50 protein-coding genes and 2 tRNA genes (1 of these 52 running past the window's edge) are annotated in these 57,068 nt (G+C 71.5%); 19 read left to right on the top strand and 33 right to left on the bottom strand.

All coding sequences use genetic code 11. The features are described from left to right. Positions 1-866: the 3' portion of a hypothetical protein gene (locus ACQPZK_RS00260; protein ID WP_433536357.1), read on the top strand. Its footprint begins 715 nt before the window's first position; the window shows 866 of its 1,581 coding nt (coding positions 716-1,581); its start codon lies off the left edge, out of view; the stop codon is at positions 864-866. Positions 867-1,030: 164 nt separating this feature from the next. On the opposite strand, the gene ACQPZK_RS00255 is transcribed toward ACQPZK_RS00260, so the two are convergent. Continuing rightward, positions 1,031-2,509 carry a glutamate--cysteine ligase gene (locus ACQPZK_RS00255; protein ID WP_433536356.1) on the bottom strand — a complete coding sequence of 493 codons (1,479 nt, stop codon included), beginning with the start codon at positions 2,507-2,509 and terminating at the stop codon, positions 1,031-1,033. 281 nt (positions 2,510-2,790) lie between these two features. Then, positions 2,791-3,372 (bottom strand): YceI family protein, encoded by a 582-nt coding sequence (locus tag ACQPZK_RS00250; protein ID WP_433536355.1) that lies wholly within the window; start codon positions 3,370-3,372, stop codon positions 2,791-2,793. A 100-nt stretch (positions 3,373-3,472) separates the two neighbouring features. On the opposite strand from ACQPZK_RS00250, the gene ACQPZK_RS00245 reads away from it, so the two are divergent. Then, positions 3,473-3,973, top strand: coding sequence for a MarR family winged helix-turn-helix transcriptional regulator (locus ACQPZK_RS00245; RefSeq protein ID WP_433536354.1), 501 nt, complete (start codon positions 3,473-3,475; stop codon positions 3,971-3,973). Positions 3,974-4,213: 240 nt separating this feature from the next. Here ACQPZK_RS00245 and ACQPZK_RS00240 read toward each other — a convergent pair whose 3' ends face one another. From ACQPZK_RS00240 to ACQPZK_RS00230, 3 genes are all read right to left on the bottom strand, one after another. Beyond that, positions 4,214-6,886, bottom strand: coding sequence for an ATP-binding protein (locus ACQPZK_RS00240; protein ID WP_433536353.1), 2,673 nt, complete (start codon positions 6,884-6,886; stop codon positions 4,214-4,216). A gap of 142 nt (positions 6,887-7,028) precedes the next feature. Beyond that, entirely contained in the window at positions 7,029-8,177 is a 1,149-nt protein-coding gene (locus ACQPZK_RS00235; RefSeq protein ID WP_433536352.1) for an acyl-CoA dehydrogenase family protein, read from the bottom strand. Between the two features lie 64 nt (positions 8,178-8,241). Beyond that, the gene (locus ACQPZK_RS00230; RefSeq protein ID WP_433536351.1) at positions 8,242-9,774 is read right to left on the bottom strand and encodes an acyl-CoA carboxylase subunit beta; all 1,533 of its coding nucleotides are present in this window, start codon (positions 9,772-9,774) and stop codon (positions 8,242-8,244) included. A gap of 162 nt (positions 9,775-9,936) precedes the next feature. Between ACQPZK_RS00230 and ACQPZK_RS00225 the strand changes: the two genes are divergently transcribed. Then, on the top strand, positions 9,937-10,509 hold the full coding sequence (locus ACQPZK_RS00225; RefSeq protein WP_433536350.1) for a snapalysin family zinc-dependent metalloprotease: 573 nt from the start codon (positions 9,937-9,939) through the stop codon (positions 10,507-10,509). Between the two features lie 55 nt (positions 10,510-10,564). Here the strand turns inward: ACQPZK_RS00225 and ACQPZK_RS00220 are convergent, their stop codons facing one another. The 5 genes from ACQPZK_RS00220 to ACQPZK_RS00200 form a co-directional block, all read right to left on the bottom strand. After that, the gene (locus ACQPZK_RS00220) at positions 10,565-11,485 is read right to left on the bottom strand and encodes a hydroxymethylglutaryl-CoA lyase (RefSeq protein WP_433536349.1); all 921 of its coding nucleotides are present in this window, start codon (positions 11,483-11,485) and stop codon (positions 10,565-10,567) included. Positions 11,486-11,519: 34 nt separating this feature from the next. After that, positions 11,520-12,857 (bottom strand): acetyl-CoA carboxylase biotin carboxylase subunit, encoded by a 1,338-nt coding sequence (locus ACQPZK_RS00215; protein WP_433536348.1) that lies wholly within the window; start codon positions 12,855-12,857, stop codon positions 11,520-11,522. A gap of 71 nt (positions 12,858-12,928) precedes the next feature. Then, on the bottom strand, positions 12,929-13,528 hold the full coding sequence (locus tag ACQPZK_RS00210) for a TetR/AcrR family transcriptional regulator (protein WP_421473846.1): 600 nt from the start codon (positions 13,526-13,528) through the stop codon (positions 12,929-12,931). A 62-nt stretch (positions 13,529-13,590) separates the two neighbouring features. Next, positions 13,591-16,458 carry a hypothetical protein gene (locus tag ACQPZK_RS00205; protein ID WP_433536347.1) on the bottom strand — a complete coding sequence of 956 codons (2,868 nt, stop codon included), beginning with the start codon at positions 16,456-16,458 and terminating at the stop codon, positions 13,591-13,593. Then, a complete protein-coding gene (locus ACQPZK_RS00200; protein ID WP_433539383.1) occupies positions 16,455-18,248 on the bottom strand; it encodes an HSP90 family protein in 1,794 nt (597 codons plus the stop codon). The genes ACQPZK_RS00205 and ACQPZK_RS00200 overlap by 4 nt, the downstream gene beginning before the upstream one ends. A 121-nt stretch (positions 18,249-18,369) precedes the next feature. Here ACQPZK_RS00200 and ACQPZK_RS00195 point away from each other — a divergent pair, with 121 nt between their 5' ends. From ACQPZK_RS00195 to ACQPZK_RS00185, 3 genes are read left to right on the top strand one after another with little or no spacing between them, the layout of a single operon-like run. Continuing rightward, positions 18,370-19,611: an MFS transporter gene (locus tag ACQPZK_RS00195; protein WP_433536346.1), complete on the top strand. Its 1,242-nt coding sequence runs from the start codon at positions 18,370-18,372 to the stop codon at positions 19,609-19,611. Positions 19,612-19,642: 31 nt separating this feature from the next. Next, entirely contained in the window at positions 19,643-20,179 is a 537-nt protein-coding gene (locus tag ACQPZK_RS00190) for a SigE family RNA polymerase sigma factor (RefSeq protein WP_433536345.1), read from the top strand. Continuing rightward, entirely contained in the window at positions 20,176-21,354 is a 1,179-nt protein-coding gene (locus ACQPZK_RS00185) for a hypothetical protein (protein ID WP_433536344.1), read from the top strand. Before ACQPZK_RS00190 ends, ACQPZK_RS00185 begins: the two co-directional genes overlap by 4 nt. A gap of 90 nt (positions 21,355-21,444) precedes the next feature. Here ACQPZK_RS00185 and ACQPZK_RS00180 read toward each other — a convergent pair whose 3' ends face one another. The 3 genes from ACQPZK_RS00180 to ACQPZK_RS00170 all read right to left on the bottom strand — a co-directional run bounded on the left by ACQPZK_RS00180 (position 21,445) and on the right by ACQPZK_RS00170 (position 23,670). Continuing rightward, entirely contained in the window at positions 21,445-22,347 is a 903-nt protein-coding gene (locus tag ACQPZK_RS00180) for a sulfurtransferase (protein ID WP_433536343.1), read from the bottom strand. Between the two features lie 106 nt (positions 22,348-22,453). Continuing rightward, complete coding sequence (locus tag ACQPZK_RS00175; RefSeq protein ID WP_433536342.1) at positions 22,454-22,900, bottom strand: imidazolonepropionase-like domain-containing protein; 447 nt, start codon at positions 22,898-22,900, stop codon at positions 22,454-22,456. A gap of 2 nt (positions 22,901-22,902) precedes the next feature. After that, on the bottom strand, positions 22,903-23,670 hold the full coding sequence (locus tag ACQPZK_RS00170) for an SGNH/GDSL hydrolase family protein (protein ID WP_433536341.1): 768 nt from the start codon (positions 23,668-23,670) through the stop codon (positions 22,903-22,905). A 400-nt stretch (positions 23,671-24,070) separates the two neighbouring features. Between ACQPZK_RS00170 and ACQPZK_RS00165 the strand changes: the two genes are divergently transcribed. From ACQPZK_RS00165 to ACQPZK_RS00140, 6 genes are read left to right on the top strand one after another with little or no spacing between them, the layout of a single operon-like run. Beyond that, positions 24,071-25,120: a transporter substrate-binding domain-containing protein gene (locus tag ACQPZK_RS00165; protein ID WP_433536340.1), complete on the top strand. Its 1,050-nt coding sequence runs from the start codon at positions 24,071-24,073 to the stop codon at positions 25,118-25,120. Continuing rightward, the gene (locus ACQPZK_RS00160) at positions 25,084-26,190 is read left to right on the top strand and encodes a hypothetical protein (protein ID WP_433536339.1); all 1,107 of its coding nucleotides are present in this window, start codon (positions 25,084-25,086) and stop codon (positions 26,188-26,190) included. The genes ACQPZK_RS00165 and ACQPZK_RS00160 overlap by 37 nt, the downstream gene beginning before the upstream one ends. A 51-nt stretch (positions 26,191-26,241) precedes the next feature. After that, positions 26,242-28,011: a proline--tRNA ligase gene (locus tag ACQPZK_RS00155; RefSeq protein WP_433536338.1), complete on the top strand. Its 1,770-nt coding sequence runs from the start codon at positions 26,242-26,244 to the stop codon at positions 28,009-28,011. 56 nt (positions 28,012-28,067) lie between these two features. Continuing rightward, positions 28,068-28,493 (top strand): CBS domain-containing protein, encoded by a 426-nt coding sequence (locus tag ACQPZK_RS00150; RefSeq protein ID WP_433536337.1) that lies wholly within the window; start codon positions 28,068-28,070, stop codon positions 28,491-28,493. Between the two features lie 29 nt (positions 28,494-28,522). After that, entirely contained in the window at positions 28,523-28,951 is a 429-nt protein-coding gene (locus tag ACQPZK_RS00145; protein ID WP_433536336.1) for a SufE family protein, read from the top strand. 20 nt (positions 28,952-28,971) lie between these two features. Continuing rightward, a complete protein-coding gene (locus tag ACQPZK_RS00140; protein WP_433536335.1) occupies positions 28,972-29,607 on the top strand; it encodes a DsbA family oxidoreductase in 636 nt (211 codons plus the stop codon). Between the two features lie 54 nt (positions 29,608-29,661). Here ACQPZK_RS00140 and ACQPZK_RS00135 read toward each other — a convergent pair whose 3' ends face one another. The 5 genes from ACQPZK_RS00135 to ACQPZK_RS00115 all read right to left on the bottom strand — a co-directional run bounded on the left by ACQPZK_RS00135 (position 29,662) and on the right by ACQPZK_RS00115 (position 32,990). Continuing rightward, the gene (locus ACQPZK_RS00135) at positions 29,662-30,210 is read right to left on the bottom strand and encodes a YbaK/EbsC family protein (protein WP_433539382.1); all 549 of its coding nucleotides are present in this window, start codon (positions 30,208-30,210) and stop codon (positions 29,662-29,664) included. An 83-nt stretch (positions 30,211-30,293) separates the two neighbouring features. Next, positions 30,294-30,488, bottom strand: coding sequence for a hypothetical protein (locus ACQPZK_RS00130; RefSeq protein WP_355048552.1), 195 nt, complete (start codon positions 30,486-30,488; stop codon positions 30,294-30,296). An 84-nt stretch (positions 30,489-30,572) separates the two neighbouring features. Next, complete coding sequence (locus ACQPZK_RS00125) at positions 30,573-31,226, bottom strand: GAP family protein (protein WP_433536334.1); 654 nt, start codon at positions 31,224-31,226, stop codon at positions 30,573-30,575. Between the two features lie 52 nt (positions 31,227-31,278). Then, positions 31,279-32,670, bottom strand: coding sequence for an MFS transporter (locus ACQPZK_RS00120; RefSeq protein ID WP_433536333.1), 1,392 nt, complete (start codon positions 32,668-32,670; stop codon positions 31,279-31,281). Positions 32,671-32,729: 59 nt separating this feature from the next. Continuing rightward, entirely contained in the window at positions 32,730-32,990 is a 261-nt protein-coding gene (locus ACQPZK_RS00115) for a hypothetical protein (RefSeq protein WP_433536332.1), read from the bottom strand. A gap of 219 nt (positions 32,991-33,209) precedes the next feature. Between ACQPZK_RS00115 and ACQPZK_RS00110 the strand changes: the two genes are divergently transcribed. Genes ACQPZK_RS00110 through ACQPZK_RS00100 form a run of 3 tightly spaced genes read left to right on the top strand, consistent with a single transcriptional unit; the run spans position 33,210 to position 38,995 of the window. Next, positions 33,210-37,652: an HAD-IC family P-type ATPase gene (locus tag ACQPZK_RS00110; RefSeq protein WP_433536331.1), complete on the top strand. Its 4,443-nt coding sequence runs from the start codon at positions 33,210-33,212 to the stop codon at positions 37,650-37,652. Between the two features lie 47 nt (positions 37,653-37,699). After that, positions 37,700-38,497 (top strand): MBL fold metallo-hydrolase, encoded by a 798-nt coding sequence (locus ACQPZK_RS00105; RefSeq protein WP_433536330.1) that lies wholly within the window; start codon positions 37,700-37,702, stop codon positions 38,495-38,497. Positions 38,498-38,536: 39 nt separating this feature from the next. Beyond that, on the top strand, positions 38,537-38,995 hold the full coding sequence (locus ACQPZK_RS00100; protein ID WP_433536329.1) for a hypothetical protein: 459 nt from the start codon (positions 38,537-38,539) through the stop codon (positions 38,993-38,995). Positions 38,996-39,041: 46 nt separating this feature from the next. Here the strand turns inward: ACQPZK_RS00100 and ACQPZK_RS00095 are convergent, their stop codons facing one another. After that, positions 39,042-39,371, bottom strand: a complete 330-nt coding sequence (locus tag ACQPZK_RS00095) for a zinc finger domain-containing protein (protein WP_433536328.1) — start codon at positions 39,369-39,371, stop codon at positions 39,042-39,044. Between the two features lie 168 nt (positions 39,372-39,539). On the opposite strand from ACQPZK_RS00095, the gene ACQPZK_RS00090 reads away from it, so the two are divergent. After that, positions 39,540-40,199: an LPXTG cell wall anchor domain-containing protein gene (locus ACQPZK_RS00090; RefSeq protein WP_433536327.1), complete on the top strand. Its 660-nt coding sequence runs from the start codon at positions 39,540-39,542 to the stop codon at positions 40,197-40,199. Positions 40,200-40,286: 87 nt separating this feature from the next. Here ACQPZK_RS00090 and ACQPZK_RS00085 read toward each other — a convergent pair whose 3' ends face one another. Next, complete coding sequence (locus tag ACQPZK_RS00085; RefSeq protein ID WP_433536326.1) at positions 40,287-40,682, bottom strand: VOC family protein; 396 nt, start codon at positions 40,680-40,682, stop codon at positions 40,287-40,289. 231 nt (positions 40,683-40,913) lie between these two features. On the opposite strand from ACQPZK_RS00085, the gene ACQPZK_RS00080 reads away from it, so the two are divergent. Continuing rightward, on the top strand, positions 40,914-41,339 hold the full coding sequence (locus ACQPZK_RS00080) for a DUF4259 domain-containing protein (RefSeq protein ID WP_433536325.1): 426 nt from the start codon (positions 40,914-40,916) through the stop codon (positions 41,337-41,339). Positions 41,340-41,433: 94 nt separating this feature from the next. On the opposite strand, the gene ACQPZK_RS00075 is transcribed toward ACQPZK_RS00080, so the two are convergent. The 6 genes from ACQPZK_RS00075 to gyrB all read right to left on the bottom strand — a co-directional run bounded on the left by ACQPZK_RS00075 (position 41,434) and on the right by gyrB (position 48,715). Then, a tRNA-Ala gene (locus tag ACQPZK_RS00075) sits at positions 41,434-41,509 on the bottom strand. A gap of 37 nt (positions 41,510-41,546) precedes the next feature. Then, positions 41,547-41,675, bottom strand: coding sequence for a DLW-39 family protein (locus ACQPZK_RS00070; protein WP_007453934.1), 129 nt, complete (start codon positions 41,673-41,675; stop codon positions 41,547-41,549). A 42-nt stretch (positions 41,676-41,717) separates the two neighbouring features. After that, a tRNA-Ile gene (locus ACQPZK_RS00065) sits at positions 41,718-41,791 on the bottom strand. Positions 41,792-41,943: 152 nt separating this feature from the next. Continuing rightward, positions 41,944-42,849, bottom strand: a complete 906-nt coding sequence (locus tag ACQPZK_RS00060; protein WP_433536324.1) for a DUF3566 domain-containing protein — start codon at positions 42,847-42,849, stop codon at positions 41,944-41,946. A 4-nt stretch (positions 42,850-42,853) separates the two neighbouring features. Further along, positions 42,854-46,636: an intein-containing DNA gyrase subunit A gene (gene gyrA / locus ACQPZK_RS00055; protein WP_433536323.1), complete on the bottom strand. Its 3,783-nt coding sequence runs from the start codon at positions 46,634-46,636 to the stop codon at positions 42,854-42,856. A 132-nt stretch (positions 46,637-46,768) separates the two neighbouring features. Next, entirely contained in the window at positions 46,769-48,715 is a 1,947-nt protein-coding gene (gene gyrB, locus ACQPZK_RS00050) for a DNA topoisomerase (ATP-hydrolyzing) subunit B (RefSeq protein ID WP_433536322.1), read from the bottom strand. Between the two features lie 523 nt (positions 48,716-49,238). On the opposite strand from gyrB, the gene ACQPZK_RS00045 reads away from it, so the two are divergent. Continuing rightward, positions 49,239-49,793, top strand: a complete 555-nt coding sequence (locus ACQPZK_RS00045) for a hypothetical protein (protein WP_433536321.1) — start codon at positions 49,239-49,241, stop codon at positions 49,791-49,793. Here ACQPZK_RS00045 and ACQPZK_RS00040 read toward each other — a convergent pair. Then, positions 49,778-50,254 (bottom strand): MarR family winged helix-turn-helix transcriptional regulator, encoded by a 477-nt coding sequence (locus ACQPZK_RS00040; RefSeq protein WP_433536320.1) that lies wholly within the window; start codon positions 50,252-50,254, stop codon positions 49,778-49,780. The genes ACQPZK_RS00045 and ACQPZK_RS00040 overlap by 16 nt on opposite strands. Before the next feature lie 98 nt (positions 50,255-50,352). On the opposite strand from ACQPZK_RS00040, the gene ACQPZK_RS00035 reads away from it, so the two are divergent. Further along, positions 50,353-50,580 carry a hypothetical protein gene (locus ACQPZK_RS00035; protein WP_433536319.1) on the top strand — a complete coding sequence of 76 codons (228 nt, stop codon included), beginning with the start codon at positions 50,353-50,355 and terminating at the stop codon, positions 50,578-50,580. 10 nt (positions 50,581-50,590) lie between these two features. Here ACQPZK_RS00035 and ACQPZK_RS00030 read toward each other — a convergent pair whose 3' ends face one another. The 6 genes from ACQPZK_RS00030 to dnaA form a co-directional block, all read right to left on the bottom strand. After that, on the bottom strand, positions 50,591-51,151 hold the full coding sequence (locus ACQPZK_RS00030) for a DUF721 domain-containing protein (RefSeq protein WP_433539381.1): 561 nt from the start codon (positions 51,149-51,151) through the stop codon (positions 50,591-50,593). Between the two features lie 61 nt (positions 51,152-51,212). After that, entirely contained in the window at positions 51,213-52,346 is a 1,134-nt protein-coding gene (gene recF / locus ACQPZK_RS00025; protein ID WP_433536318.1) for a DNA replication/repair protein RecF, read from the bottom strand. Positions 52,347-52,362: 16 nt separating this feature from the next. Next, positions 52,363-53,235 carry a phosphogluconate dehydrogenase (NAD(+)-dependent, decarboxylating) gene (gnd, locus tag ACQPZK_RS00020; protein WP_433536317.1) on the bottom strand — a complete coding sequence of 291 codons (873 nt, stop codon included), beginning with the start codon at positions 53,233-53,235 and terminating at the stop codon, positions 52,363-52,365. A 38-nt stretch (positions 53,236-53,273) separates the two neighbouring features. Then, positions 53,274-54,407 carry a DNA polymerase III subunit beta gene (gene dnaN, locus ACQPZK_RS00015; protein ID WP_433536316.1) on the bottom strand — a complete coding sequence of 378 codons (1,134 nt, stop codon included), beginning with the start codon at positions 54,405-54,407 and terminating at the stop codon, positions 53,274-53,276. Between the two features lie 212 nt (positions 54,408-54,619). Continuing rightward, positions 54,620-54,892, bottom strand: coding sequence for a hypothetical protein (locus ACQPZK_RS00010; RefSeq protein ID WP_433536315.1), 273 nt, complete (start codon positions 54,890-54,892; stop codon positions 54,620-54,622). Between the two features lie 355 nt (positions 54,893-55,247). Beyond that, on the bottom strand, positions 55,248-57,068 hold the full coding sequence (gene dnaA / locus ACQPZK_RS00005) for a chromosomal replication initiator protein DnaA (protein ID WP_433536314.1): 1,821 nt from the start codon (positions 57,066-57,068) through the stop codon (positions 55,248-55,250).

The raw sequence follows: 57,068 nt of genomic DNA, 5'->3' as shown, positions 1-57,068 counted from the left end.
TCGACCCGGATCACGGGCGGTACTGGATCGGAGGCCAGATCTACTGGCCCGGCGCGCTCCTGGCGCTCGTACCCGCGCTCCTGATCGGCGCCTTGGCCGCCCGTGGCGCCGTGCGGCCGGGCGGACACCGCGTGGGCGCGGCGGCCTCCGGCGCGGCCGGCCCGCTGCTCGTCGCGCTCGCCTACCTGACCACCGTGCCGCGGTGGGCGGCCCCCGGCCCGGCACAGTTCTCGACCCAGCTCATCGCCCCGTACGCGGTGATCGCCGGTGTCGCCGGTTCGATACTGGTCGCCCGGCTCGCCGAGAGGGCGAGCCGCCAACGCGCCGACGACCGCCGAGGGACCGTCCCGGCCGTCGAACCCGAACCGGACCCGGCCCCGGCGGGTGCGGACGCGGCCTCGGCGGGTCCGGACGCGGCCTCGGCGGGTCCGGCAGCCCGGCGTCTGCTGACGTCGACCGGTCGGGGCGGCGCGGCGTCGCGCGACCCGTCCGAGGGACGTGCACCGGCGTCGACCCCACGCGAAGGCTCACCCGACCCGTCGTCGACCGATTCGGCGGATTCGACCCGGACCGAAGGGCTCGACCCGACGTCGGGCGGGACCCGCGCGCCGACGGGCGCGGCGGACGGCACCCGGCCCGGGCGTCGGGCCCGCTCGGTGACCGACGCGGCGACCGGCTCGGCAACCGGCTCGGCAACCCGACGCGGCAGGACCGCCGCCACACCGACGAACCCGGAGACCCAACCGGCCGAGACGCCCACGACCCCACCCCGCGTCCCGACCCAACGCCCCGACCCCGACGCCGAATCCCCAACCGAGTCCCCGACCTCCCACCGCGCGCGCCCACCCCGCCGCCCCACCACCTGATCCCCACCCCGCGCCGCCCCACCTGACCCCACCACGCCGCGCCGATCATGAAGTTATTGCCGCGACTCGCCGAGGCGGCTGGCAATAACTTCATGATCGACAGGGTGGAGGGTCCGGCGAGAGGGCCGGATGGGTGGGTGGGTGGGTGGGTGGGTGGGTTGGGGTTACTGGACGGGCCAGGTGTGGACTGGTTCGTTGGTGCGCTGGAGTTCCGCGTAGCGCTTGACCATGTGGTGCAGGGCTGCCGGACGGTCCATGCCGTGCTGGCGTTCCGCAGCCCAGACCGTCTCGGTCTGCCAGACGGAGCCATTGCGGCCGGTACGGCAGCGCGCCTCGATGATGCCGAGCAGCCGGTCCCGCTGCGCCGGCGCGACGCCGAAGCCGTCCAGCCCGGTCGCGGCGACGGGCAGCAACTGATCCAGTACGAGCTTGGAGACCGGCACGTCACCGACCCGGGGCCAGTGCAGCACGGCGTCCAGACCACGGCGCGCCGCCGAGTGGAAGTTCTCCTCCGCGGAGGAGAAGGTGAGCTGACTCCAGATCGGTCGGTCGGCCTCGGCCAGACCACGGACCAGCCCGAAGTAGAAGGCCGCGTTGGCCAGCATGTCCACCACGGTGGGGCCGGCGGGCAGCACGCGGTTCTCCACCCGCAGGTGCGGACGGCCGTTCATGATGTCGTAGACCGGGCGGTTCCAGCGGTAGACCGTGCCGTTGTGCAGCCGCAGTTCGCTCAGTTGGGGCACTCCGCCGGCGTGCAGCACCTCCACCGGGTCCTCGTCCTCGCAGATGGGCAGCAGTGGCGGGAAGTACCGGACGTTCTCCTCGAACAGATCGAAGATCGAGGTGATCCACCGCTCGCCGAACCAGACCCGAGGGCGTACGCCCTGAGCCTTGAGTTCCTCCGGACGGGTGTCGGTGGCCTGCTTGAACAGGGCGATCCGGGTCTCGGCCCAGAGTTGGCGGCCGTACAGGAAGGGCGAGTTGGCGCCGACCGCCACCTGCACTCCGGCGATGGCCTGGGACGCGTTCCAGTAGTCGGCGAAGCTGTCCGGCGCGACCTGGAGGTGGAACTGGAGACTCGTGCAGGCCGCCTCGGGGGCGATCGAGTCGGTGTGTGTCCGCAACTGCTCGACGCCACGGATGTCGAGCTCGATGGCCTCGCCGCGGGCGCCGACGATCTGGTCGTTGAGGACCCGGTAGCGCTCGTTGGTGGAGAGGTTGTCCTCCACCAGGTGTCCCTCGGTGAGGGTGGGCAGGATGCCGACCAGGACGATCTTAGCGTCGGACTTGGCGGCGCGCTCGTCGGCCCGGGAGAGGCTGCTGCGCAGGTCGTGTTCGTAGTCGGCGAAACCGGCGCCCTCGATCAGCCGGGGCTCGGCGTTCAACTCCAGGTTGAACTGCCCCAGCTCGGTCTGGAAGAGCGGGTCGGCGATCTCGGCGAGGATCTCCTCGTTGCGCATCGCCGGCTCGGCCGCCGAGTCGACCAGGTTCAACTCGATCTCCAGACCGGTCATCGGCCGGTCGGCGTCGAACCCGAAGTCGTCGAGCATCAGGGCGAAGACGTCGAGGCACCGCCGGACCTTCTGCCGGTAGCGGACGCGGTCCTCCCGGGTGAAGGCGCCCTGCGAGACGTCCCTGCCCATGTGTCCTCCCGACAACCGGCGCGGTCGGGATTCTGCCGTCCCGGAAGCGCATTGTGAACCACCAACGGTAAGAGCGTTCGCCTGGCCGGGGCCAGAGGCCGACGACGGTGATCCGACGTCGGCCGAGCGATTCGCCCGTGGCGCCATCTCTACCCCGTCGCCCGCACGCCGGACCCCACGGGGCCAAGAACAAGTCGTGACAATTCACACGCGCTCGGCACCGACGACGCCGGGCCCGCGCCGACGTGCGGCGCGGGCCCGGCATACGGGTGGTCCGGGGATCAGGCCTGGCGGACGGCCTCGCCCTCGATCTCGATCTTGATCTTCTTGCCGACCAGCACGCCACCGGTCTCCAGGGCGACGTTCCAGGTCAGGCCGAACTCCTCGCGGTCGATCTCGGTGCTCGCGGAGAAGCCGAAGATGTCCTGGCCGAACGGGCTGCGACCAACACCCTCGAACTCGACCTCCAGCTCGACCGGACGGGTGACGCCCTTGACGGTCAGCTCACCGTCGAGCACGAACTCGTTGCCGCTGCGGGACTTGACGCCGGTGCTGCGGAACTCCAGGGTCGGGTACTGCTCCGCGTCCAGGAACTCGGGGCTGCGCAGGTGCGCGTCCCGGTCGCCCTGGGTGGTGTCGATGCTGGCGGCCTGGATGGTCGCGACGACCGACGACTGCAGCGGGTCCTCGGTGACGGTGATGGTGGCGGTCGCCTCGTTGAACTCACCGCGGACCTTGCTCACCATCATGTGCCGGGCGACGAAGCCGACCCGCTTGTGCGCCGCGTCCAGCACGTAGGTGCCGGCCGCCGGGATGGTGAGACCGTCCCAGTCGCGGGTAACCGCATCGATGCTGCTGGTCATGGCTGGTGTCCTCCAGAGGATTGTTTAGTAGTCCAACGACTGCTTTGACAAATATAAGCGCAGCAACATTCCCCGTGTCAAGGACTGGTAGGATTAACGAGTGACCAACGTGTTCGACGACCCCCGGATCACCGCGGTTGGCCTCCTGTACGAGGCCCACGCCGGGCTCTCGGCCCGGTTCGCCGCCCAACTCGAGGAACACGGCCTCTCCCAGGTCGAGTTCGAGGTGATCACCCGACTGGCCCGCTCGCCTGGCAACCAGCTACGGATGACCGACCTCGCCGCACAGACCTCGCTGTCCACCAGTGGGGTGACCCGCGTGGTGGACCGGATGGAGCGCGACGGACTGCTCACCCGTCGAGCATGCCCGAACGACCGCCGCAGCTCGTACGCGGTGGTCACCGCGTCCGGAATGCAGCGGCTCGACGAGACTCTGCCCGGGCACCTGCGGATCATCGAACAGTGGTTCACCGGCCAACTCGACCCCGAGGCCCTGGCGGCACTGCTCGACGGTCTGCGGCGGGTGCGGGACGCGGTCCATCCCGGCGCGACCGCCGGCAGCACCGAGCAGGAGATGGCCGACGACTGCGGCCCGGCCTGACGTCAGGCGTCGGAAAGGGCGTCTGGGCGGTACCGGCAGAAAGACCGGCAGAACTCACCCCACGGACCGGACAAACCTCTTGAAAAACACCTTCTTCCCCGGCAACGGTGGCAGGCTTTCGCCCACCGGGGAATCACCGGGGGGTGACGGCGCGGGCGAACAGCGAGGGGTAGCACCAAGGGGGCTCTTCGCCCGCGCCACTCTCCACCCGGCGGCCCGTCGACGCCGACCGGCCCCCGCTCACCGCCCGGTGGCTGCACCCCGCGCGGCGATCAGCGCGTAGAGCAGTCCGGACTCCTGCGGCAGCAACCGGATCCCGGTGTCCTCGCAGACCTGGTCGAGACGATCGAGGACGGTCGGATCTCCGGTACTCGCGGCGAGGCCCACCAGCGCCTCCACCACGTCCCGGCGATCGTGTCCGGCCGCGACGGCGGCCGCGAACCATTCGGCCGCCAACTCCCGGTCGCCCCGGTGCAGCGCCAGGTTCCCCTCGATCAGCGCGCAGATCCCGGCCTCCGGTCCGCTCCAGGACAACACCGTGTCGTCCGAGCGTGGTCTCGGCAGTCCGACCCGCTCCATCCACTGTCGCCCCGGCACGGCGACGGTCGCCTCGGCGCCGCCCGCGCGCAGTTCGGTGAGCACCTCGGTCGCCTCCGTCGCACGGCCGTCCTGAGCGAGGGCCAGACCGACCGTGCCCAGCACCCTACGGCGATGTCCGGGGTCGCCCAGCTCGACGAGCGCCGCCACCGCCCGCCGCCCCTGGTCGACGGCGTCCGCGTACCGGCCCTCGAGGCGGGACACCTCGGCCCGGTTGGCCCAGGCCAGCACGCGCAACCGCTGCTCGCCCCCCTCGGCCGCGAGCCGATCCACGGCGGCCAGCCGTCGGCGTGCCGCCGCCAGGTCGCCGACACGGATCTCGTGCCAGGCGAGGCTGTTCTGCGCCACGGCGAGATCACGCGTACGACCGTTGCGGGCGGCGAGCCGGAGCACCGCATCCGCCTGTTCCCGCGCCTCGTCGTGCCCGCCGACCCCGGTCAGCAGAGCGCCGAGCACGCTGCGCGCCTCCAACTCCCCGGTCACGTCGCCGGCCTGTCGGAAGATCTCCAACGCGGCGCGTGCGGTGGGCAACTCCTCGGCCTCGGCACCATGTTCGGCGGCGAGCCGGGCCACCCCGAGGCTGGCCCAGCCGCGCAGGATCGGGTCCGCGTCGGCGGTTCGCGGGTCGGCCAGCAGACGTCGCAGCCACTGCCGGCCGGCGACGTCCCGCCCCCGGAAGCGCCACCAGCGGGGGAGACAGGCGGCGAGCCGGAGCGCGGTCAGCGGGTCGTCGGTGGCCGCATGGCCGAGCGCGGAGCTGATGTCGCTGCTCACCTCGTCCAGCCGGTGCACCGCGTCGAGCATTCGTGGGCCGGCCAGTTCGGCGGCGGTCCGTGCCACGAGGCGGGCGGTCACCTCCGCGTGCCGACGTCGTACGCAGGTCAGCTCACCACCGCCGACCGCCTGCTCCACGGCGAAGTCACGGACCGCGTCGAGCAGGCGGAACCGGAACGGGCCGGTGCCGCGAACGCTCAGCAGGCCCAGCTCGACCAGGCGGTCCAGCAGCGGCACCGGATCGATGGCGACGGTGCCGTCCCGGTCGGCCTCGTCGGCGAGCATCTCCTCGGCCATCTCCACCGACCACCGGTTGCCGAACATGGCGAGTCGCCGCAGCGCGTCGCGCTCGTGGGACGCGAGCAGGCGGTAGCTGGTCGCCACCGCGTCCCGCAGGGTCACCGCCACCGCAGCCCGGGTGGCATCGGTGGCGTACGGACGGCGGGCTGGCGTCTCCGGCCCGTCCCACCGGGCACGGGCCGGGTCGGTCGAGGTGGTCAGGTCGAGCACGCGGTCGCCGTACCGGTCGAGCAGTTCGGTGAGGTCGAGCAGCCGGCCCCGGGCGGCCATCAGTTCGATGGCCAGGGGCAGGCCACCCAGCCGGCGGACCAGAGCGGCCAGTGCCGGTAGTTCCTCGGGGCTGGGCGGTTCCCGTCGGACCTGGGCGAGCCGTGCGGTGAACAGCGCGACCGCGGGCCACGAGACGAGCGTGGCAGGGCCGGAGTGTTCGCCGTCCGGCGGCGGCACCTCGAGCGGGGCGACCGGCCAGACCCGTTCACCGGGCAGCCCGACCGGGTGCCGGCCGGTGACCAGCACCCGCAGCGACGGCAGTACGGTGCCCAGCCGGTGCAGTGTCTCGGCCACCGGGCCGGGGGCCCGCTCGACGGCGTCCATGACCAGCAACGCCCGCCGGCCGGCGAGGCGGGCGACCAGTTCCGGTAACCGGGCGGCGCCGAGGACGGTCATCGAGGCCGCGAGGACGTCCGGCCCGTCCGAGCCCTCGCCGACCAGGACGCCGGCCACACCGCCCGGATGCGCCCGTGCCGCCGCGTGGGCCACGGCGAGCGCGAGCGCGGTCTTGCCGACACCGGCCAGGCCGACGAGGCTGACCAGCCGTGGTCCGTTCTCCGCGGTCAGCATCGCCGCCAACTCGGTGACATCGCGGTCCCGTCCGATCAGGGCGACCGGGGGCGGGAGGGCGACCGGCGCGTCGGCGTGGATGGCTTGCGCCGACGCGACCCCGACCGTGCCCGGGCCGACATCCGACGACGGCTCTCCGCCGACGGCGCCACGGGCCGTGGCCAGGAATGCCGCCCGGACGGCACCGGTCAACCCCAACGCCGTGGCGAGCAGATCGACGGTGGTGCGCTGCGGCCGGACCGACCGGCCGCGCTCCAGGTCCCGCACCGTCCGTACACCGACTCGGGCGCGGGACGCCAGTTCCGCCTGGGTCAGACCGGCGGCGCGCCGGTGCGCACGGAGCAGCTCCGGCAGCCCGGTACGACCGGCCGGGCTCCGCGACCGTCCATGATCCGGAGTCATGGGCACGAAGAGTACGGTTCGCCTCCGACCATCGGCAGTCGAACGTCGTGCTGCCGACGTCCGCCCGCCGATAATCCGACAGCCGATCGGTTGGTCGAGGGGAACGGTCGGTGGCCCGCCCAGGATGGAGCGAGGGGTGGGATCAGAGGCCCAGATCGCGGGCGATGATCATGCGTTGCACCTCGCTGGTGCCCTCGCCGATCTCCAGGATCTTGGAGTCCCGCCAGAACCGGGCGACCGGATACTCGTTCATGAATCCGTAGCCACCGTGGATCTGGGTGGCCTCCCGGGCGTTGTCCACCGCGATCGTGCTCGCGTGCAGCTTCGCGATGGCGGCCTGCCGCTTGAACGGCTCGCCGGCCAGCATCCGGGCGGCGGCGTCGTAGTAGGCCAGGCGGGCGGTGTGCGCCTTCAGCTCCATGTCCGCGATCTTGAACTGGATGGCCTGGTTGTCGCCGATCGGCCGGCCGAAGGCGTGCCGCTCCTTGGCGTACCTGATGGACTCGTCGACGCAGCCCTGGGCGAGGCCGACAGCCAGCGCGGCGATGGCGATCCGACCCTCGTCGAGGATGCGCAGGAACTGCGCGAAGCCCCGGCCGCGCGCACCGAGCAGGTTGGCCGCCGGCACCCGGCAGTCGTCGAAGGTCAGCTCGTGGGTGTCCGAGGCGGTCCACCCGACCTTGGAGTAGCCGGGCGCGACCGTGAATCCGGGCGTGCCGGTGGGCACGATGATCGTCGACAGCTCCTTGGAGCCGTCCGGGTTGGTGCCGGTCACCGCCGTGACGGTCACCATCGCGGTGATGTCGGTGCCCGAGTTGGTGATGAACGCCTTCGAACCGTTGATCACCCACTCGTCGCCGTCCAGCACGGCGCGCGTCTGGGTGCCACCGGCGTCGGAACCGGTGCCCGGCTCGGTGAGCCCGAAGCCGGCCAGCGCCTCACCGCTGAGCAGCCGCGGCAGCCAGGTGGCCTTCTGTTCCTCGGTGCCGAAGCGGTAGATCGGCATCGCGCCGAGCGAGACGGCCGCCTCCAGCGTGATCGCCACGCTGGAATCGACCCGGGCCAACTCCTCCAGCGCGAGGCACAGCGCGAAGTAGTCGCCGCCCATCCCGCCGTGCTCCTCGTCGAAGGGCAGGCCGAACAGGCCCATCTTGCCCATCTGCCGGATCACCTCGTACGGGAAGGTGTGCCGCTCGTAGTGCTCGGCGATCACCGGGGCGACCACCTCGCGGGCGAAGTCCCGCACGCTCTCCCGCAACGCCGATTGCTCGTCGGTGAGCCGGAAGTCCATCTCATCCTCCTGGTGGGGACGGTCCGCCGGGCGCTCGTGACGCCGGGACGGCTGGCTGTGCGGGTCAGACCGGGGTGACGCCGTGGCGGCGTCGGGAGAAGTGCCGGTCCTTCGTACGTGCCGCGGCGAAGCGGCGGATCAGCTCGGTACGCAGGTCGTGCGGCTCGACGATGGCGTCCACCACCAACTCGCTGGCGAGCCGGACGACGTCGATGTCCTGCTCGTACTCGGCGCGCTTGGCGGCCACGAAGGCGGCCCGCTCGTCCGCGTCCTCGATCGCCGCGATCTTGTTGGCGTAGACGGCGTTCACGGCGGCTTCGGCGCCCATCACCGCGATCTTGGCGGTGGGCAGCGCGATCGTCGCGTCCGGCTCGAAGCCGGGGCCGGCCATCGCGTACAGGCCCGCGCCGTACGCCTTGCGGACGACGACGCAGATCTTCGGCACCGTCGCCTCCGAGATCGCGGTGATCATCTTGGCGCCGTGCCGGATGATGCCCTGCTTCTCCACGGCGCTGCCGACCATGAAACCGGGCACGTCACTGAGGAAGAGCAGCGGCACGTTGAACGCGTCGCAGAGCTGCACGAAGCGGGTGGCCTTGTCGGCCGAGTCGACGAAGAGCACGCCGCCCTTGAACATCGAGTTGTTGCCGACCACGCCGACGACCTGGCCGTCGAGGCGGCCGAAGCCGATGGTCAGCTCCTTGGCCCACAGTGCCTGGATCTCGAAGAAGGAACCCTCGTCGAGCAGGCCCTTGACGTACCGTCGCATGTCGAACGCCTGCCGCTCGCTGGCCGGCACCAGCGCGGCCAGGTCGGCCTTCGCGGGCGCGGCGACCGCCGGCGCGGCCGGCGGCGCCTGGGTCCAGTTCGCCGGCAGGTACGACAGGTAGGTCTTCACCACGTCGAGCGCGTCGGCCTCGGTCTTGCAGAGGAAGTGCCCGACACCGGACTCGGCGGTGTGCACCTTGGCCCCGCCCATGGCCTCCAGCGTGGTCTTCTCCCCGGTGACCATCTCGACCATCCGGTCGGAGCCGAGATACATGCTGGCGTTGCCGTCGACCATCGCCACCACGTCGCAGAACGCCGGGATGTACGCCCCACCGGCGGCGCTCGGGCCGAACAGCGCGCAGACCTGCGGGATCGAGCCGGACGCGCGTACCTGGTTCCAGAAGATCTTGCCGGCCCCGCGGCGGCCGGGGAAGAGGTCGACCTGATCGGTGATCCGGGCGCCGGCCGAGTCGACCAGGTAGACCATCGGGACGCCGGCGCCGTACGCCCGCTCGATGATCCGAATGATCTTCTCGACGGTACGGGCGCCCCAACTGCCGGCCTTCACCGTGGAGTCGTTCGCCATCAGGCAGACCTGCCGCCCGTCGATCGTGGCGGTGCCGGTGACCACGCCGTCGGCCGGGAGGCCGTCGGCGAGCGCGTTGGCGTAGAGGCCGTCCTCGACGAAGGAGCCCTCGTCGACGAGGAGCGCGACACGTTCGCGGGCGAAGAGCTTCCCCTTGGCCTCGTTGGCCGCGTGGTACTTGTCCGCGCCGCCGGACCGGGCCCGCTTGCGCAGTTGTTCCAGCGCCTCACCGTCGAGCGTCACGCCGACTCCCTCGCCCGTGTTGACCTGAACGATCGTTAGGCTATCGCATCCGCGCACCCTCCGGCGACCCACGCCGCGCCAACGCTCCTTCGAACGAAACATTGAAATCTATTAATCTCTGTGGATAGGCTCCTGACACCCCCTCCCGGATAGGAGTCAGCGATGACCTCACGACTCAGTCGGCTCGCTGTCGCGTTGGTCGCGACGGCAGGTGCCACCCTCGGCGTCACGGTCGCCAACCCCGCGCCCGCGTCAGCCGCCATGACCATCTGCTACAACACCAGCCAGGCAGGCGCCTACGCGGGCACCGCCAACCAGGCAGCCTCGATCTGGAACAACGCCACCGTCAACCTGACGCTCTCCGCGAACTGCGGCTCCAACCTGCGGATCTACCAGATCACCGGCGGCGGCTCGTACGCCGTGCGGACCAGTCTCGGCAACGGCCGGGTCTACATCGACACGCAGCAGGCGGCCCAGTACAGCCCGCTGCGGATCATGACCCACGAGATCGGTCACATCCTCGGCCTGCCGGACAACTACAACGGCAACTGCTCTCTGTTGATGTCGGGCGGCAGCGCCGGCACCAGCTGCACCAACCCGTACCCGAGCACCGCCGAGGCGAACCGGGTGAGCAGCCTCTTCGCCGGCACGTTCAGCGCCACCGAGCGCAGCACCGACCGCAGCGCGGACATCTTCCGCGACAGCTGGCCGGCGGCGCTCACCACGGTGGGCTGACCGAACCCGCGCACCACGGAGGGGCCGGCAACTCGCCGGCCCCTCCCGCGTGTTCTCAGCTCGGCATCGGCGTCAGTCGCGTACGCGGGCCCGCCCGCAGCACGCCCGACGGCAATTTCTTGCCGAGCAGTTCCTCCGCCAACTCGGCCACCTCGATCAGGGCGTCCAGGTCGATACCGGTGTCGATGCCCATGTCGTGCAGCATGTGCACCGCCTCCTCGGTGGCCAGGTTGCCGCTGGCCCCCGGCGCGTACGGGCAGCCACCCAGGCCGCCCACGCTCGCGTCGAACTCGGTCACGCCGAGCTCCAGCGCGGTCAGCAGGTTGGCCAGCGCCGTGCCCCGGGTGTTGTGGAAGTGCAGCAGCACCGGCACGTGTGCGTTGCGGTCGCGTACCTCGGTCAGCAGCTCACGGACCCGGCGCGGCGTGCCCATGCCGGTCGTGTCGCCGAAGGCCACCCGATCCGCGCCGTCACGGACCACCCGATCGACGATGCCGGCCACCCGACCCGGGTCGACGTCCCCCTCGTACGGGCATCCGAAGCTGGTCGCGACGATCACCTCGACCCGCGCGGAGGCACCGTGCAGCAGGTCGATCAGCTCGGCGATGTCGTCGAGCGACTCGTCGGTCGAGCGGTTGACGTTGCGACGGTTGTGCGTGTCGCTGGCCGACACCACCACCTCGATCTCGGTGAAGCCGGCGGCCAGTGCCCGCTGCGCGCCCCGGGTGTTCGGCACCAGCGCCGAGTACCGCACCCCGTCGGCCTTCGCCGCCCGCCGCCACACCTCGTCGGCGTCGGCCATCTGCGGAATCGCCCTGGGGTGCACGAACGACACGGCCTCGATCCGGCGTACGCCGGTGGCGGAGAGCGCGTCGAGCAGCCGCACCTTGGCGTCGGTCGGGACGGGCTCCTCGTTCTGGAGCCCGTCGCGCGGCCCAACCTCACGGATGGAGACGAAATCTGGCAGTTGGCTCATCGGTCACCTCGCTGTGACGTCGGATCGGAACAGGTCAGCGCATCCGGGCGACGATGCCCGTGTCGTAGGCGCCGGAGCGGAACTCCTCGTTGCCCAGCAGCTCGGCGAAGAACGGGACGTTGTTCTTCGGGCCCTCGATCTGGAACGCCGCGACCGCCGCCTCCGCCCGCTCCAACACCTCTGCGCGAGTCGCGCCGGTGACGATCAGCTTGGCCAACAGGCTGTCGTAGAACGGGGTGACGGTGTTGCCCCCGGTGTAGCCGGAGTCCACCCGGACGCCCTCGCCGGTCGGCTCCACCCACGTCCGGATCACGCCGGGGCCGGGCAGGAACCGCTTCGGGTCCTCGGCGTTGATCCGCATCTCGATGGCGTGTCCGCTCGGCGCGAGCGCGTCCGGGTCGAACGTCGGCGCCAGCCCGGACGCCACCCGCAACTGCTCCTCGACCAGGTCGATCCCGTAGACGTACTCGGTCACCGGGTGCTCCACCTGAAGCCGCGTGTTCATCTCGAGGAAGAAGAAGTCACCGGAAGTGGGGTCGAGCAGGCACTCGACGGTCCCCGCGTTGCGGTAGCCGACCGCCTCGCCCGCGCGTACCGCCGCCGCCAGGAGACGCGCCCGCAGTTCCGGCGACACCGCCGGCGACGGGGACTCCTCGACCAGCTTCTGGTTGCGTCGCTGCACCGAGCACTCCCGCTCGCCGAGCGCCACCACCCGACCGTCGGCCAGGCCGAGGATCTGCACCTCGACGTGCCGTACCCGAGGGAAGTACCTCTCGATCAGCACCGAGCCGTCACCGAACATCCGCTCGGCGAAGGCGCGCACCTTGTCGTACTCGGTGCGCAACGCGGCCTCGTCGACGGCCACGCCCATGCCCATGCCGCCGCCACCGGCGGCGGCCTTGACCATCACCGGGTAGCCGATCTCGGCGGCGGCCGTCACGGCCGCATCCAGGTCGGCGGCCGGATCGGTGGTGCCGGGCGCGACCGGCACGCCGGCCGCCGCCATCAGGTTCCGAGCATTGATCTTGTCGCCCATCGCGCTGATCGCGTCCGCGCCGGGTCCGACCCAGATCAGCCCGCTGGCCTCGACGGTACGAGCGAACTCCGCGTTCTCCGACAGGAAGCCGTAGCCGGGGTGGATCGCCTGTGCGCCGGTCGACTTGGCGGCGGCGAGGATCGCCTCGACGTTGCGGTAGCTCTGCGCCGGGTTCGGCGGGCCGATGAGGACGGCCTCGTCCGCCTCGGTGACGAACGGCAGGTCGGCGTCCGCCTCCGAGTACACCGCGATCGCGCGGATGCCGAGCCGCTTGGCGGTCCGGATGACCCGGCGGGCGATCTCGCCCCGATTGGCGACCAGCAGTGACTCGATCATGTTTCCTCCCGGCGTCCGGATGTTGGGACGATGTCAGGGAATCATGACCGGCGTAGTTCTGACGAGTCGGATCAGGCGAGCAGCGCGGCCAGGGTGGCTCCGCGCAACAGCTCGGCACGACGTCGTCGGTCCACCTCGCCGCCGAGGAACGGAGTCGAGTTCATCAGGCCGAACGCGGCATGCGCGAGCACCCGCGCCTCGCCGTCGGGCATGCCCGGGTGCAGCGCCGTGAGCACCGTCACCCACTCCTCGACGTAGAGCCGTTGCAGCCGGCGGATCCGTCGCCGCGGCTCCTCCGGCAGGCGGTCCAGCTCGTGCAGGTGCAGCGCGATCACGGCCGGATTGGCCAGCGCGAACTCGACGTGGAAGTCGATCAGGGACTCCAGCACGCCGCGCGGGTCGTCCGGGTGCCCGGCGGCGCGTTCCCGCCCGCCCGCCAGCAGTCCCTCACTGACCGGGATCAGCGCGGCGGCCAGCATCGCCTCCTTGCCGGCGAAGTGGTGATAGAGCGCCGGACCGGTCACCCCGGCTGCGGCGCCGATGTCGTCCATCGACACGCCGTGGTAGCCACGGGCGGCGAACAGACCGACCGCGATCTCCAGGATCTCGTCCTTGCGGGACCGGCGCCGGCCCGTACCCGCCGCCCCCCGTGCCTGCTGCTCCACCGTCACGGGGCAAGCGTAGACCGCGAGCTGGACACGGTGGGGCGACGGTTACCGGTCGGTCCCAGCGGTCAGTCGTCCGGGTCGAGGTCGTGCTCCTGCCGCAGGGCGGTCGCCTCGGCGGACCGGTCGAGCAGGTCCAGCGCGCGGGCCAGCAACCACGCCGTCTGGCGGACCGGCCGTGATCCGGCCGGCAACCCACCGAGTACGCGACGCAGCAGCGGCTCCGCCTCGGCCGGCCGGTCCAGTCGGAGCAGCAGCTCACCGACGAGGACTTCCACCTGGGCCGCCTCACCGAACGCCTCGATCGACCGCAGTCGGTCGGGCACCCCGGCGAGCCGTTCCAGCGCCTCGTCCGCCCGGCCCTCCCCGGTCAGCACCCTCGCGCCGGTCTCGGCCATCATGGCCAGCTCGTACGTCACCGGCGGCGTCGGCTCCGGCTGCCCGGCCACCACCGCCGCCAGCCCGTCCGCCAGTTCGACGACACGTACCGCCTCGGTCAGGTTGTCGGACCAGAACCAGGAGTACGCCTCCCGCCGACGGGCGCGCAGCTCGTCCAGCGGCAGGTCGGCGAGCCGGTACGCCGTGGCGGCGGCGGCGAACCGCTCGGCGGCTGCGGCGTCCCGGTCGGCGTCGTACAGGATCCCGCCCGCCTCCTCCAGCACCTGGGCCCGGTTGGGCAGGTTGTCCGGGCCGTCCAGGTTGACGGACAACTGCTCCAGCAGAGCCAGCGCGGGGTCGATCTCGCCGAGCCCGCTGTACACGCCGGCCAGCAGGTGTCGGCAGCGGTCGGCCTCCGCCTGGGCGCCCAGGCGGTCCAGGCCGAGAACGGCCTCCTCGGCAACCTCGGCCGCCTCGGCGAGCCGGCCCACCACCCGGTACGCATTCGCCAACTCCCAGCGCAGGAACGCGTCCCCCTCGGCGCCACGCTCCACGCAGAGCGTCACCGCCTCGACGAAGTCGTCCACCGCGTCGGCCGCCCGGCCGGCGGCGAGCAGCGCCCGCGCGCGGGCGACCCGTACGGGCAGCTCCGCGTCCGCCGGCGCCACCCGCAGCGCCTCGTCACAGGCGGCCACCGCCTCGGCCGGATCGTCGACCGTCCGCGCGCAGGTCAGGCAGGCCGCCACGACCAGCTCGTCGATGCCCAGCTGGCGGGCGATCCGACGGGCCTCCTCGGCGGCCGCGCAGGCCTCGTCGAGGCGGTCGGACTGCTCCAGCAGATGTGCCCGGTGCAGCGCGATCCGGGCCGCCAGGTGCTCGTCGCCACCCGCGTCGGCAGGTATCCGGTCCAGGGCCGTCAGCGCGTCCGCCCAGCGTTGCCGGTGCAGCAGCGCCAACGCCAGCCGGTCGTACCCGGCGGCGCGCTGCCGGGCGTCACCGAGCCGGTCCAGCGTCTCGGCGGCCTCCCGGACCAGCGTCAGCCCCTCCTCGGCGTGCTCGTCGGCGCGGGTCAGCAGAACACCCAGTCGCCCCGCGACCACCTGGGCGGGCAACTCCTCGCCCGCCGAGCGGTACAGCTCCAGCGCCGCCCGGTTCAGCTCCACCGCACCCTCGACGTCGTCCGCGTCGCCGCGCTCGGCCGCCCGCAGCGCCAGCCGGTGCGCGACCGTACGCGGCGCGAGGTCGGCGGAGTCGAACCGGTCGTCGTACGAGGCCAGCGCCGCCCGGAACGTGACCCGGTCGTGCCGACCCCAGCTCTCCTCGGCGACGGTCAGCAGCTCGTCGGCGTCGGCTGGCAGGGCCACGGTGGACACCTCGACCGGCGCTCGGCCGGGCCGTTCGGACACAGGCGCTGCCGCACCCGCCGGCGCGTCCCCACCGGGTCGCGTCGGACGGCGACGGACGCTCGCGGAGAGCGGCAGATGCTCGCCACTGGGCTGGACGGCGAGCCGGCGCGCGATCCACTGCGACTGGTGGGTGGTCCCGTTACGGGCGTCGAAGCGGGCGGCCAGATCGGTCGCCGTCCGCACCAACTCGTCGGCCAGCGCCGACGCCGGCACCTCGGCGGCCGGCCGACCCTCGGCGGCCCGGCGGTACACGGTCGCCGCACCGGCCTGGCGCAGCGCGGCGGCGGCGGTCGCCGCGAAGTGCATGGCGGCGGCCGGTGACGGCGGGCGGTCCAGCCAGTCCAGGTGCCGCTCGACCAGCTCGACCGCACGCGCCTCGTTGCCGGTGAGCGTGCAGAACTCGATGTGGTCGCCGATGTCCCACAGGTCGGCGAGGCTGCCGCGCAGCTTGCGGTACGCCTCCCGATGCGCGTCCCGCGCCGACTCACCCCGACCGGTACGCAGGTACGGCAGAAGAAGCGCCGTGAGAATCGCCTGCGGCTGCTCGGTGCACGTGAGCCGACCGGCGAGCACCGGTTCGGCGAGGGCCACCGCCTCGGCGTCCCGACCGGTGTCGGCCAGGTAGCCCACCTGGCTCGTCGGGTCACAGCCCGCGCAGTCGGACAGGTCGTCGCGGGGCGTCGTCTGCCACAGCCGGTACCAGTGCGCGGCGGCCTCGGCGTCGCCCACGTGGTCGGCGACCCGGAACCGGTGCTTGTGCACGGTCTGGAGGCTGTGCCCGCCGGCCCGGTAGCGCCGCTCCATGTCGTCGAGCACGGCGTACGTGCGGTCCAGTGGCACCTCGGGGAACTTCAGCAGACCCGACACCATGTACTTGAAGTGCCACAGCAACTGGTGCAGGTGACGCTGGTGGTAGGGCTGCGGGTCGCGGTCGAACTCGGACAGGCACCAGGAGAACGTGACGAACGACTTCGCCGGCTCGCCCCCGTAGACGTACCCGGTCGTCGCCTGCATGCGGGTGACGAAGGCGAGGTGCCGGTCGTCGGCGGCGTCCACCCGGCGCAGCAACTGCTCCAGCGCGGCGATCTGCCCCGCCCCGTACGGCATGTCGGCGATGCCGCGCAGCACCCGCCACAGGTCCTCGTCACTCACTCCTGCTCCCGTCCCGGCACGGCCCGGCCGAGCAGGCCGAGGAAGGAATCGTTCAGCAGCGCGGCGTCGGCCGCGCGGATCGGATGGTGCCCGAGCAGCAGCGCCTGCCCGTACAGCGCCTCGACGGCGAGCCCGACCAGCTCCGGATCGCCCAGCATGGTGACCCGCCGCACCAGCGGGTTGCGGTGGTTGAGCACCAGTTGCGGGCGGTCCGGTGGGGCGGTGGCGGCGAGCGCGTCCAGCACCCCGCCCCACAGCTCGTCGGCCCGGTCGCGGCTGGCGGCGAGCTGGTCGTTGAACGCCGCCGACCGGCTGACCAGGTAGAGCGCGGGCAGCGAGACCGGGTCGTACGCCCGGATGACCACCTCGCAGCCGGACCGCTCGACAGCCCGCTGGGCGGCGGTGAGGAACGGCCGCAGCGCCAGTTCCACGGACGGGTCGAGGGCCTCGAACCGGGTGGTGAGGTCGCTCGGCTCGAGCCGTTCGATGAGCACCGAGCGGTCCACCGCCGGCAGCCGCTCGATCAGCTCGGTGTCGTACGTGTAGCCGGCGTTGACGACCGCCAGGTCCTGTGCGGCGGCCACCGCGGCGAGCTGGCGGAACTCGTCGAGGCTGGCCGCGTAGCGGACCACCCCGTAGCGTTCCCGGAACTCGGCGAGGGTGAGCGTGCCGACGTTGGTGTCCATCGGCCACCACCTGTCGACCAGCCGGAGCATGTCGTCGTCGTGCAGGGCCAGCGCCTTCACGCCGAGGTGGTGCACCTGGAGGAACTCGGCCAACCGGTGCGGGTCGTGTCGCGCCAGCCGGACCAGCCAGCCGCGTACCTGGTCGCCGAGCGCCTCCCGGGTCGCGGTCAACAGGGTGTCCTCGTAGAGGGCCTCCCGGCTGGCCGTCGGACGCAGTTCGGTCGCGTCGACGACGCAGTGCGCGAAGAACGCCCAGTCCGGCAGCAGGCCGTCGGCGTTCTCGGTGAGCAGCATCCGCTTGAGGTAGACGCGGTGCCCGGCACGGGCCGCCGGGTTCACCGGGGTGGGCAGGATGACGGCGACACCGGTCAGCCCGGCCTCGGGAACGCTCAGCGGCAGTACGTCGAACGGGTCCACACCGAGCGTCTCGCGGGCGTACGCGACCAGGGCCGCCCGGTCGACCGGCGCTCCCGGAGTCGTCGGCCAGGGCGGTTCGCCAACGGTGGTGACCACGTCGCCGACCCGGACGGTGACCGGCAGCAACGCGCCGAAGAGCCGCGCCAGGTCGACGACGGTCGGGGTGCTGAACCACTGGTCGGCGTCACGGCGGGGCACCAGCGTCACGGTGGTGCCCGGCTCGGCGCGGGCCTCCTCCGGCGGCGCGACGGTCACCGCGTACCGGCCGTCGGCGTACCCGCTCCACCGGACGGTGGGGCTGTCGCCGTGGCGGGTGAGCACCTGGATCTCGTCGGCCACCAGGAAGCAGGAGAGCAGACCGATGCCGAACTGGCCGAGGAACTCGTGCCGGGAGAAGCCCAGCTCGTCACGCTTGGAACTGCGGCCGATGGTCGCCAGCAGCTCGTGTACCTGCGCCTCGGTCAGGCCGACGCCGGTGTCGTGCACCCGGAGGGTGCCGTCCCCGGTGATCTCCGGGGGCTCGATCCGGACCAGCGCCGGCGCGTCCGGCTCGGTCGTACGCCGGGCGGTGATCGCGTCCACGGCGTTCTGGAGCAGCTCACGGACGTACACCCGAGGGCTGCCGTAGAGGTGATGGCTGAGCAGGTCGACCACGCCGCGCAGGTCGACCTGGAAGGTGTGGTCCACGCCTGTGCTCTCCCTGGTCGCGATGTCGGCGCTCACCGTACCCAAGATCACCGGCGGCCCGCGTCCCCCTTTCGCCCGGCGGCTTGACCCTCGACCCGGTCGAACCGGCACGGTCGGCGGCATGACCTTCTCCGTTCCGGGCCGGAACTTCCGGCTGCTCTGGTCCGCCGTCGTGGCGTCCCGCTTCGGGGACGCGCTGCGGACACCGGCGCTGGCGCTGCTGGCGGCCACGCTGACCCGCGACCCCCGGGTCGTCGCCGCGGTCACCGTGGCCGCGCAGCTGCCGCCGTTGCTCTTCGGCCTGCTCGGCGGGGTGTACGCGGACCGCTGGGACCGCCGCCGGACGATGGCCGGCATCGACGGGGTACGCGCCGCGGTGGTGGCGGCGGTCGCCGTGGCGGTGGCCGTCGACCGGGCCGGCATCGGGCTCCTGCTGGTGGCGGCGTTCCTGCTCGCCGCACTGGGAACACTCTTCGACGCCGCCTCGTTCGCGCTGCTACCGGCCCTGGTCCCGCCGGCCGCGCTGCCCCGGGCGAACGGCCGCCTCCAGGCGGGTTCGGCGGTGGCGGGTGGTTTCCTCGGCGCGCCCGCCGCCGGTGTCCTGTTCGCCGCCGCTCCCGCCCTGCCGTTCGCACTCGACGCCGTCACCTTCGCGGTGGCCGCCCTGTTCGTGCTCGCCCTCACCCCTCCGGCCGCCGTGCCCGCCGAGCCGGCCACCGTCCGCGGGTCGGTGTGGGGCGACATCGTCGAGGGAGTGCGGTGGCTGCGGGCGCACCGGACCATGTGGCGCATCACCCTGCTCACCGCGGCGAGCAACCTGGCGATCTCCGGCATCATGGCGGTGCTGGTGCTCTACGCGCTGGACGTGCTGCGGATACCGCCGGCCGGGTACGGGCTGTTCACCGCTGCGGTGATCCTCGGCGGGGTGGCCGGGGCGCTGGGATCGCATCGGCTCGCCGCCCGGCTCGGCACGGTACGCGCGCTGGGGGCGGTTCTCGTCGCGGAGACCCTCGCGCTGACCGGTTTCGCGCTGGCCCGGCATCCGGTGCCGGGCGGCTTCGCGCTGGCCGTCTTCGCCGCCGGGACAGTGGTGTGGAACAGCCTGTGGGCGTCGTACGGTCAGCGGGAGGTGCCAGCGAGGCTGCTCGGTCGGGTCGGCGCCGCCCAGCGGATGGTCGGTCTGCTCACCGCCCCGGTCGGCGCGGGACTCGCCGGCCTGGTCGCCGCCGCGCACGGGACGGTCCCGGTGATGGGCGCGGCGGCGGGCGTCTTCGCGCTGGTGACGGTGGTGGCGTGGCGGACACTGCGATCGGCCGGGAAATCGGCCCAACCTTTTCCGCCTTCCCGTGCGTCTGTGGGGTGACGCGCACCGCGGGCGGCCGGAAGGGGTGCGGATGGGATCGACGGCGGACGACGGCCGCGACGGCTACCTCGCCTTCGTGGAGAGCAACCAGCACCGGCTCCTGCGGGCGGCCTTCCTGATCTGTGGCAACCGGCACCAGGCCGAGGACCTTCTCCAGGACGCCCTGCTGAAGCTGGCGCTGCGCTGGACCTCGGTCCGCGACGGCGATCCCGCCGCCTACGTGCGGGCCATCCTCTACCGGGACGCGGTGTCCTGGTGGCGGCGTCGTCGCCGGGAGTGGCTCAGCGCCGCGCCACCGGAACGGGCCGCGCCGGACCGGGACGGCGCGCTGCGGCTGACCCTGCACGACGCGCTGGGGACGCTGCCGCCGCGGCAGCGGGCCGTGCTGGTGCTGCGGTACTACGAGGACCTGACCGAGGTCGCCACGGCCGAGGCTCTCGGGGTGACCGTGGGCACCGTGAAGAGCCAGTGCCACCTGGCGCTGCGGCGGCTCAGGGAGGTGGCTCCCGATTTCACCGGCGACGATCGGCCGGGTCGGGGCGCCAACGGTGTGGAGGTGAGCCAGTGAACGAGCAGGACCTGCGCGACCTTTTCACCGTCAGCGTGCGGGACGTGCTGCCCACCGCACCGGCGGCGGCAGGCTGGGAGCGGGCGCGGCGCACCCGTCGTACCCGACGGGCCATCGGCGCGGTCGTCGTGGCCGTGGCGTTGGCCAGTGGCGCGGCCGTCGCCCTGCGACCGTCTGCTGATTCACGCCTGGAGCATCCGGTGGCGCCCACCGTCGAGCCCACCCACGCCGGCCCCGTGCAGCGCCCGCCCGCCAAGCTGACCTTCCCACCCGATCCGCTGAGCCGGATCAGCGGCCCGCCGACCGTGGCGCTGTCCGCGCGACCGGTCCAGCGTGCGCTGGCGCTGTTCCAGCCGCTGAACGAGGAGGGTCAACCGGACGGCCCGATCCGGATCCTCGGCGACGACGGCGTGGTCCGCAGTCTCGACGTGGTGACGCCGGCACCCACCTGGGACGAGAGCGGCAACGAAGCGACAGCGGTCAAGCCGGGAGTCTTGTCGCCGGACGGACGGTGGGCGGCCTTCGCGCAGACCAACGAGCTGATCATGGTCGACCTCACCACGGCCGGCGTACGTCGCGTCCCGCTCGACGGCTACCTGGAGTTGGTGGTGTGGGCGCAGGACCGGGTGCTGGTCGGCGGCGACAACCGGGCGTACGTGGTGGAGCGGGACACCGAGGCGGCAAGCACCACCAAGGTGTCGGCCTGGAACGTGGTCGCGCCCGATCCGGAGGCCGGTCGCGGGGCGGCCGTGCTCGAGTTGGTCGGCGAGTGGGGTGGCCTGAAGCTGCGGAGCCGGACCGCCTTCGACGGCGCGGTCCGCTCCGAACAGCGGATCACCATGGGCGCGCTGCCACCGCCCTATCAGGTGAACGAGTTCTACGGCCGGGGCTGGCTGCACGGCGGCCGGTTGGCCAGCGCCGCGTGGATCGTCAACAGCCAGATCGACGGCGCGGAGGGGGTGGCCGTGCTGGACTCCCGCACCGGCGTGGTCACCCACCTGCTCGACCTCGGGCGGGACCGCGCCAAGGGCTGCTGCCCGGTGTACGGCTGGGACAACAAGGGCGCGGTGCTGCTGCGCCTGGAACCGGCCGGTCTGGCGCGCTGGGACCCGGAGACCGGCACGATCACCGGGATCATCGACAACCTGCGCGGCGTGCTGGCGCTGGCTGGCTGAGGCGCGATGTGCTGGTGCCGGCCGGCTCGGGCGCGGTGCGCGAGAGCTGGCCGGCTGGGCCTCGGGGGCCCAGCCGGCCGAGCCCGCGTCTCAGGCGGCGATGCCGCCGGGCTGGTCGCCCTTCACCACAGGCGCCCGGACCAGGTTGCCCCACTCCGTCCACGAACCGTCGTAGTTGCGCACCTGCGGGTAGCCGAGCAGGTGCCGCAGCACGAACCAGGTGTGGCTGGACCGCTCGCCGATCCGGCAGTACGCGATCACGTCGTCGTCCGGGCTGAGCCCGAGCTGGTCGGCGTAGATCGCCTTCAGCTCGTCGGCAGACTTGAACGTGCCGTCCTCGTTCGCGGCGGACTTCCACGGCTTGTTGACCGCGCCCGGGATGTGCCCGCCACGCAGCGCGCCCTCCTGCGGGTAGTCCGGCATGTGCAGCATCTCGCCGGTGTACTCGCCCGGGGACCGCACGTCGACAAGCGGCCGGCCCACCGCGATGTGGGCCATCACCTGCTCGCGGAACGCGCGAAGCGGCGCGTCGTCCCGCAGCGGCACCGGGTAGTCGGCGCGGGGCCGGGACGGCTTGTCGCGGGTCAGCTCGCGCCCCTCGGCGACCCACTTCTGCCGGCCGCCGTCGAGCAGCCGCACGTCGACGTGGCCGAAGAGCGAGAAGACCCAGAGGGCGTACGCGGCCCACCAGTTGAAGTTGTCGCCGTAGAAGACGACGGTGTCGCCCCGGCCGATGCCCTTCGCGGCGCACATCTCGGCGAAGCTCGTGGCATCGAGGTAGTCGCGGGTGACCTGGTCGTTCAGATCGAGGTGCCAGTCGACCTTGACGGCGCCGGGGATGTGACCGGATTCGTAGAGCAGGACGTCCTCGTCGGACTCGACCACGACGAGGCCCTCGTCGCCCAGGTGCTCGGCCAACCAGTCGGTGGTGACCAGCCGCCGCGGGTCGGCGTACGACTGGAGGCGGGGATCGGGATCGTTCGGCACAGACATGATCCCCAAGGTACGCCGCGACACCGCTGGACGGCCCGCCATCGGGGATCGGGGGGTCAGGGGTGTCGCAGCTAACGCCGCCGGTCCGCCCGAGGGACGACCGCGTTCAGGCGCGTCGGTGCACGATCCGGCCGGCGACCACGGTCGCGAGGCAGGTTCCGTCGATGTCGTGCACCGACAGGTCCGCCCGGCCACCGGCGTCGAGGGTCGGTGGCACTGGTCCGACCAGCACCAACAGGTCGCTGCGGTCGACGGCCCCACGGAGTGCCGGGTCGGCCAGATGGTCGGCGAGCACCGCCGTGACCCCGCCTCGCAGTAGCGCGTGCACCCGCTCGCGCGGGGTGGGTGCCGCCGGCAGCGGACCGTCGTGCAGCAGGCCGGGCCCCAGCGTGCCGGGCCAGCGACGGACCCGCACCTGCGCGTGGGCCTCGGTCAGCTCGGCGAGCGGACCGACCGCCTCGACCCGGTCGCCGCTGACCAGCACGCCGTGCTCCGGCACCGGCTCGCCGTCCCGTTCGCGGCGCAGCAGCGGCGCGGTGTGCAACGTACGCACGCTCAGTCGACGATCGGCCCGAGCAGCGGACGCTTCGCGGTCACCGTGTCACCGGACGACCGGCCGGTGAGCCGCCGCTTGATCCACGGGGCCAGGTACTGCCCGGCCCAGCGCACGTCGGCCGCGCGGGCGGCGAGCCACGGCGACGGCGCCGGGTGCGGCGGAACCAGCAACCACTCCTCGTCGCAGCCCACGCCGAGCGCGTTCAACACCTGCCCGGCTACCCGTCGGTGACCGGCCGGGGAGAGGTGCAGCCGGTCGGTGCTCCACAGCATCGGGTTGAGGAACGTGTCGTCGGCGTACAGGTCGACCAGGATCGCGCCGTGCCGCGCGGCGGTCTCGCCGACCGCCTGGTTGAGCAGTTGCACCCGGGGCGCGACGAGACGCTGACCGGGCAGGCGGGCCATCACGTCCGCGAAGCGGAAGAGCAGCACGTCGGCGCCGCCCGAGCGAAGCTGCCGAACCACCTCGTCGAAGCGGGTGACCAGCGTCTCCGGGTCGAAGGTACGGCGCAGCACGTCGTTGCCGCCGGCCGCAAAACTGATCAGGTCCGGCTTCATCGCCACCGCGGAGGGCACCTGCTCGGCGACCACGCTGGGGAAGAGCCGGCCCCGGATGGCGAGGTTCGCGTACCGGAAGTCGGGGCCCGCCTCGGCGGCGAGCCGGGTCGCCACCAGGTCGGCCCAACCCCGGAAGGTGCCATCCGGGTACGCGTCGTCCATACCCTCGGTGAAGCTGTCCCCGACCGCGACATAACTGCGCCAGCGCACCCCGCGCCTCCTCACGCCACCCGTTGCCTGCGGCGACCAGTCTTTCACCGCAGGCGCGTCGGCCGGTGCCCCGACCGGCCGACGTGGCGGAGGTCATGCGGCCGCGTCGATCGAGGGCCTTGATCGACACGAGTTCCCCGATATCGCGGTCTCCGAGCGCTGGGACACCCCGACATCGGCGATGCGGAGTGGATCACACGCACCAAGCGGGACGGTGTCGCCAATCCGGCGGATGTCGGGGTGCCCTCCCTCGTCAGCAGGCCCCACAATGGAGGGCCGGTCACCGGGCCGGGTAGCGGGGAGGGCCTAGTTGAGTCAGGCAAGCGAGCCGAGCCCCGCCGGGCCGGCCCCGGAATTGGGAACACCGTCGCGCTCCGCACGGGCCCGTCAGATCCGACTGGTGGGGCTCGTTGTCCTGCTGGCCGTACTGGCAGCCGCTCTGGTCCCGATCGTCCTCGCCATGGGCCCGCCGACCCGTGACGAGTTGCTGGAGGACGCTCAGCTCAAGGGCAAGCAGCAGCTCATCATCGGGGTGAAGGACGATCAGCCGGGCATCTCGCAGCGCCTTCCGAACAACGTCTGGAAGGGCTTCGACGTCGACATCGCGTACATGATCGCGAGCTACCTCGGGTTCGATCATTCCCAGGTGCGTTTCGTGCCGATCGAGAGTGAGGACCGGGCCCGTCGACAGGCCCAGGACGGCGAGGGCTTCGTCATCGTCGACCTGGTCATCGCCTCGTACAGCATCAACGACAAGCGCCGGGAGGAGGGCGCTGTCTTCTCGGCCGCGTACCTGCACACCGAGCAGTCGGTGGTGACGTTGAAGGACTTCAAGGGCCAGGTGAGCAGCCTGGAGGACCTGCGCGGGCTCACGGTCTGCTCGCTGACCACCTCGACGTCCATCCAGCGCCTCGGCGAGGCCGGCGCGACGCCGGTGGGCCGGAACCGGATCAGCGAGTGCATCCAGGAGCTGTACGACGGCAGGGTCCAGGCCGTCACCACCGACGCGGCGATCCTCGCCGGCTTCGTCACCGGCGACCAGCCGGGCGACGACGGCCAACGATTTCCGGTGGTCCTCGAACACGTCAAGCCGCTGCGGCACTGGGACATCGGCTCGTCGCCCCAGGAGCGGTGGGGCGTCAACACGGGCCCCAACCAGGCCCTGCTCGACCTCGTCGACCTTGCTCTCTACGAGTCGGCCAAGGACGAGGACAACTCGGCCTGGGAGAACGCGTTCAACGCCAACCTCCGATGGCAGCAGGGCTACAACCTCCCGCAGCCGGTCGCGGAACAGCAGCAACCCGATCCGAGGAAGGTGGAGGTGCGACAGTGGCCGTGGGAGAGGATCGCGCTACCGCCCCCGGCGCACCCCGGATCGGCACCGGTTCCTACTGGGCCGTTCGCCCGCGCCGCATGGCGGGGGCGCGGCAGGCGCAACAGTGGCTGCTGACCCTCCTACCCGCCTTCCCCGTCCTCCTGCTGGTGCTGCGGCTCTGGCAGCTCAGCCAGCAGGACATGTCCACGATGCTGCTGCTGGTCCAGTACGTCAGCCCGCTCGGCCTGCTCAGCGCCCTCCTGATCGCCCTGGTGTGGGCGTTTCCCGTCGTCGTGCTCACCTTCGGCGTCCTCGGTCGACTCCTTCGGCTCAGCGCTCCTGACCGGTTCGATCCGGACCGTTCACTGCTGGCTTCGGGAACGGCGCGTACCCCGGGATGGGTGATCAGCGCGGCGGTCGCGCTGGGGGCGCTCACCTGGCAGCTCCGCTTCCTGCCGTCACTGCTGATGCTCGGCCTCTGGCTGCTGGCGTTGCGTACCCGCTACCTGCACCCGGACCAGCCGACCCGCATCCTGTTCGTCAGCGTGGCCCTGCCGCTGGCGGCGGCGGTCCTGGCCTACAGCGTGCTCGGCCCGGCGATCTGGACGGCGTACCGGCAGGGCGAGTTGGCGACCGCCGCCCTGCTGGCGGTGCCACCCGCCGCCACCCTGCTGCTCACCGGCCCGATTCCCGGGTGGATCGCCCCGACGCTGACTCACGGCCTGGCGTTCATGGTCGCGGCGGTGCTCCCCGTGGTGATGGGCGCGGTGTTCCTCCGGGTGCCACTGCTGCCCACCGCCGCGGTCGAGGTGCTTCCGAAGCACACCACCGGAACCGACCCCGCCCCGAACCCGAACCCGAGCCCGACGTCCGCGAACCCGGCCCCGACGTCCCCGGCGGACAGCGCTGGCACGGCGGCCCGCGACGGTACGGCCCAGGACGGCCGGGATGTGGTGCTGGGCGCGCTCATCACGGTCACCGACACGTCGACGATCGTGCTGGACCGCACCGCCACCGTACGGTTCCTGCCCAACGACTGGGTCGAGTCGCAGGTTCTCTGCCCGCAGGCGGCGGCGGTGCCGTACAGCCTCGTCTCGGTGGGAGGTTGGCCGGTGGAGGAGACCGCCCTCGACTGGATGATGCCTCGCCGGCCGGTGGCCGATCCGGACATCCGCTGCGAGGGCCGCCTCCCCGGCACTCCCTGACCCGGCCCGAATTGGCTCGCCGTGCCCGGATCGTGGTCTTAGGCTGCGCGGATGCTGCTACGCATGTCGACCCTGTTGCTGCGAACCCTGCGCGAGGATCCGGCCGACGCGGAGGTGCCGAGCCACCGGCTGCTGCTGCGCGCCGGTTACATCCGTCGCGCCGCGCCGGGTGGCTACACGTGGCTGCCGCTGGGCAAGCTGGTGATGGACCGGATCACCGAGGTGGTGCGCGCCGAGCTGAACGCGATCGGCGACCAGGAGGTGCACTTCCCGGCGCTGCTGCCCGCCGAGCCGTACCGCACCAGCGGCCGGTGGACGGAGTACGGCGATCTCCTCTTCACCCTCGCCGACCGGCGCGGCGCCGAGCACCTGTTGGCGCCCACCCACGAGGAGATGGCGGCGCTGCTGGTCAAGGACGTGTTCACGTCGTACCGGGATTTCCCGGTGACGCTGTACCAGGTGCAGACGAAGTTCCGCGACGAGGCGCGGCCCCGGGCCGGTGTGCTGCGCGGCCGGGAGTTCCTGATGAAGGACGCGTACTCCTTCGATCTGGACGAGGCGGGCCTGCGGGAGGCGTACGCCCGGCACCGGGCGGCGTACCAGCGGATCTTCGATCGGCTGAGTCTGGACCACACCGTGGTGCACGCCATGTCCGGCGCGATGGGCGGTTCGGCGTCGGAGGAGTTCCTGGCCGCCACGCCGGTCGGCGAGGACACCTTCGTCGGCTGCACGGCCTGCGACTACGCGGCCAACACCGAGGCCGTCCTCACCCGGGCGCCCGCCGCCGACGACCCGGCCGCCCAGCCCGCGACGCAGGTGCACGACACACCCGAGACCCCGACGATCGCCAGTCTCGTCGAGCTGGCGAACACCCGCCGGCTCGGTGACCGCGACGACTGGACCGCCGCCGACACCCTGAAGAACGTCGTCCTGACGGTGCGCCAGCCCGGCGCCGACCGCGCCGAGCCTCTGGTGGTCGGGCTGCCCGGTGACCGGGAGGTCGACCTGAAGCGGCTCGCCGCCGCGTTGGAGCCGGCACAGGTGGCGGTCTTCGACGAGTGGGCCGAGCATCCCGAGCTGGTACGCGGCTACATCGGCCCGCAGGTGCTCGCCAAGCTGGGCATCCGCTACCTGGTCGATCCCCGGGTGGTGACCGGCTCCGCCTGGTTGACCGGGGCGAACGAGCCGGGCCGGCACGCGACCGACGTGGTCTGCGGACGGGACTTCACGCCCGACGGCACGATCGAGGCGGCCGAGGTGCGCGCCGGCGACCCCTGCCCCGACTGCGCCGACGGCGAGCTGACCATCCGGCGGGGCATCGAGATCGGGCACATCTTCCAGCTCGGCCGCCGGTACACCGACGCGTTCGCGGTCGACGTGCTCGGGCCGGCCGGCAAGCCGGTCCGGCCCACGATGGGCTGCTACGGCATCGGGATCTCCCGGGCGGTCGCGGCCATCGCCGAACAGCACCACGACGACCGGGGACTCCGCTGGCCGGCAGCGGTCGCGCCGTGCGACGTACACCTGGTGGTGGCGGGCAAGGGCCCGCAGCTCGACGCGGCGCTCGACCTCGGCGGGCGACTGGCCGCCGCCGGCCTGCGCGTGCTGGTCGACGACCGCACGCACGTCTCGGCCGGGGTGAAGTTCACCGACGCCGAGCTGATCGGCATCCCGCGCGCCGTCGTGGTCGGCCGACGACTGACCGACGGGTACGTCGAGCTGCGTGAGCGGACCGGTGACCGGCGGACGGAACTGCCGGTGGACGTCGTGGTGGAGCAGATCGTCGACGAGGTCCGGCGGGAACGTGCGAACCTGGTGTAGCCGCCGCGTCACGGGGTAGAGCAGTCGGATCGGGTGGAACGTCTTCGGAGGATCTCATGACCGGTTACCGGGTCAGCGACGTGATGACCAAGCAGGTCGTGTACCTGTCGGCGGAGACCACCCTGGACGAGGCGGCCAGGGTGATGAAGGAGGCGGACATCGGCGACGTGGTCGTCACCGACGGCGCCACCCTCGCCGGCATGCTCACGGACCGGGACATCGTGGTGCGGGCGGTCGCCGAGAACCTGTCGCCGGCGTCCACCACCATCGGCTCGATCGTCACCCGCGAGGTGGTGATGATCGAACAGCACTGCTCGGCCGGGGAGGCCGCGGCGCTCATGCGTGACCGGGGCATCCGGCGGGTGCTGGTCTGCGACTCCGACCGCAAGCTGGTGGGCATCGTCTCCCTCGGTGACCTGGCCATGCAGCTCGACCCGACCAGCGCGTTGAGTGAGATCAGCGAACAGTCGCCGACCACGTGAGCGGCCGGGGCCGGCGGTAGCCTCGACTCATGGCTGACATGCCGGCCCGACTGGCCGAGATCGTCGACGAGTTCGCCGCCGCGCCGCGCGACCTGGTGCTCGAGATGCTGTTGGAGTACGCCGACGTCATTCCCGTGCTGCCGGAGGACGACACCGCGCGCGAGGGCATGGAGCAGGTGCCCGAGTGCCAGACCGCGTTCTTCCTGCGCGCCACCGTGACGCCGGACGGGGTGGTCGAGTCGCTGTTCGACTGCCCGCCGGAGGCGCCGACCACCCGGGCGTTCGCCGGGATCCTCGCCGAGGGGCTGGCCGGCGCGAGCGCCGAGGAGGTGCTGGCGGTTCCGGACGATCTCTACCAGCGGATGGGGCTGGCCCAGGCGATCAGCCCACTACGGGTACGCGGGGGCACCGCGATCCTGGGCAGGCTGAAGCGGCAGGTCCGGGAACAACTCGACTGAGCGGGCAGTTGCCACCGATCATGGAGATCGAGATCTACGCGGACCTCGTCTGCCCGTGGTGCTACCTGGGCAAGCGTCGCCTGGACGAGGCCCTTGCCCGCTACGACGGCGAGGTGACCGTCCGCTATCGGCCGTTCCAGCTCGACCCGTCGCCGGTGCCCGAGCCGCTTCCGGTCGTCGACGCGCTGGCCGACAAGTTCGGCGGCCCCGAGCGGGCGCGGCAGATGGTCGCGCGGGTGGTCCAGGTCGCCGCGGCCGACGGGCTCCGGCTGGACTACGACCACGCGGTGGCCGCCAACACCTTCGACGCGCACCGGCTCGTCGGCTACGCCACCGAGCGGGACCGGGCGGCCGAGATGGTGGACGCCCTGTACCAGGCGCACTTCACGAAGGGCCTCGACCTCGGCTCGCGGGAGGTGCTGGCCACGGTCGCCGGCTCGATCGGCCTGGACGCCGCCGACGTCCGCCGGTTCCTCGACTCCGACGAGCGGACCGCCGAACTCGCCGCCGATCTGGCCGCCGCCCATGACCTGGGCATCACCAGCGTGCCGACCTTCGTGCTGGCCGGTAAGTACGCGGTGAGCGGCGCCCAGGAGACATCCACGCTCCTCGCCGCGCTGGCCGAGGTCGAGCAGCGGGAGGCCGCCGCCCGCTAGCCGCATCGACAGGCGTGATGTTTCACGTGCAACGATATCGACATCGATGCCTGGTCAGGCCGGCCTGGCCAGGCCTTCCACCACCTGCGCGCCGGGCAGTGCGCCCAGCGCCGGCCCGGGCAGCGCGATCTTGCTGTGCCGTACGCCGGACCCGATGATCACGTGCGGGGTGGCGATCACCCGCGCGTCCACCAGGATCGGCCACTGGGCCGGCAGCCCGATCGGGGTGATCCCGCCGTACTCCATGCCGGTCAACTCGACCGCGTCGGTCATCGGGGCGAAGCTCGCCTTGCGGACGTCCAGCACCCTGCGGGCCACCCCGTTCACGTCGGCCCGCGTTGTCGCGAGCACGATGCAGGCCGCGTAGCGGACCACACCCTCGCGCTTGCCGGCCACCACGACGCAGTTGGCCGACACGTCCAGCCCCACCTCGTACGCGGCGCAGAACTCGGCCGTGTCGGCGAGATCGGCGTCGATCGGCGCGACCAGCACGTCGTCGACGTCCACCGGCGCTTCGGCGGGCCACTGGGCGATGGCCTCCGCGACCGGCGGGGCGAGCAGGTCGAGGCGGGCACGGGCCGGTTCGGTCTTCAACGTTCCCATCACGGGTGCGATCCTCGCACCCGTGCCGCTGGATCGCCCGCCGACTCCGGCGGCGTCCCGTGCCGTCACCTCCACCTCGCGGCTCAACTGCCTGCGAGGAACGCGTTGTCGCGCATGAACGAGCGGTCGCGGTCGGCCGCAAGTTCCTCTTCGCGGCGGGCCCGGGCTCGCTGAAGCTCCAGGTCCTCCAGCGCGTGCCGGACGCCCAGCCGGATCACGCCGTAGAGGAACACGAAACCGAAGACGTAGAGGATCACCGTGGTGACGACAACGAACATGGCGTCACCGTAAGACGAACGTGAACCGGCGCATCTCTCATCTCCGCGCGGTTCCCTCGTACGTGTCCAGGACGCACGGGGGTCTCAGCTCGACCGGAGCAGGTCCAGCACGGTGAGCAGCGCGAAGAACGCGATCACCAGCTCGTTGACGATCCAGGCGTGCCCCTCCGCCCACTTCCGCATCCGGGCGAGCACCCGCGCGGCCTTCGCCCCGAGCAGCACCAACGCCAGCAGCGGCAGGGCGAGCAGCAGCACGGTGAGCAGTACGAAGGGCACCAGATGCCACCACGGGAGGTCGTGCCGGGCCACGGTCGCGCCCACCGTCGCCATGATGATGTCGTCGGTGGGCGTCACCACGAAGAGCAACGCGCCCGTACGCGCCGCCCAGCGGGGATCGGCGTGGCTGACGCTGCCCAGCCAGCGTGGCGGCCCGGAACGGTCGCGGCGCACCCAGATCAGCACGGCCAGGATCACCAGCAGGGCGAGCACCACCAGGTCGATTGTCGGACCGCTGTCGATCCTGCGGGCAGCCGTGCTGGCGTCGGTCGCCAGCCCGCCCAGCACCCGGGTCAGCAACCAGCTCACCGTCGCCCCGGCGAGCACCACCAGTCCAGCCCCGGCGAGGAACCCGGACGACGCGGCCCGGGGCCGGTCGGACGAGGCGAGGAAGATCGCCACGACCAGTTGGGTCCCGGCGACCATCACCACGGCCAACGGCAGGACGGTCAGGAAGTTCATCGCCTGCCATCGTGACGCCCGACCGGGACCGATGCGCCGGATCGTCGGCGGATCACCCGCCCGGCCGGATGCTCCCCGGCACCACCACCCGGCCGGCCAACAACGCGCCGAGCAACGCCAGACCGGCCGCCACCGCCAGCGTCACCAGGTAGCTCGACGGGCCGGGCGCGTTCCCCGCGGCCAGGACGGCACCCGTCAGCGCCAGCACGGTCGCCGCGAAGAGAGAGTCGCCCAGTTGCAGCGACGAGCTGTTGCGGCCCTGCTCACCCGGTGCGGACAACTCCAACGTGAGCACCGACAACGACGGGTAGAGCAACCCCATGCCGAGCCCGGCGACCGCCCAGCCGAGCACGGCGACGGTCACCGGCACCTCGGCTCGGACGGCCAGCGCCACTGTCGCCGTACCGGCCGTGATCGCGCAGAGGCCCGCCCGGGGCAGGCTGGCCCGGGACGCCGGCACCGGAATTCGGCCCTGTACCCAGGAGCCCACCGACCAGGCCAACGCGCCCACGGTGAGGACCAGCCCGGCGGCGGTCGGCGACAGTCCCCGCTCCCGCGACAGCAGCAACGGGATGACCACCTCGGCGCCGACGAACGCCGCCGACGCCAGGCCCCGCAGACCGACGACGGTGGGCAGCCCCCGGGCCGCCCGGAGGAACCCGGGCGGTAGCAGGCGCGGAGCGCAGATCACCAGACCGGCCAGGGCGAGCGCGATCACCGCCAGTGCCGCCACGCCACGCTGCTGTCCCCCGATGTGCAGCAGTGCGGCGCTCGCGCCCGCCCCACAGGCCCAACCGATGCGCGCGATCGCGCCGCGCGGCGGCCGCGTCGGCACGGTCGCGTCGAGCGACCGCAGGCCCGGCTGGATCAGCAACACCGCCGGGACGGCCACCGCCGGCACCACCAGGAAGACCCACCGCCAGCCCAGGTACTCGACGATCAGCCCGGCCAGCGCCGGCCCGACCAGCGAGGGTACGACCCACGCCGCCGCGAACGCGGCGAAGATCCGCCGGTGCAGTTCCTCCGGGTACGCCTGCCCGACGATGACGTAGAGCGCGACCGAGAGCAGCCCGGAGCCGAAACCCTGCACCACGCGCCCGACCACCAGGGCCGTCATCGCCTGCGCCGTACCGGCGATCAGCAGCCCCACCACGAACCACACGACGCCGTGCCACATCGGCCCTCGCGGTCCCCGCGCGTCGCACCAGATGCCGGAGGCGACCATGGCCAGCACACCGGCGGCGAACGGACCACCGAACGCGATGCCGTACAACGCCAGGCCGTCCAGACTGCGCGCGACCGTCGGCATGGCCGTGCCCACCGCCAACGCCTCGAAGGCGAGCAGTGACACCAGCGCCACAATGCCGACCGTCATCGCCCGCAGCCGGGGCGCGAACAGACCTTCGGACGCGGGGGCGAGGGTGGCGGTGGTTCGGCTCGACATGCACCGAGCCTGCGACCTCAACCCGGATTCATGTCAACCAGGGCGTGACCCGGCTCTCGTCACGCCTCCTGGATCGCCTCCCCGACGCCGCGTACCAGTCCCGAGAAGTGCTGGTCCGCCAGGACATGCCCGGCGGTGATCACCAGAGCGAGCGGCCACTCGATCACCTGCAACGCGGCCAGGACCCCGAGGCCGGCGTAGTAGGCGATCTTGTCCGGCGGCGGTACGGCCACCTCGCCCAGCATGGGCAGCGCCACTCGCCGGCTGTACATCTGGACGTTCTCGCGTGAACCGTTGAGGTGTCGTGTCAACGTGCTCATTCCGGCCTCCCCGTGTCCGGTGCTGGTCGTCGGATTCCACCCCCCACGCCGTCCATGCGCGGTCGGCCGCCCAAAGTTCCGGTGCTCGGAGGGGCATAACGGACGTCAGGTCGGGAAGCCAGGCCGCCGGACGTGAGGGCGGCGGGAGGACGAGATGACCGACGGCACGAGAAACGGCAACGGGGAGTCGGGTCGGCGTCCGTCCGGCCGTACGCCTCGATGACGGCGGCGGGTCGCGCCGCCGGCCGCCTCCTGCCGTCCATTGGCGTGCCGCACCTGGTCGGCGAGGCGTCCCGGACCGTCGGGTCGGCCGCGACCCGGTTGGCCCGGACAGCCGGCCTGAGCCGACGCCGGGTCTGGTCCCGCCCCGGCCGCCACCACATCGAGGTACACGGCGTCTGCCAGGACGGCGGCGACCGGTTGGCCCGGCAGGTCGAGGCCGCGCTGGAACGGCTGCCCGGAGTCGCCTGGGCCCGGGTCAACGCGCCGTCGGGCCGGGTCGTGGTGGCCGTGCAGGCGCCCGAGCCGAGGCTGCGCGACCTCATCGCCGCGATCAGCCGGATCGAGCGGACCTGTGACCACGAGCCGGACCCGGAGATCCCGCCCCCGCATCCGCCGGAGGAGGGGCCTCGTACACCACGCACCCTCGGCGCGCTCGCCTCGGACGCGCTGGGTCTGACCATCTCGGCGGCCACCCGCATCCTGCCGTTCACGCCGCTGCCCGGTGAGGTCGCAGGCCTGCTGGCCGCCGCCGACCTGCAACCGAAACTGCACGCCTTCGTCGGTAGACGACTGCGCTCCGACCCCCGCGCCGACGTCATCTTCCCGCTGGCCGAGGCCGTCGTACAGGGCCTGACCGGCAGGTGGACGGGGATAGTCCTCGACGGCGCCCAACGGATGGTGCAGTGGGGCGAGGCCCGGGCCCAGCTCGCCGCCTGGGAGGAGGCCGAGCCGCGGCTGACCGGCGACCCGGAACGCGCCACCGCCCGGTGGCCGGCGGTCGAACGCCCCTGCCCCAAGCCGGACGGCCCGGTCGAGCGCTACATCAACCGCGTGCTGGCCGCAGGCGCGGCGGCGGCAGCGGCGGCGACGCCGTTCGCCGGGCCCAAGCGGGCCGCCGCGCTGGGACTGTCCGCGCTACCGAAGGCCCCGGGCAGCGGACGAGAGGGGTACGCGGCGCAGCTCGGCCGGGTCCTCGCCCGGCGCGGGGTCATCGCGATGGACCGCAGTGTGCTGCGGCAGCTGGACCGGATCGACACGCTGGTGCTGGACGCCGCGGTGCTCGGATCGGAGCGGGGCGTACTCGCCGATCTGGCTCCGGCGGCCGACGCGGACGTGGACGAGGTGGCGGAGCGGGCGTTCGAGTTGTTCGACCCCGCCGACCCGACCGCCGCGCGGGAGTCCGACGGTTGGCGGCTCGCACCCCTGCACCGGCTCCCCGAGGGCGCTCGCGGCGACGTACCCGACGGCGAACGGCTGCGTACGGCGGGCGGGCAGGTCCTCGGGCTAGCCAACGGGGGACGGCTGGCGGCGCTGCTGCGGGTCGAACCGGAGCCCGCACCCGGGGTCGACGGTCTACCTGCCGCCGCGCGTCACGCCGGACTGCGGCTGGTGGTGGCCGGGGGTGACGAGCAGCGGTACGACTTCGCCGACGCGCTACTGCCCGGTGGAGACCGGCTGGCCGACTCCATACGCGCGCTCCAGCGCGACGGCGCGGTGGTCATGCTGGTGTCCGGCGACCGGGCGGCGCTCGGCGCGTCCGACTGCGGCCTGGGAATGTCGGCCCCCGACGAGCTGCCGCCGTGGGGAGCGCACCTGCTGGTCGGCACCGACCTGCGGGTGGTGACACTGCTGATCGAGGCGACCGGGGCAGCCCGGCGGATGAGCCAGCAGAACATCCGGCTCGCCATGGCGGGCACCGGACTGGGTGCGCTCGGCGCGTTCACCGCGCCGCCGACCCAACTGCCACACCGGGCGCTCGTGGCGGTCAACGGCGCGGCCGCGCTGGCGTTCGCGAACGGGGTCTGGCGGGCCCACCGGCTACCCGACCGGGCGGACACACCGGCGCCGGTGGCGACGGCCTGGCACCTGATGCCGGTACGAACCGTGCTCGAGCGCCTGGACACCACACCCGACGGGTTGACCAGCGCGGAGGCGGACCGCCGGCACGACGGCCACGGCACGGGCGGCGGCACACCCGCCGGCGGCGGGCTGCTGCGGGCGTTCCTGGACGAGCTGTCCAACCCCCTCACCCCCGTACTGGCGGCCGGGGCGGTGCTGTCCGCGTCGTTCGGCTCGCTCGTCGACGCCGCGCTGGTCGGCAGCGTCGTCGGCGGGTCGGCACTCGTCGGGGCCGTGCACGAGCGCAACACGGAACGTTCGCTGGCGGAGCTGCTGTCGCGTTCGGCGGTGACCGCCCGGGTCCGTCGGGACGGGACCGAACGGGTCGTCGCCGCCGAGGAGCTGGTGCTCGGCGACGTCATCGCCCTCGAACCGGGTGACTCGGTGCCGGCCGACTGCCGGGTGCTCGAATCGGTGGGGTTGGAGGCGGACGAGTCGTCGCTGACCGGCGAGTCGCTGCCGGTCGCCAAGAACAACCGGGCGGTCGTCGCCGCGGCAATCGCCGACCGGCACTCGATGCTGTACGAGGGCACCACCGTCGCCGCCGGCCACGGCACCGCCGTCGTGGTGGCGACCGGGGCCGACACCGAGTCCGGCCGCAGTCTGGCGCTGGTCCGTCAGGCACCCCCGACCAGCGGGGTGGAGGCTCGGCTCGGCTCGTTGACCAGCGCCGCCATCCCGTTGGCCGCCGGCTCGGCCATCGCCGTCGCCGGGGCGGGACTGCTCCGGGGCGTACCCCTGGCGCAGACGGCGGCGACCGCCGCGAACCTGGCCGTCGCGTCGGTGCCGGAGGGGCTGCCGTTCCTGGTCAGCGCGGCGCAGCTGGCGGCGGCCCGGCGCCTCGCCGAGCACGGCGCGTTGGTCCGCAATCCGCGCACCATCGAGGCGCTGGGTCGGGTGGACGTGCTCTGCTTCGACAAGACCGGCACCCTCACCGAGGGCAAGTTGCTCCTCGCGGGGGTCGGCGACGGAGTCGGCGACCGGTACGCGCCGGTGGACCGGCTCGACGACCGTCTGCGGTCGACCCTCGCCACCGCGCTGCGGGCCACCCCGGCGGCGGCCGACCCAGAGGAGTTGGCCTTGCAGACCGACCGGGCGGTTCGGCGGGGCGCCGACACGGCCGAGGTGGCGGAGCAGACCGGCGCGGCCGGCTGGCGCGCGGTCGGCGGGCTCCCGTTCGAGCCGTCCCGGGGTTACCACGCCACCGTCGGCGAAGCCGACGGGCACCTGCTGTTGAGCGTCAAGGGCGCCCCCGAGACGGTGCTGCCACGCTGCGCGAACCGCCGTACCGACGGCCGACGGGAGCCGTTGGACGACGCCGGCCGCGCGGAACTCCAGCGCGTACTGGCCGACCGGGCGGGAGCCGGGCACCGGATCCTCGCCGTCGCCGAGTGCCCGGCGGACGCCGCACAGATCAGCGACTCCGACGTCCGGGGGCTGACCTTCGTGGGGTTCCTGGCGCTCGCGGACGGAGTACGGGAGAGCGCCGCCCCGGCGGTCCGCCGCATCCGGCAGGCGGGCGTGCACACCATCATGATCACCGGTGACCATCCGGCCACCGCCGAGGCGATCGCGGCCACCATCAGCGAGCACGACGAGCAGCGGGTGGTCACCGCCACCGAACTCGACCAACTGGACGACGAGGCGCTCGCCGAACGACTCGCCACCACCGACGTGGTGGCCCGCTGCACCCCGACGCACAAGGTACGGATCATCCAGGCGTTGCAGAAGTGCGGGCGAACCGTGGCGATGACCGGCGACGGCGCCAACGACGCCCCGGCGATCCGGCTCGCCGACGTCGGCATCGCCCTCGGTCAACGCGGCACGCCGGCGGCTCGGGCGGCCGCCGACCTGGTGGTCACCGACGACCGGTTGGAGACCATCATCGCCACCCTCGTCGAGGGCCGCGCCATGTGGTCGTCGGTCCGGCACGCGCTGAGCATCCTCGTCGGCGGCAACCTCGGCGAGATCGCGTTCAGTGTGCTCAGCGCCGCGGCGACCGGCCGCTCCGCCCTCACCGGCCGGCAACTGCTGCTGGTCAACCTGCTCACCGACCTGGCGCCGGCGCTGGCCATCGCGGTCCGGCCACCCGCCTCGGACCGCACCGACGGCCTGCTCCGGGAGGGCCCGGACGCATCGCTCGGCGAGACCCTCAGCAGGGAGATCGCCCTTCGCGCGGCGTCCACCACGCTGGGCGCGACGGTCGGCTGGACGTTGGCCCGGTACACCGGCCGGCAGCGTCGGGCCGGCACCGTCGCCCTCGTCTCGCTGGTCGGTACCCAGCTCGGCCAGACCATCCTGGCCGGCGGCACCAGCCCGGCCGTGCTGGCGTCCACGGCGGCGTCGCTGGGAGCGCTGGCCGTCGTGGTGCAGACGCCGGGAGTGAGTCAGTTCTTCGGTTGCACACCGCTCGGCCCGGTCGGCTGGACCATCGGCGCCGGCTCGGCGCTCGGCGCTACCGTCGCCAACGGCGCGCTCACCAGGCTGGTGGCGCACCTCCCGGCGGCCCGACCCGACCTCGCCCAGCCCACCGACGACTGACCGCGTGGACGCCGCCGTCGGGGGTACGGGAGTCAGAGGAGGTGGGCATGATGGTCGACGATCCGCAGGTGACGTTCATCGGCACCGCGACGACGCTGCTACGGATCGGCGGGTTCACCCTGCTCACCGACCCGAACTTTCTGCACCGCGGCCAGCGGGCGTACCTCGGCAAGGGTCTGTGGTCCCGCCGCCGCACGGACCCGGCGCTGCCCATCGCCCAGCTTCCCCACCTGGACGCCGTGGTCCTGTCCCACCTGCACGGCGACCACTTCGACCGGGTGGCCCGCCGGGAACTCGACCGCGAGCTGCCGATCGTCACCACGCCCGCCGCCGAACGCAAGCTGCGTCGCTGGGGGTTCCGGGCCGCCGACGGCCTGCCGACCTGGTCGTCCCGGGAGCTGCGCCGCGACGGTACGACGGTGCGTCTGACCTCGATGCCCGGCAAGCACGGCCCGGGCGTCCTGGACCGGCTGCTACCCGACGTGATGGGCACGATGATCGACGTGGAACGCGCCGGACGGCATGAGTTCCGGCTGTACGTCACCGGCGACACACTCAACCGGCCACTGCTCGCCCCCATCGCGGAACGCTACCCGGACATCGACGCGATGCTGATCCACCTCGGCGGCACGAAGGTCGCCGGAATCCTGCTCACCATGGACGGCCGCCAGGGCGCCGACCTGGTGGAGATGGTGCGTCCGAAGCTGACCGTGCCGATCCACTACGACGACTACCCGGTATTCCGCTCACCACTGGCGCACTTCGTCGACGAGGCCCGTCGCCGGGGCTGGGTCAAGCAGGTACGCACCATCGCGCGCGGCGAGACGGCGAGGCTCATCCCGTGATTTCCGTCCTCATTGATCCCGCTGACTAACCTCATCGCCATGCCGTCGTTGTTGGCCAACGGGACTCGTCCGAAGGTCTGGCCATCCCTCCCGCTGGCGCTGCTGCTCCCCTGCGGCCTGCTGATCCTGATGGGTGCCACCGACGATCGCGAGCCACCCCCACCCTTCGGCGCCCTGACGCCGGCGACGGTGATCGCGGTGGAACCGGCCCGGACCACCGACGGCCCCTACGTGCTGCTCCGTGTCGACGCCGTCGACGGGCCCACCACCTGCGGCATCTACGAACGGTCGTTCCCCGACCGGCGGCTACCGCCGCTGCACCAGCAGCTCATCATCGACTACAGCCCCGACCGGTGCCTGCCGAAGCCGGTCAACACGGAACTGCCCCGTGCGGTCATAGTCGCCATGGGGGCCGTCGGACTGACGGCGTCACTCCTGTGGCTCTGGGCCGGTCCGCGCCTTCAACGGCTGACCCGCTTGCGGCGGTCCCGTTTCTGAAGGGGCGGCACGGAACGGGTCCCGAGCATCATCCCCGACACGTCATTCACCGAAGTGGCCCGGGGAGCGGGACCTCCCCCTGTATCGTCTTCTCGGCCAGCTCGACGCGCTCCGGGTGGAGTCTGTCGTCACCTAGCGGATGACCGGGCGAATTGATGCAGCGTTGCCCCGAGCCGGCGCTGCACACCGGGCAGGAGAGGAAGAATCCGCAGGACGGCACGAGTTCCACACCCTGGGCCAGCGCGGATCTGCCAATCTTGACGATCGCTCGGAGCAGGTCGTCGTCCTGGTGCCGCGTAGCGGCAGCGGCCACCTCCCGCATTCCTTCCCAGAATCTCTCGGCCGAATGTGGTTCGTTCACCTCGATGCGCACCATCGTGGATCCCCGCCTCCCGTCCCGGTAAACGCGGGGCCATGCGCCACACCCGTCGGCGGTATTATCCCCAGGCTTTGATCTAGAACGGGGAGGACCATCCACATGCGAGGAAAGATCCCGGCCGGCATCGCGATAGCGCTGGCCTTCATGGTTCCGGCGGCGCCGGCGATGGCACAGAGCGCGTCGCCCGGGCTCGACCAGAACTGCCAGACGGTCGAGCGCACGACGTTCAAGGACATCCGCGAGCTGTTCACCTTCGACCTGGACACCGCCAACGTCAGCCAGCTACGGCTGCTGGCCAACCGGATCCTGTTTGCCGCAAACAACGAAGCCCTGCCCACCCTGCCCGACGTCATCCAGAAGCGGCTGGACGGCACCTCGGATGACCTGCGCGCCTGGCTCAAGAACGACGCACAGGCCGTCTGGACGATCGATCTGCAGATCAAGGTGGGGCAGACGATGACCGGCGCCGGCCCCAAGGTGACGGAGGCCGCACAGAAGACGCTCGACGCCGCAGACGTCGACCCTTACCTGGCCTACCTGAACGAGGGCCTGTACGCCGCCCGTGCGCTCGACTGCGCGTCGCAGCCCACCCCGACGCCGACCGCGTCGCCGACGGGGCAGCCCACCCCCACCCCCAGCGCTTCGTCGACCGTCGCGCCGACCGCGGCCACCTCCACCAGCCCGGTCGCTGCCGGCGGCGGCGGTGGACTCCCCGTCACCGGTGCCGACACCGCGACCGTGGCCGGCATTGGCGGTGCGCTTCTGCTCGTCGGCGGCGCGAGCTTCGTGATCGCACGCCGGCGCCGCGCCCGCTTCGTGGCGTAGCTCTTCCTGACGCGCCCGGTCCGACACCCGTCGGGCCGGGCGCATCTGTTTGAACGGTGCGACCAGCGCTGATGCCTGATCTGAGGCTCAGCGCTTCTGCACGAACTTGACCTGGTGACCGTCGGGATCGCGCACCCACGCATAGTGGAGCCGCCCGTCGGGCGAGTCCACTGGAGCCACGACACTCGTCGCACCCGCCGCCACGGCTCGGTCGTAGAACGCGTCGGTGTCCTCGCACCACAGCACAAGCTCGGTCGACGGGCTGCCGCCAGGATCGACACCGAGGCCGACCAACCCGTTGGCCACGTCCGCCGAGGTCAGGCCGATCCGGATACCAGCGGCCTCGACCTCGACATGTTCGACAGCACCGCTGGCGGGTGCCCGGAACGCCTCAACCAGCCCCAGCTGTCGATAGAAGGCGAGACAGGCATCCAGATCGGCACAGAAGAGGTTGATCTGGACCTGGGTGGCGACCGTCGTCATGCCGAGACCCTAGCCGGCCCAGGGGAAGTGGTGGTGGAGCCCAGGGGACTCGAACCTCTAGCCCCTGCCGTGCCATGCAAAGATCAAGACTGCTGTCGGCGGGGTCGGTTGTCGCTGTCGACCTGCTCGACCTTGTCAGCTGCTGCCGCTCGCCAATGGTATTTGTCACCTGGCTTGGCTGTACGGATGGCTGTACCGATCCCCTAGCCTGGCACCGTCTGAGGGAGGCGTATGGGCACGTGGGGCGAGGGTCCATTCGACAGCGATGGGGCCGAGGACTTCCTGGAGTCGCTTGAGGAGTTGACGCCGGATGCCCGCCTCGTCGTGGTGTCCCGGCTTCTCCGATCCGCCGCCGTCCCGCTCTCCGAGTGGCCGCGCGATCTTTGGGACACCGAGGTCATCGCGGCCGCAGCCGTCTTGGCCGTCAACGTCTCCGGCGATGATCCGTTCGATGCGGAGCAGGACGTAACGGAGTGGCTTCCGAAGCCACCGCCAGCAGAGCTGCTGAGCCTTGGACTGCGCGCGATCGATGAAGCAACCGCCCTGGGTGGTCCTTGGGAGCAGAGTTGGACGACTGATCACAGCCGCGCGGACGCCCTGGGCGCCATCGCGCGCGTCCGTGATGTTCTTGCCAGCGCGATGCGACAGACCGGGTAGCTCCACGGCCCCGGCCATCGATCGAGTGCTGGGCAAGGAGGGGACGGCGTGACCGCTTGGCTGTACTCGGAAGCGAGATCAACCGGGGAAGTGGTGGTGGAGCCCAGGGGACTCGAACCCCTAACCCCTGCCTTGCAAAGGCAGTGCTCTGCCAGTTGAGCTAGGGCCCCGTGAATCGTGACGGCCGGCTCCGCCGCCCGCCCGAGGTCAGCGCAGGTCGGGCGCGGTGGTCGCCTCGTGCCAGAGGGCGCGCTCGTCGTTGGCGGCCTTGACCTTGTTGAAGACGACGGCAGCCACGCCGACGACGCCGGCCAGGATCAGCAGCTTCTTGAACATGGGGCAACCCCTTGCGCTCGACTACCGTCGGACGATGTGCGGTGGGGCTAGATGGAATCGAACCATCGACCTCAGAGTTATCAGCTCTGCGCTCTAACCGACTGAGCTATAGCCCCGCGTAGCGACGAGCAAGATTAACCCATCCGCTGCGTCGGCCCCAAATCGGGGTCCGACCGTGCGAGCCGGGCGGTCGCCGCCGGCAAAACCTACCCGAGTACGGGACGTCGGAGCGACCGCATTCCGCGGCGCCCCGACGTCCCGTGCACACTCAGTCCCGCTCGGCGAGCGTCAGCTCGATCCCGCCGACCAGGTCGGCGCAGACGTTGTAGACGAACGCCCCCAGCGTGGCCAGCGCGGTGAACAGCACCACGTTGACCAGGCCGATCAGCGCCGAGCTGAGGATGACGCCCTTGGCGGTGATCTGGAACCCGCTGGTGCTCTGCCCGCCGCCGGCGTTGACCAGGTCGCTGAGGCTGTCGTTCACGCTCTGGAACACGCCCATTGCGTCCAGCGCCAGGTAGAGCACCGACGTGGCGACCACCACGACGATGAACAGCACCACCGAGACGGCGAACGCGAACTTCATCACGGACCAGGGGTCGATCCGCTTGAGGTTCAGCCGGGCCCGGCGCGGCCCGCGGGACGCCGCCGAGCTGACCGAGCTACGGGCGGCGCGGACGGCCTCGCCGACACGAGCGGCCCCGACGGCGGACGCGTTGCCGATCCCCGGCGGCAGACCGCCACCGCTCGCGGGACGACCACCGGTGGACGTACGCCCCGGATCCGGCGGAGTCATGCCCGGCGTGATCCGGGGCTGCGTGCCGGTGGCCCCGGTCGATGTCGCCTGACCGGGTCGGGTGCTGATCGGCTGCGTGGTCGTCGGACGCGCCGGGCTCGGGGCGGCCGCAGTGGGGGCCGCCCCGGTCGACGTCGATGCCTCGCCGGCCGACTTCTCGGCCTTGGCGTCACCCGATCCCGCGTCCTCGCCGGGCTGCTCCGGCGGGGGTGCCATGCCGGGAGCCCGGGTGAATTTCGGGGCAGGCGCGTCGGCGGGAACCGTGGCCCGGCCCACGGCCGCGCGGCCGGTCGCTGGTGTGCCGCCCTTGGCGGCCTCCTCGTCGACCGGGTTGGCCGAGGTCCCCGTGTTCCCCGACTTCGCCTGTGTCTCCGTCATTCAACTAGTCCTGTTCGTCAGGCTCGTCGGCATTGCGAGCAATCGCCACGATAGTCACGCCGTCCGGGAGGTCCATCAGCTTGACCCCCATTGTGTTCCGGTCACGCGTACGGCGTACAGGCTTCACCGGAGTCCGGATGACACCACCGTTGCTGGTGATCGCGAACAGCTCGTCGTCCGGATCGATCACCACCGCACCGACCAGACCACCGCGCCGTTCGGTGATCTTCGCAGTCAGCACGCCCTTACCTCCCCGGCCCTGCACCGGGTATTCCTCGATCGGGGTACGTTTCGCGTATCCCCCGTTCGTGGCCACCAGGACGTCCAGACCCTCCCGAACGACCTCCATGGCGAGCAGGACGTCGTCGTCCGTGAAGCGCATGCCGATCACACCCGAGGTGGCCCGTCCCATCGGCCGCAGCGCCTCGTCCGAGGCGTTGAACCGGATCGCCTGCGCCTTCTTGGAGACCAGCAGCAGGTCATTCTCCGGCGCCACCAGAGCAGCACCGACCAGCTCGTCCTCATCGCGCAGGTTGATCGCGATGATGCCGCCGGAACGGTTGGAGTCGAACTCCTCGAGCCGCGTCTTCTTCACCAGGCCGTTCTTCGTGGCCAGTACCAGATAGGGGGCTACCTGGTAGTCCGGGATTTCGATGATCTGCGCGATCTGCTCATCCGGTTGGAAGGCGAGCAGATTGGCCACGTGTTGGCCCTTGGCTACCCTACTGGCTTCCGGCAACTCGTACGCCTTGGCCCGGTACACCCGGCCCTTGTTCGTGAAGAACAGGATCCAGTCGTGGGTCGAGCACACGAAGAAGTGGCTGACGATGTCGTCCTGCCGCAGCGTGGCGCCACTGACGCCCTTACCGCCCCGCCGCTGCGAGCGGTACAGGTCGACCTTGGTCCGCTTGGCGTACCCCGTCCGGGTGATCGTGACGACCACGTCCTCCCGGGCGATGAGGTCCTCCATCGAGACCTCGCCGTCGAACGGGACGATCTGCGTGCGCCGATCGTCACCCCACTTCGCGATGATCTCGCCCAGCTCCTCCGAGACGATCTTCCGCTGCCGCTCGGGCTTGGCGAGGATGTCCTTGAGGTCGGCGATCTCGATCTCGAGCTTGGCCAGGTCGTCGATGATCCGCTGCCGCTCCAGGGCGGCGAGCCGGCGCAGCTGCATGTCCAGGATCGCGGTCGCCTGGATCTCGTCGATCTCCAGCAGCCGGATCAGGCCCTGCCGGGCGTCGTCCACCGTCGGAGAGCGCCGGATCAGGGCGATCACCTCGTCCAGCGCGTCCAGCGCCTTGCCGAGGCCCCGCAGGATGTGTGCCCGCTCCTCGGCCTTGCGCAGCCGGTACGCGGTCCGCCGGCGGATCACGTCGATCTGGTGCTCGACGTAGTACCGGATGAACTGCGCCAGGTTGAGCGTGCGCGGCACCCCGTCGACGAGCGCCAGCATGTTGGCGCCGAACGTCTCCTGAAGCTGCGTGTGCTTGTAGAGGTTGTTCAGCACCACCTTGGCGACCGCGTCGCGCTTGAGCACCAGCACGAGGCGCATACCGGTACGACCGGAGGACTCGTCGCGGATGTCGGCGATCCCGGCGAGCTTGCCCTCCTTGATCAGCTCGGCGATCCGCTCGGCGAGGTTGTCCGGGTTGACCTGGTAGGGCAGCTCGCTGACGACCAGGCAGGGACGACCCCGCTTGTCCTCCTCGACCTCCACCACGGCGCGCATCCGGATCGAACCGCGACCCGTGCGGTACGCGTCCTGGATCGCGCTCGTGCCGACGATCAGGCCGTACGTCGGGAAGTCCGGACCCTTGACGATGCCGAGCAGGGCTTCGAGGGTGGTCGCCTCGTCCTCCTCCGGGTGCTCCAGGCACCACTGCACGGCTGCGCCGATCTCCCGCAGGTTGTGCGGCGGGATCTTGGTGGCCATGCCGACCGCGATGCCCTCGGACCCGTTGACCAGCAGGTTCGGAATCCGCGACGGCAGGATCGTGGGCTCCTTGGCCCGGCCGTCGTAGTTGTCCTGCATATCGACGGTGTCCTCGTCGATATCCCGCATCATCTCCATGGCCAGCGGGTCGAGCTTGCACTCGGTGTTGTGGCTGACGAACCCGTCCGACACAAACGAGTGGTCGTCGGTGTCCACCCGGACGCTGTAGACCGGCTGGACGCCGGCGTCCGTGATCTGCGTCACCTCGGCGTAGTAGAAACGCCCGTCAACCAACGGCTCGACCACGTCGAGCACCTCGGAGTTGGTGATGCGGGCTGCGATCTCGGCCCGGTCCCGCTCCCACCGCTCGATGCGGTCCACGTTGTGCCGGCGCAGCCAGTCCTGCTCGGTCCAGCGCGTCGCGCCGTGCTCGCGGATGAAGTCGCCGACCAACGGCACGTGGTCGCTGGAGAGCGCGGTGCTGCTCGCCGGCACCTGCGCCAGCTCGGCCTCCAGCTTGGCCTGCTTACGGCCGAGGAAACCGACGTGCGCGGCGAAGATCCGGGCGTCCCGGCGGTTGGTCACCACGACCTTGGTCTCGCCCTTGTCGTAGCGGGTCTGCCGGCTGATCACACCGAACTCCAGCAGCAACTGCTGGACCTCGGCCGCCAGGCGCTCGCTGCGCGTCGAGTAGGAGATCTGGATGGTGTTGCGCGGCAGCAGCGACGACGAGCCGTCGCCCTCGAACAGCGCTTGGAGGAACGCCCGCTTGACCGCGGCCGGCCCCTGCCAGACGAACTCGGGAACGAACTTCGCGGCGCTCCGAGCGCCCACCAGCTCGGCGAGGAAGCTCGCGCGCAGCGCGCTGAGATCCTGCACGTCGAGTTCGTGCAGGGTGCTGCCAGAGGCGATGACCCGCTCGCTCACGTAGCGGGGCCCGCCGACGGCAAGGTCGTAGGCAGCGAGGACGCGGACGAAGAACTCCCGGTCCACGTTGTTGAAACCGGCCCGGTTCGGCGAGACCCACCCCTCGCTGACGAAAGCGCCGGCGAGGACGGCTGCCTCGATGTGCTCCAGCATCGGGTAGCCGAACTCGTCCGGCACGCTGCGCTGCAGGACCACCCGGTCGCCGGGGGCGATCTCGGCGAGCAGCTTCCACAGCAGGGTCGGCACGCCGGCCACGTCCACCAGGCAGAGCACCGGGTGGTTGTGGGTGCCGGTCAGCTCGTACCCCTCGCGGGTGCGCAGCCGCAGCGTCGGGTGCTCGCCGGAGTGGAAGAACTTGCTGGCGCGGACCAGGTCGCCGTTGCGGTCGCGGACCTTGAGGTCGATGTCGGTCTCGCTGGACGGCGCGGCGTCCGCCACCACGTCCGCGATCCGCACGCTGCCCTCAGCGGTACGAATGCGGACATCTCCGGATACGCAGTAGCGCATCGCGGCAGCCGGATCGTTTCCCGGCGAGCCGAAGTTGCCGTTGCCGTCGACCAGCGGGTAGCGCAGCGACCAGGGCTGCGCCATCCGGACCAGCGCGTCGTAGATCGGCGAGTCGCCGTGCGGGTGGAACTGACCCATCACGTCGCCGACGACACGCGAGCACTTCACGTAGCCGCGGTCCGGCCGGTAGCCGGAGTCGAACATGGCGTAGAGGATCTTGCGGTGGACCGGCTTGAGCCCGTCCCGGACGTCCGGCAGCGCGCGACCGACGATGACGCTCATCGCGTAGTCGAGGTAGGAGCGCTGCATCTCCACCTCGAGCCCGACCGGTTCGATCCGGTCGTGCGCGACCACCGCGGCGATGGCCTCGGCAGGTACCTCAGGCTCGTTCGGTGTGGACTCGGGGGAATCGGTCACTGTATACCCTTATCAGACTCAGAGTCGTTTTCGTGCTGTGGATAACGGCTGTGGATAGCCGCCAAGCTGTGGATAACTCTGTGGACCGGCGGGCCGGCCGGGGCAGAACCCGGGCTGGCCCGCCGACGTCCGTCAGATGTCCAGGAACCGCACATCCTTGGCGTTGCGCTGGATGAACGACCGCCGGGCTTCGACGTCCTCACCCATCAGGACGCTGAACAACTCGTCTGCGGTTGCAGCGTCGTCGAGCGTGACCTGACGCAGGGTGCGGGTGGCCGGGTTCATCGTGGTCTCCCACAGCTCGGGATAGTTCATCTCGCCGAGGCCCTTGAACCGCTGGATGTCGTCCGGCTTGGCGTTCGCCTTCTTCTGCTGGCGCAGTGCCACCAGCCCGTCGCGTTCCCGGTCCGAGTACGCGTACTGGGCGTCGTCGCCCTTCTTGTTCCACTTGATCTTGTAGAGCGGCGGAGCAGCCAGGTAGACGTGCCCCAGCTCGACCAGCGGACGCATGAAGCGGAACAGCAGGGTGAGCAGCAGCGTCTGGATGTGCTGGCCGTCGACGTCGGCATCGGCCATCAAGACGATCTTGTGGTAGCGCAGCTTCTCGATGTCGAAGTCGTCGTGGATGCCGGTGCCGAGCGCGGTGATCAGCGCCTGCACCTCGTTGTTCTTCAGAACCCGGTCGATCCGGGCCTTCTCCACGTTGAGGATCTTGCCTCGGATGGGCAGGATCGCCTGGACGCGCGGGTCACGACCCTGCTTGGCCGAGCCGCCCGCCGAGTCACCCTCGACGATGAAGACCTCGGACTCGCGCGGGTCGGTCGACTGGCAGTCGGCGAGCTTGCCGGGCATCGAGCCGGACTCCAGCAGCGACTTGCGCCGGGCCAGCTTGCGGGCCTGCTGCGCGGCGATGCGGGCACGCGCCGCCTGGGACGCCTTCTGGATGATCATCTTGGCCTCGGCCGGGTTGCGGTCGAACCAGTCGACCAGCCGGTCGTTGCAGACCCGCTGCACGAAGCTCTTGACCGGGGTGTTGCCGAGCTTCGTCTTGGTCTGGCCCTCGAACTGCGGGTTGGTGAGCTTGACCGAGATGATCGCCGCGAGCCCTTCGCGGATGTCCTCACCGGAGAGCTTCTCGTCGCTCTTGAGCAGCTTCTTGTCAGCGCCGTAGCGGTTGACGACGCTCGTCAGCGCGGAGCGGAAGCCCTCCTCGTGGGTGCCGCCCTCGTGCGTGTTGATGTTGTTGGCGAAGGTGTAGACCGACTCGCCGTACGACTCGTTCCACTGCATGGCGATCTCGAGGGACATGCCCTCCTCCTCGGCGCCGAACTCCACCACCGTCTTGTGGATGGGGTTCTTCGAGGCGTTGAGGTGCCGGACGAAGTCGGCGATGCCGCCGTCGTACCGGAAGGTGACCTCGCGGGGCTTGCCGTCCTCGCCCTCGGCGACCCGCTCGTCGAGCAGGTGGATGGTGAGGCCACGGGTGAGGAAGGCCATCTCCTGCAGCCGCCGGTAGATGGTCTGGAAGTCGAAGTCGACGGTCTCGAAGACGTCCGAGTCCGGCCAGAAGGAGACCGCCGAGCCGGTGCGGTCGGTGCTCTCGCCCTTCTCCAACGGAGTGGGCTTGGAGTTGTGGTACTGCTGCCGCCACACGAAGCCGGACTTGTGGATCTCCACGGCCATCTTGGTGGAGAGCGCGTTCACCACGGAGACGCCGACGCCGTGCAGACCACCGGAGACGGCGTACGCCTTGCCGTCGAACTTGCCGCCCGCGTGCAGCACGGTCAACGCGACCTCGACACCCGGCTTCTTGAGCTTGGGGTGCAGGTCCACGGGGAACCCTCGGCCGTTGTCGGTGACCTGGACGCCGCCGTCGGCGAGCAGCACCACGTCGATGGTGTCGCAGTACCCGGCGAGCGCCTCGTCCACCGCGTTGTCGACAACCTCCCAGACGAGGTGGTGCAGACCGCGTTCGCCGGTGGACCCGATGTACATACCGGGCCGCTTGCGGACCGCCTCCAGACCTTCGAGAACGGTGATCGACTCTGCGCCGTACTCCTGCTTGTCCTGCGCTGCCACCCTCGGCCACTTTCTCGCGTCGTCGGCGCCGGTGGGGCGCGTCGGGCGCGGGTTCGGCGGGACAGGACGCGACGTCGGCGCGCGGACCGGTGCCGGAGACCTCCGGACGACGGGTCGAACGCGCCGGTCGCCGCGGTCGCCCGCGGATCGCGATCGGCTCGACCCGGAGTGGATAATGACCTGGGGCCACCGGCCCCATTCCCTCGCCCGCACCGGGTCTTCGTCTCGCTGTCAATCCTACTGTGCGCGGGGGACAGAACCGCCACTCGGCACCCTCAACGAGGCGGCTGAGATGTCCATAGCCGGCAGAACCCCGTTACCCTCGACTCCCCCCACACGCCAGGCTCTGTTCGGACGCGCCGCCCTCGAACGGGTTGACCCGCGCCCGGGCGGGTCGGGGGTCGCGGTCGGATCGTCCGTGCCGTACGTTTGCGGCGCCCCGGGTAGCGGCCTTGATCTTTACCGGCCGTAACCGGGACGATCGACCCGATCGACCCGACACGTGCTCTCTAAGAGGTGACAGATGGGGCTGGACAACGTCGCGGTGCACTGGCCGCGGACCGGCCGCTTCTACGATCCGGTGGCGCCGGCCGAGTTCGTCGACTTCGGCGAGATCGTCGACATCCCCCGGATCTCCGCGCCGACGGCGGCGCTGGCCGAGCTGATCGCGAAGACCGGCACCGTCCGGGCAACCGCGTACACCGAGCTGGTGGATCTCCTGCTCGGCCTCGAAGGTGTGTTGTACGCCACAGACGCCGCGGCCGAGGACGAGGATCCGGTCATCGACCCGGACGGCTGCGCCTGGATCGCCGGCGGCATCGAACGGTTCGTGGCCGGCCACCGGGAGTACGGCGAGGCGGTCACCTTCGACTCGGTGAGTACGGTGCTGCGGGCACTGCTCGGCGACGGGCGGCTGGCGGAGCAGCAGTTGCGCTGGCTGGACACCCGTCTCGACGCGTTGCGCGACGAGAGCGGTGATCCGCCGCAGTGGAACTTCACCTGTGCGGAGCTGGGCGTCCTTGCGGCGTTCTACCGGCGCTGCGCCGAGCGCGGTTTCGCCGTCTACGCGGACGCCTGAACCTCCGGGCCGGCGGGCCGGTTGGCGGCGGCGATCACCTGGGTGAGCGCCGCGTGCAGGTGTTGCAGGTCCTCAACGGGCAGTCCGAGGCGCTCGACGATCGCGGCCGGGATCCGCTCGGCCTGGGCGCGCAGGGCCACGCCGCTGGCGGTGAGGGTGACGGCGAGGCTGCGCTCGTCGGCGGCGTCCCGTTCCCGGCGCAGGTAGCCGGCCGCTTCGAGCCGCTTGAGCAGGGGTGACAGGGTGCCCGGGTCGAGCTGCAACAGGCGGCTGAGGTCGCGGCCGGACAACGGCGCGTGCTGCCAGAGCGCCAGCATCACCAGGTACTGCGGGTGGGTCAGGCCCATCGGCTCCAGGAGGGGCCGGTAGACGGCCACCACGCTGCGCGCCGCGACCGACAGGGCGAAGCAGACCTGTTGCTCCAGCGCCAGCGGATCGGTGGCCTGCGGCTGGTCGCTCATCGGTTGATCTCCTCGCGCACGGCAACTATCGTACAGATGGTTGGTGCACCAACCATTGGTGTGGCAACTCTGGGTCACAGCATGCGGAGGGACGGCAGATGAGCGAGGACGGCGCGAGCACCAGGGCACCGGGCGAGGGCGGTCGACTGCTGAGCTGGGCCTTCCGGCACTTCGCGGGGCCGGCCGACGGTGTGCAGGGCGCGGTACAGGGCGGTTCGACGGCCGCCCGCGAGGCGTGGAAGCGTGACCTGGCCGAGCGCAAGCGCTACACGCAGGAACAGCGCGAGCGCAAGCGTGCGGCCCGGGAGGCCGGCCGGCGACGCTGAGCGGGCCGGCTCAGCCGTACGTGTCGCGCGGTCCCCGCCCGCGTACCCGGCGTGGGCCCTTCTGCCAGGACGGCGCGGCCGGGCCGTGGATGTGCAGCTTGCGCACCACGTTGTGGCCGACCTCCTGGGCGATCTGCTTGAGCAACGAGCCGGCCAGCAGACGTAACTGGGTGGCCCAGGCCGTCGAGCGCGCCTCCACGGTCAACTCGCCGTTCTCCAGCTTGACGGGCCGGCTGTGCTGGGCGACCTCCGCGCCGACCACCCGCTCCCACGCGCCGAACACCGTGGCCTCGGCCGCGGGCTGCTGCCAGCCCCGCGCCTTAACCAGCCGGTTCAGCACCGCGCCCAGAGGCTGCGGGTCGCGCGGGTCGGGCCCGGGGCCGGAGTAGCCACGCAGCCGCCGTCCCGAGCCGCCGTCGTTGCCACCGCCACCGCCCGAGGTGCGCCGGGTGCGCGCTGCCGCCTGCCGGCGGGACAGCGCGGCGTCGAGCACCGCCCGCGCCAGCTCCGGGCCGCTGGGCCCCTCCGGCTGCCCGTCGGTCGCCCCAGCTTGTGGGGTACGCCCACGCACGGCGTCCCCGGCCTGTCGGCCGCTGCCGGTGGACGCGGCGCGCTCCGGCCGGGCCTCTGGCTCATCCGACACGGCTTACCGTCCCCTCGCCGACCTGGTAGCGGGTGCCCCGCAACGCGGCCGGCACGTCGTCGTCCACGGCACAGGTGACCAGCAGTTGGCTCGCCCCGCCCACCAGCTCCGCCAGCCGCTCCCGACGGCCGGCGTCCAACTCGGCGAAGACGTCGTCGAGCACCAGGACCGGTTCGATGCCGTCGGCGCGCAGCAGGTCGTAGCCGGCGAGTCGCAGCGCGAGCGCGAACGACCAGGATTCGCCGTGGCTCGCGTACCCCTTGGCGGGCAGCGGGCCGAGTGACAGGGCCAGCTCGTCACGGTGTGGCCCGACGAGCGTGGTGCCCCGTTCGATCTCGGCGGCCCGCGAGGCGGCGAGCGCGGTGGTCAGCGCCTCGGCCAGCGTGGCCCGGTCGGTGGTCGGCTCGGTCAGTTCCACCGACGGCCGGTAGGCGATGCCGGCCGCGCCCCGGCCGGCGGCCACCGCGTCGTACGCCTTGGCGACGTGCGGCGTGAGCGCGGCGACCAGTTCCAGCCGGCCGGCGAGCAGTTCCGCACCGTGCTGGGCCAGGTGGGTGTCCCACACGGCGAGGGTGCCGAGGTCGCCGCCCCGGGAGCCGCCGGTCTTGCGGGCGAGGTACGCGGTGCGCAGCAGGGCGTTGCGCTGCTTGACCACCCGGTCGTAGTCGGCGCGTACGCCCGCGTAACGGGGTTGCCGGTTGACCAGCAGATCGTCGAGGTAGCGGCGACGCTCGGACGGATCGCCCCGGACCAGCTCCAGGTCCTCCGGGGCGAACAGCACCAGCCGCAGCGCCCCGAGCACGTCGCGCGCCCGCCGCGCGGGAGATCTGCCGAGTCGGGCGCGGTTGGCCCGCCCCGGCACGATCTCCAGCTCGACGAGGAGTTCCCGCCCGTCGTGTACGACCGCGCAGCGGATCACCGCCGAGGAGGCGCCCATCCGGACCAGCGGCGCGTCCGTGGCGACCCGGTGCGAGTCCAGGGTCGCCACGTAACCGAGCGCCTCGACGAGGTTGGTCTTGCCGACGCCGTTGGCGCCGATCAGGACGTTCGCCCCCGGCTGGAGGTCGACGGCGACCCGCTCGTACGAGCGGAAGTCGACCAGTTCCAGCCGGCGGACGTACACAGGTTGTGGATACCGCTCAGCGCTTGTGGACGGCGTGGCCACCGAACTGCTGGCGCAGCGCGGCGACGGCCTTCATGGCGGGCGAGTCGTCCTGTCGCGACTGGAACCGGGCGAACAGGGAGGCGGTGATGACGTTCAGCGGTACGGCGAGCCGGACCGCCTCGTCGACCGTCCAGCGCCCCTCGCCGGTGTCCTCGGTGTAGCCGCTCAGGTCGGCCAGCTCCGGGTCCTCGTCGAGAGCCCGGTCCAGAAGGTCGAGCAGCCAGGAGCGGACGACGGTGCCCTCGCGCCACGACTTGAACACGCCGGGCACGTTGGTCACCAGCTCGGACGCGGTCAGCAGCTCGTAGCCCTCGGCGTAGGCGTGCATCAGGCCGTACTCGATGCCGTTGTGCACCATCTTCGAGTAGTGCCCCGCGCCCACCGGGCCGGCGTGCACGAAGCCGAACTCGCCCTCCGGCTTGAGCGCTTCGAAAATCGGCATGAGCCGGTCGACGTGCTCCTGGGCGCCGCCGACCATCAGCCCGTAGCCGTTCTGTCGGCCCCAGACGCCGCCGGAGACGCCGACGTCCACGTAACCGATACCGCGCTTGTTCAGCCGCTCGGCGCGGGGAGCGTCGTCGCTGAAGCGGGAGTTCCCGCCGTCGATGATGATGTCGCCGTCCCCGAGCACCTCGGCGAGGTCGTCGATCGTGGCATCGGTGACGCCGGCGGGCACCATGACCCAGACGGCACGCGGCGATTCGAGCTTCTGGGCCAGCTCGGCGAGGTTAGCCGCGTCGCTCAGCTGCGGGTTGTGATCGAATCCGACCACTTCGTGGCCGGCAGCCCGCAACCGCTCGCGCATGTTGCCGCCCATCCGGCCGAGTCCTACCAGGCCGAGCTGCATTTGTTCCTACCTCCGTGGATCTGGTGTTGCTGGGCCGATCAGCGAGAGACGCGGATCGGCATGATGAGGTACCGATACCCCGGAATGACCTCACCATCCTCGCCAGCGGGTGAGATCACCGCCGGCTTGAAAGCGTCGACGAACGAGAGTTGGGCGGTCTGCGCGCCCAGGTTTGCCAGACCGTCGATGAGGTACTGAGGGTTGAAGCCGATGGTGAGCGGGTCACCGGTGAAGGTGGCCTCCATCGCCTCGCTCGCCCGTGCCTCCTCGGAGCCGCCGGCCTCGACCACCAGGCCGTCGGCGCTGAAGCTGAGCAGCACCGGCGTGGTGCGCTCGGCCACCAGGGCGACCCGCTTGACCACCTCGATCAGCGTGCTTACCGGCACCCGCGCCTCGGCGTTGTGGGTGGCCGGGAAGAGCGAGCGCACCGGCGGGTAGTTGGCGCCGTCGAGCAACCGGCTCGTGGTGCGACGGGTTCCACCGGCGAGGCCGACCATGCCCTCGCCCGCCGCGCCCTGGGCGAGGGCGAGGGTGACCTCGCCGCCCAGCGGACCGAGCGCCTTGGCGGTGTCGTTCAGGGTGCGGGCCGGGACCAGGGCGTTGATGCTGACCTCGGGGTCGTCGGGTCGCCACTGGATCTCGCGCAGCGCCAGCCGGTACCGGTCGGTGGCGAGCATCGACAGCGTGCTGCCGGAGAGCTCGACGCGGACGCCGGTCATCATCGGCAGCGTCTCGTCACGGCCGGCGGCGATGGCCACCTGGGCGACCGCCGTGGCGAAGGCCGCGGCGTCGACGGTGCCGGCGCTCTGCGGCATCTCGGGCAGGGCGGGGTAGTCCTCCACCGGCATGGTGGGCAGGGTGAACCGCGCGCTGCCGCAGACCAGCTCGAGGTGGGCGCCGACCGCGGCGATGTCGACCGGCTTGGCCGGCAGCGCCTTGGTGATCTCGGCGAGCAGGCGGCCGGAGACCAGCGCGGCGCCGTCGGCGTCACCCTGCACCTCGACGGTCACCTGACTGGAGACCTCGTAGTCGAAACCGGAGACCCGCAGGTTGCCGTCGGTGACGCGGAGCATCACCCCGGCGAGCACCGGTACGGACGGCCGGTTGGGCAGGCTCTTCGCGGTCCACGCCACGGCCTCGGCGAGCGCGTCGCGCTCCACTCGGAACTTCATCAATGCCTCCGCGTCGACGTCAGCGACAACTCTCTCATGCCGACCGCTGCCTACCGTCCCGCCCGACCGTGCGGGTACCCATCGCACCTTAGGGCGCGGGGACATCGGCTGTGCGCCCGACCCCATGGATCGTGTCGATGCTGACCGGCCTGTCCGGCAGCGTTCGGCCCGATCCACAGAAAGCCCAACGGTGATGATTGGTTTTTGTTCTCTTAGAAGAGATAACCCATCGTCTTCATCGCACCTGTGCAAACTGTGGAGAACTCGGGTCTGCGCAGCTCAGACAGGTTATCCACCGGTGAGTTGGCTGTGGAGAACCGGGTGTGAAACCACGTCACTTGTCCACAACCCGGCGACGACGACGAGTTGTCCACCGTTGTCCACTGGTTGTCCACCGGTAATCCACCGACTTTCTCCCCAGGGTTGTGGACGACCGAGAAGATCACCATTGCCGTTGTCCCCAGAACCTTCAACAGGTCGTACACAGCCCGACGATCTTCGGTGGAAAACTTCGTCGTCGTCCCCAGGCGTCCACAGCGTCATGCACAGGGTTTCTCCACAGCCTGTGGGTAACTGACGCGGGACCGACCGTAGTTATCCACCGCCGGTGGACAACGAGTTGTGGACAACGAGTGAGCTTCGAGCCGGACACGGCACCGATCCTGTGGCCTACACCATGTCGAGGGTCAAGCCGAAGCCTGTGTTGCCGGCGGGTTCGGTGCATTCCGTGTCGAAGCGAGCACCGTCCGGAGTCAGGTCGCGGTGTCGTGGCGTCCACAAAGAACGCCCGGCCGGAGATCCGGCCGGGCGTGTCCCGGGAGTCGCGCGGTGTCGTACCCCTCAGGTGTTCTGTTTGATCCGGTTGGTCAGCTCGGCGATCTGGTTGTAGAGCGAGCGCCGCTCGGCCATCTGCTGCCGGATCTTGCGGTCCGCGTGCATGACGGTGGTGTGGTCCCGGCCACCGAAGGCCTGCCCGATCCTCGGCAACGACAACTCGGTCAGCTCCCGGCACAGGTACATGGCGACCTGGCGGGCGTTGACCAGGACGCGCGAGCGGGACTGGCCGCGCAGATCCTCCAGGCTGACCCCGAAGTAGTCGGCCGTGGACACCATGATCTGGTCCGCCGTGATCTCCGGACCGGCGCCGTCCGGGATGAAGTCCCGCAGCACCTCCTCGGCGAGCGACAACTCCACGGTCGAACGGGTCAGGCTGGCGAACGCGGTCACCCGGATCAGGGCGCCCTCCAGCTCGCGGATCGAGTTCGACACCCGGGAGGCGATGAACTCCAGCACGTCCGGCGGGGCGTAGAGGCGCTCCTGCGCCGCCTTCTTCTGCAGGATCGCGATCCGCGTCTCCAGGTCCGGCGGCTGGATGTCGGCCAGCAGACCCCACTCGAAGCGCGTCCGCAGCCGGTCCTCCAACGTCGCCAACTGCTTCGGCGACCGGTCGGACGTGATCACGATCTGCTTGTTGGCGTTGTGCAGGGTGTTGAAGGTGTGGAAGAACTCCTCCTGCGTACGCTCGCGGTTCTCCAGGAACTGGATGTCGTCGATCAGCAGGATGTCGACGTCGCGGTAGCGCCGCTGGAACGCGCTGGTCTTGTCGTCCCGGAGCGAGTTGATGAAGTCGTTGGTGAACTCCTCGGTCGAGACGTACCGCACCGACCGGGCGTTGCCGAGCGTCGTGGCGTAGTGCCCGATGGCGTGCAGCAGGTGCGTCTTGCCCAGCCCGGAGCTGCCGTAGATGAACAGCGGGTTGTACGCCTTCGCCGGCGACTCGGCCACCGCCACGCTCGCCGCGTGGGCGAACCGGTTGGACGAGCCGATGACGAACGTCTCGAACATGTACTTCGGGTTCAGCCGGTTGCCACCGGTGTCGGCGCCGGGCAGTCGGCGCTCGTCACGCCCGCCGGGGCGGTGCTCCATGCCGCTGCGACCCGGGCCGCTGTCCGTTCCGCTGTCGCGGGGCAGGGGACGGATCACGTGCTGGTCCCGGGGCGACGAGGCGTCCTCGCGGTAGCGGGGCTCGTAGGGCCGGGTGTCGGGGCCGGGCGGGTCGAGGCGGGCCGCCTGCTCGTCGTACCCGCGCCGCTCGGTCGGCGGTCGGGGCGACCGCATCGGCTCGACGAAGGCCGCGCTGAACAGAGCCTCCTGCCCGTCCCGGCTGGCCGGGATCAGCCCGGGCCGGTGCCCGTCCAGGGCCGGCGCGGGGGGTGGACCCGCCGGCGCCGGCGGTACGGCGGACTCAGACAGACGCGGCTGCTCGCCGAGGGCGTCGTCGGCCATGGCTCGTCCCGCGTACTCGTCCCCGAACGGGCCCGACTGAGGTTCGTCGACGTCGAGTGGCCCGGGCTCCGGGGTGCTGCGGTAGACGGTGCCGGCCGGGCGGCCGGTGGCGTCCTCCGCCACGCGTACGGTCACGGCAACCTGGATCGGCCGGCCGAGTCGGCGGGTCAGCGCCTCGGTGATCGCCGGGCGGAGCCGCGACTCGATCACGTCGCGGGTGAACGCGTCCGGTACCGAGAGCAGCGCGGTGTCCTCGACGATCGCCCGCAGCCGGGTCAACCGGAGGTAGGCGCGTTGCTGGGCGGAGATGATCTCGTCGGCGAGCTCGTCGGTCGCCGCCAACCACACCGCGGCAAGGTCGGTCGTACCGGCCAC

Origin of the sequence: Micromonospora sp. CA-249363 (assembly GCF_050950185.1) — a bacterium.
In the GTDB taxonomy this organism is placed as follows: Bacteria; Actinomycetota; Actinomycetes; order Mycobacteriales; family Micromonosporaceae; genus Micromonospora.
This window is presented reverse-complemented; position numbering and strand designations above follow the sequence as displayed.

Coding starts and splice junctions, on each gene's coding strand:
- dnaN (WP_433536316.1), bottom strand. CDS start 54,407: ATGAAGTTCCGAGTGGAGCGCGACGCGCTCGCCGAGGCCGTGGCGTGG.
- ACQPZK_RS00235 (WP_433536352.1), bottom strand. CDS start 8,177: ATGGACTTCCGGCTCACCGACGAGCAATCGGCGTTGCGGGAGAGCGTG.
- ACQPZK_RS00105 (WP_433536330.1), top strand. CDS start 37,700: ATGATGGTCGACGATCCGCAGGTGACGTTCATCGGCACCGCGACGACG.
- ACQPZK_RS00125 (WP_433536334.1), bottom strand. CDS start 31,226: ATGAACTTCCTGACCGTCCTGCCGTTGGCCGTGGTGATGGTCGCCGGG.
- ACQPZK_RS00070 (WP_007453934.1), bottom strand. CDS start 41,675: ATGTTCAAGAAGCTGCTGATCCTGGCCGGCGTCGTCGGCGTGGCTGCC.
- ACQPZK_RS00160 (WP_433536339.1), top strand. CDS start 25,084: ATGGCGGGGGCGCGGCAGGCGCAACAGTGGCTGCTGACCCTCCTACCC.
- ACQPZK_RS00095 (WP_433536328.1), bottom strand. CDS start 39,371: ATGGTGCGCATCGAGGTGAACGAACCACATTCGGCCGAGAGATTCTGG.
- ACQPZK_RS00130 (WP_355048552.1), bottom strand. CDS start 30,488: ATGTTCGTTGTCGTCACCACGGTGATCCTCTACGTCTTCGGTTTCGTG.
- ACQPZK_RS00155 (WP_433536338.1), top strand. CDS start 26,242: ATGCTGCTACGCATGTCGACCCTGTTGCTGCGAACCCTGCGCGAGGAT.
- ACQPZK_RS00215 (WP_433536348.1), bottom strand. CDS start 12,857: ATGATCGAGTCACTGCTGGTCGCCAATCGGGGCGAGATCGCCCGCCGG.
- ACQPZK_RS00085 (WP_433536326.1), bottom strand. CDS start 40,682: ATGACGACGGTCGCCACCCAGGTCCAGATCAACCTCTTCTGTGCCGAT.
- ACQPZK_RS00195 (WP_433536346.1), top strand. CDS start 18,370: ATGACCTTCTCCGTTCCGGGCCGGAACTTCCGGCTGCTCTGGTCCGCC.
- ACQPZK_RS00180 (WP_433536343.1), bottom strand. CDS start 22,347: ATGTCTGTGCCGAACGATCCCGATCCCCGCCTCCAGTCGTACGCCGAC.
- ACQPZK_RS00240 (WP_433536353.1), bottom strand. CDS start 6,886: ATGACTCCGGATCATGGACGGTCGCGGAGCCCGGCCGGTCGTACCGGG.
- ACQPZK_RS00120 (WP_433536333.1), bottom strand. CDS start 32,670: ATGTCGAGCCGAACCACCGCCACCCTCGCCCCCGCGTCCGAAGGTCTG.
- ACQPZK_RS00100 (WP_433536329.1), top strand. CDS start 38,537: ATGCCGTCGTTGTTGGCCAACGGGACTCGTCCGAAGGTCTGGCCATCC.
- ACQPZK_RS00255 (WP_433536356.1), bottom strand. CDS start 2,509: ATGGGCAGGGACGTCTCGCAGGGCGCCTTCACCCGGGAGGACCGCGTC.
- gnd (WP_433536317.1), bottom strand. CDS start 53,235: ATGCAGCTCGGCCTGGTAGGACTCGGCCGGATGGGCGGCAACATGCGC.
- ACQPZK_RS00035 (WP_433536319.1), top strand. CDS start 50,353: ATGAGCGAGGACGGCGCGAGCACCAGGGCACCGGGCGAGGGCGGTCGA.
- ACQPZK_RS00145 (WP_433536336.1), top strand. CDS start 28,523: ATGGCTGACATGCCGGCCCGACTGGCCGAGATCGTCGACGAGTTCGCC.
- ACQPZK_RS00060 (WP_433536324.1), bottom strand. CDS start 42,849: ATGACGGAGACACAGGCGAAGTCGGGGAACACGGGGACCTCGGCCAAC.
- ACQPZK_RS00225 (WP_433536350.1), top strand. CDS start 9,937: ATGACCTCACGACTCAGTCGGCTCGCTGTCGCGTTGGTCGCGACGGCA.
- ACQPZK_RS00135 (WP_433539382.1), bottom strand. CDS start 30,210: ATGGGAACGTTGAAGACCGAACCGGCCCGTGCCCGCCTCGACCTGCTC.
- ACQPZK_RS00080 (WP_433536325.1), top strand. CDS start 40,914: ATGGGCACGTGGGGCGAGGGTCCATTCGACAGCGATGGGGCCGAGGAC.
- ACQPZK_RS00190 (WP_433536345.1), top strand. CDS start 19,643: ATGGGATCGACGGCGGACGACGGCCGCGACGGCTACCTCGCCTTCGTG.
- ACQPZK_RS00040 (WP_433536320.1), bottom strand. CDS start 50,254: ATGAGCGACCAGCCGCAGGCCACCGATCCGCTGGCGCTGGAGCAACAG.
- ACQPZK_RS00115 (WP_433536332.1), bottom strand. CDS start 32,990: ATGAGCACGTTGACACGACACCTCAACGGTTCACGCGAGAACGTCCAG.
- ACQPZK_RS00150 (WP_433536337.1), top strand. CDS start 28,068: ATGACCGGTTACCGGGTCAGCGACGTGATGACCAAGCAGGTCGTGTAC.
- ACQPZK_RS00140 (WP_433536335.1), top strand. CDS start 28,972: ATGGAGATCGAGATCTACGCGGACCTCGTCTGCCCGTGGTGCTACCTG.
- ACQPZK_RS00090 (WP_433536327.1), top strand. CDS start 39,540: ATGGCACAGAGCGCGTCGCCCGGGCTCGACCAGAACTGCCAGACGGTC.
- ACQPZK_RS00250 (WP_433536355.1), bottom strand. CDS start 3,372: ATGACCAGCAGCATCGATGCGGTTACCCGCGACTGGGACGGTCTCACC.
- ACQPZK_RS00110 (WP_433536331.1), top strand. CDS start 33,210: ATGACGGCGGCGGGTCGCGCCGCCGGCCGCCTCCTGCCGTCCATTGGC.
- ACQPZK_RS00220 (WP_433536349.1), bottom strand. CDS start 11,485: ATGAGCCAACTGCCAGATTTCGTCTCCATCCGTGAGGTTGGGCCGCGC.
- ACQPZK_RS00045 (WP_433536321.1), top strand. CDS start 49,239: ATGGGGCTGGACAACGTCGCGGTGCACTGGCCGCGGACCGGCCGCTTC.